General features: G+C 48.0%; 54 protein-coding genes, 6 tRNA genes and 1 pseudogene. 43 read left to right on the forward strand and 18 right to left on the reverse strand.

The window, feature by feature from the left end:
- Both QZZ54_RS06800 and QZZ54_RS06805 read left to right on the forward strand, forming a co-directional pair.
- On the forward strand, window positions 1–1096 hold a 1096-nt coding region (locus QZZ54_RS06800), incomplete at its 5' end, for an argininosuccinate synthase (protein ID WP_290700648.1).
- Between the two features lie 146 nt (window positions 1097–1242).
- Window positions 1243–2832 carry a hypothetical protein gene (locus tag QZZ54_RS06805; protein WP_290700650.1) on the forward strand — a complete coding sequence of 530 codons (1590 nt, stop codon included), beginning with the start codon at window positions 1243–1245 and terminating at the stop codon, window positions 2830–2832.
- Between the two features lie 28 nt (window positions 2833–2860).
- On the opposite strand, the gene QZZ54_RS06810 is transcribed toward QZZ54_RS06805, so the two are convergent.
- A complete protein-coding gene (locus QZZ54_RS06810; RefSeq protein ID WP_290700653.1) occupies window positions 2861–3334 on the reverse strand; it encodes a hypothetical protein in 474 nt (157 codons plus the stop codon).
- A gap of 133 nt (window positions 3335–3467) precedes the next feature.
- Between QZZ54_RS06810 and QZZ54_RS06815 the strand changes: the two genes are divergently transcribed.
- The 8 genes from QZZ54_RS06815 to QZZ54_RS06850 all read left to right on the forward strand — a co-directional run bounded on the left by QZZ54_RS06815 (window position 3468) and on the right by QZZ54_RS06850 (window position 13069).
- Window positions 3468–4505, forward strand: coding sequence for a hydroxymethylglutaryl-CoA reductase (locus tag QZZ54_RS06815; protein WP_290700656.1), 1038 nt, complete (start codon window positions 3468–3470; stop codon window positions 4503–4505).
- Window positions 4505–5536: a type 2 isopentenyl-diphosphate Delta-isomerase gene (gene fni / locus QZZ54_RS06820; RefSeq protein ID WP_290700659.1), complete on the forward strand. Its 1032-nt coding sequence runs from the start codon at window positions 4505–4507 to the stop codon at window positions 5534–5536. Before QZZ54_RS06815 ends, fni begins: the two co-directional genes overlap by 1 nt.
- A 15-nt stretch (window positions 5537–5551) precedes the next feature.
- A complete protein-coding gene (locus tag QZZ54_RS06825; RefSeq protein ID WP_290700662.1) occupies window positions 5552–6718 on the forward strand; it encodes a hydroxymethylglutaryl-CoA synthase in 1167 nt (388 codons plus the stop codon).
- Between the two features lie 12 nt (window positions 6719–6730).
- A complete protein-coding gene (locus tag QZZ54_RS06830; protein ID WP_290700665.1) occupies window positions 6731–7732 on the forward strand; it encodes a mevalonate kinase in 1002 nt (333 codons plus the stop codon).
- Window positions 7722–8663 carry a GHMP kinase gene (locus tag QZZ54_RS06835; RefSeq protein WP_290700668.1) on the forward strand — a complete coding sequence of 314 codons (942 nt, stop codon included), beginning with the start codon at window positions 7722–7724 and terminating at the stop codon, window positions 8661–8663. The genes QZZ54_RS06830 and QZZ54_RS06835 overlap by 11 nt, the downstream gene beginning before the upstream one ends.
- Window positions 8650–9669: a diphosphomevalonate decarboxylase gene (gene mvaD / locus QZZ54_RS06840; protein ID WP_290700671.1), complete on the forward strand. Its 1020-nt coding sequence runs from the start codon at window positions 8650–8652 to the stop codon at window positions 9667–9669. The genes QZZ54_RS06835 and mvaD overlap by 14 nt, the downstream gene beginning before the upstream one ends.
- Window positions 9670–9673: 4 nt before the next feature.
- Window positions 9674–12055 carry a DNA polymerase II gene (locus QZZ54_RS06845; protein ID WP_290700673.1) on the forward strand — a complete coding sequence of 794 codons (2382 nt, stop codon included), beginning with the start codon at window positions 9674–9676 and terminating at the stop codon, window positions 12053–12055.
- Window positions 12056–12184: 129 nt separating this feature from the next.
- Window positions 12185–13069: a hypothetical protein gene (locus QZZ54_RS06850; RefSeq protein ID WP_290700676.1), complete on the forward strand. Its 885-nt coding sequence runs from the start codon at window positions 12185–12187 to the stop codon at window positions 13067–13069.
- Window positions 13070–13126: 57 nt separating this feature from the next.
- Here the strand turns inward: QZZ54_RS06850 and QZZ54_RS06855 are convergent, their stop codons facing one another.
- Window positions 13127–13492 carry a hypothetical protein gene (locus QZZ54_RS06855; protein WP_290700679.1) on the reverse strand — a complete coding sequence of 122 codons (366 nt, stop codon included), beginning with the start codon at window positions 13490–13492 and terminating at the stop codon, window positions 13127–13129.
- Between the two features lie 197 nt (window positions 13493–13689).
- Window positions 13690–14373: a DUF4386 domain-containing protein gene (locus tag QZZ54_RS06860; protein ID WP_290700682.1), complete on the reverse strand. Its 684-nt coding sequence runs from the start codon at window positions 14371–14373 to the stop codon at window positions 13690–13692.
- A 155-nt stretch (window positions 14374–14528) separates the two neighbouring features.
- On the opposite strand from QZZ54_RS06860, the gene QZZ54_RS06865 reads away from it, so the two are divergent.
- Window positions 14529–15425: a LysR family transcriptional regulator gene (locus QZZ54_RS06865; protein ID WP_290700684.1), complete on the forward strand. Its 897-nt coding sequence runs from the start codon at window positions 14529–14531 to the stop codon at window positions 15423–15425.
- 131 nt (window positions 15426–15556) lie between these two features.
- Here the strand turns inward: QZZ54_RS06865 and QZZ54_RS06870 are convergent, their stop codons facing one another.
- Together QZZ54_RS06870 and QZZ54_RS06875 are read right to left on the reverse strand one after the other, a co-directional pair.
- Window positions 15557–16234: a class I SAM-dependent methyltransferase gene (locus QZZ54_RS06870; RefSeq protein ID WP_290700686.1), complete on the reverse strand. Its 678-nt coding sequence runs from the start codon at window positions 16232–16234 to the stop codon at window positions 15557–15559.
- A gap of 139 nt (window positions 16235–16373) precedes the next feature.
- On the reverse strand, window positions 16374–16811 hold the full coding sequence (locus QZZ54_RS06875; protein WP_290700688.1) for a hypothetical protein: 438 nt from the start codon (window positions 16809–16811) through the stop codon (window positions 16374–16376).
- Window positions 16812–17239: 428 nt separating this feature from the next.
- Between QZZ54_RS06875 and QZZ54_RS06880 the strand changes: the two genes are divergently transcribed.
- Window positions 17240–17437, forward strand: coding sequence for a putative motility protein (locus tag QZZ54_RS06880; RefSeq protein ID WP_290700690.1), 198 nt, complete (start codon window positions 17240–17242; stop codon window positions 17435–17437).
- A 49-nt stretch (window positions 17438–17486) separates the two neighbouring features.
- Here the strand turns inward: QZZ54_RS06880 and QZZ54_RS06885 are convergent, their stop codons facing one another.
- The 5 genes from QZZ54_RS06885 to QZZ54_RS06905 form a co-directional block, all read right to left on the reverse strand.
- Window positions 17487–20696, reverse strand: coding sequence for an EAL domain-containing protein (locus QZZ54_RS06885; RefSeq protein ID WP_290700693.1), 3210 nt, complete (start codon window positions 20694–20696; stop codon window positions 17487–17489).
- On the reverse strand, window positions 20693–21697 hold the full coding sequence (locus QZZ54_RS06890) for a cytochrome c peroxidase (RefSeq protein ID WP_290700695.1): 1005 nt from the start codon (window positions 21695–21697) through the stop codon (window positions 20693–20695). The genes QZZ54_RS06885 and QZZ54_RS06890 overlap by 4 nt, the downstream gene beginning before the upstream one ends.
- Before the next feature lie 149 nt (window positions 21698–21846).
- Entirely contained in the window at window positions 21847–22542 is a 696-nt protein-coding gene (locus QZZ54_RS06895; RefSeq protein WP_290700697.1) for an LUD domain-containing protein, read from the reverse strand.
- Window positions 22539–23957, reverse strand: a complete 1419-nt coding sequence (locus QZZ54_RS06900) for a LutB/LldF family L-lactate oxidation iron-sulfur protein (protein WP_290700699.1) — start codon at window positions 23955–23957, stop codon at window positions 22539–22541. The genes QZZ54_RS06895 and QZZ54_RS06900 overlap by 4 nt, the downstream gene beginning before the upstream one ends.
- A gap of 11 nt (window positions 23958–23968) precedes the next feature.
- The gene (locus QZZ54_RS06905) at window positions 23969–24772 is read right to left on the reverse strand and encodes a (Fe-S)-binding protein (RefSeq protein WP_290700702.1); all 804 of its coding nucleotides are present in this window, start codon (window positions 24770–24772) and stop codon (window positions 23969–23971) included.
- 143 nt (window positions 24773–24915) lie between these two features.
- On the opposite strand from QZZ54_RS06905, the gene QZZ54_RS06910 reads away from it, so the two are divergent.
- The 11 genes and pseudogenes from QZZ54_RS06910 (at window position 24916) to pobA (ending at window position 34823) form a co-directional block, all read left to right on the forward strand.
- The gene (locus QZZ54_RS06910) at window positions 24916–25611 is read left to right on the forward strand and encodes a FadR/GntR family transcriptional regulator (protein WP_290700705.1); all 696 of its coding nucleotides are present in this window, start codon (window positions 24916–24918) and stop codon (window positions 25609–25611) included.
- A gap of 174 nt (window positions 25612–25785) precedes the next feature.
- The gene (gene thrS / locus QZZ54_RS06915) at window positions 25786–27702 is read left to right on the forward strand and encodes a threonine--tRNA ligase (protein WP_290700708.1); all 1917 of its coding nucleotides are present in this window, start codon (window positions 25786–25788) and stop codon (window positions 27700–27702) included.
- Between the two features lie 22 nt (window positions 27703–27724).
- Complete coding sequence (gene infC / locus QZZ54_RS06920) at window positions 27725–28267, forward strand: translation initiation factor IF-3 (protein WP_290701108.1); 543 nt, start codon at window positions 27725–27727, stop codon at window positions 28265–28267.
- Window positions 28268–28370: 103 nt separating this feature from the next.
- Entirely contained in the window at window positions 28371–28565 is a 195-nt protein-coding gene (gene rpmI, locus QZZ54_RS06925) for a 50S ribosomal protein L35 (protein WP_290700711.1), read from the forward strand.
- 40 nt (window positions 28566–28605) lie between these two features.
- Window positions 28606–28959, forward strand: coding sequence for a 50S ribosomal protein L20 (gene rplT / locus QZZ54_RS06930; RefSeq protein WP_019619998.1), 354 nt, complete (start codon window positions 28606–28608; stop codon window positions 28957–28959).
- A gap of 84 nt (window positions 28960–29043) precedes the next feature.
- Window positions 29044–30027: a phenylalanine--tRNA ligase subunit alpha gene (pheS, locus tag QZZ54_RS06935; protein ID WP_290700720.1), complete on the forward strand. Its 984-nt coding sequence runs from the start codon at window positions 29044–29046 to the stop codon at window positions 30025–30027.
- Window positions 30028–30103: 76 nt separating this feature from the next.
- The gene (gene pheT, locus QZZ54_RS06940) at window positions 30104–32494 is read left to right on the forward strand and encodes a phenylalanine--tRNA ligase subunit beta (RefSeq protein ID WP_290700724.1); all 2391 of its coding nucleotides are present in this window, start codon (window positions 30104–30106) and stop codon (window positions 32492–32494) included.
- A gap of 18 nt (window positions 32495–32512) precedes the next feature.
- Window positions 32513–32809: an integration host factor subunit alpha gene (gene ihfA / locus QZZ54_RS06945; RefSeq protein WP_019620001.1), complete on the forward strand. Its 297-nt coding sequence runs from the start codon at window positions 32513–32515 to the stop codon at window positions 32807–32809.
- Entirely contained in the window at window positions 32796–33158 is a 363-nt protein-coding gene (locus tag QZZ54_RS06950; protein ID WP_290700727.1) for a MerR family transcriptional regulator, read from the forward strand. Before ihfA ends, QZZ54_RS06950 begins: the two co-directional genes overlap by 14 nt.
- Before the next feature lie 96 nt (window positions 33159–33254).
- Window positions 33255–33331, forward strand: a tRNA-Pro gene (locus QZZ54_RS06955).
- 287 nt (window positions 33332–33618) lie between these two features.
- Window positions 33619–34823 (forward strand): annotated as a pseudogene (gene pobA / locus QZZ54_RS06960) (4-hydroxybenzoate 3-monooxygenase).
- An 80-nt stretch (window positions 34824–34903) separates the two neighbouring features.
- Here pobA and rarD read toward each other — a convergent pair.
- Together rarD and QZZ54_RS06970 are read right to left on the reverse strand one after the other, a co-directional pair.
- Entirely contained in the window at window positions 34904–35800 is an 897-nt protein-coding gene (rarD, locus tag QZZ54_RS06965) for an EamA family transporter RarD (RefSeq protein WP_290700730.1), read from the reverse strand.
- Window positions 35790–36797, reverse strand: a complete 1008-nt coding sequence (locus QZZ54_RS06970) for a hypothetical protein (protein WP_290700733.1) — start codon at window positions 36795–36797, stop codon at window positions 35790–35792. Before QZZ54_RS06970 ends, rarD begins: the two co-directional genes overlap by 11 nt.
- A 143-nt stretch (window positions 36798–36940) precedes the next feature.
- Here QZZ54_RS06970 and QZZ54_RS06975 point away from each other — a divergent pair, with 143 nt between their 5' ends.
- The 10 genes from QZZ54_RS06975 to QZZ54_RS07020 all read left to right on the forward strand — a co-directional run bounded on the left by QZZ54_RS06975 (window position 36941) and on the right by QZZ54_RS07020 (window position 44144).
- On the forward strand, window positions 36941–37405 hold the full coding sequence (locus QZZ54_RS06975) for an Lrp/AsnC family transcriptional regulator (protein WP_290700736.1): 465 nt from the start codon (window positions 36941–36943) through the stop codon (window positions 37403–37405).
- A 161-nt stretch (window positions 37406–37566) separates the two neighbouring features.
- Complete coding sequence (locus QZZ54_RS06980) at window positions 37567–38718, forward strand: YeeE/YedE family protein (RefSeq protein WP_290700739.1); 1152 nt, start codon at window positions 37567–37569, stop codon at window positions 38716–38718.
- A gap of 118 nt (window positions 38719–38836) precedes the next feature.
- Window positions 38837–38912 (forward strand) — tRNA-Glu (locus tag QZZ54_RS06985).
- Window positions 38913–38923: 11 nt separating this feature from the next.
- Window positions 38924–38999: transfer RNA gene (locus QZZ54_RS06990), tRNA-Gly, on the forward strand.
- Between the two features lie 233 nt (window positions 39000–39232).
- A tRNA-Glu gene (locus tag QZZ54_RS06995) sits at window positions 39233–39308 on the forward strand.
- 11 nt (window positions 39309–39319) lie between these two features.
- A tRNA-Gly gene (locus QZZ54_RS07000) sits at window positions 39320–39395 on the forward strand.
- A 26-nt stretch (window positions 39396–39421) separates the two neighbouring features.
- Window positions 39422–39497 (forward strand) — tRNA-Glu (locus tag QZZ54_RS07005).
- Between the two features lie 141 nt (window positions 39498–39638).
- Window positions 39639–40067: a hypothetical protein gene (locus QZZ54_RS07010; protein WP_290700742.1), complete on the forward strand. Its 429-nt coding sequence runs from the start codon at window positions 39639–39641 to the stop codon at window positions 40065–40067.
- Window positions 40057–41271 carry a porin gene (locus tag QZZ54_RS07015; protein ID WP_290700745.1) on the forward strand — a complete coding sequence of 405 codons (1215 nt, stop codon included), beginning with the start codon at window positions 40057–40059 and terminating at the stop codon, window positions 41269–41271. Before QZZ54_RS07010 ends, QZZ54_RS07015 begins: the two co-directional genes overlap by 11 nt.
- Window positions 41272–41381: 110 nt before the next feature.
- Window positions 41382–44144, forward strand: coding sequence for an EAL domain-containing protein (locus QZZ54_RS07020; RefSeq protein ID WP_290700748.1), 2763 nt, complete (start codon window positions 41382–41384; stop codon window positions 44142–44144).
- 58 nt (window positions 44145–44202) lie between these two features.
- Here the strand turns inward: QZZ54_RS07020 and QZZ54_RS07025 are convergent, their stop codons facing one another.
- Window positions 44203–44676, reverse strand: a complete 474-nt coding sequence (locus QZZ54_RS07025; protein WP_290700751.1) for a PA2817 family protein — start codon at window positions 44674–44676, stop codon at window positions 44203–44205.
- Window positions 44677–44744: 68 nt separating this feature from the next.
- Here QZZ54_RS07025 and QZZ54_RS07030 point away from each other — a divergent pair, with 68 nt between their 5' ends.
- Genes QZZ54_RS07030 through QZZ54_RS07050 form a run of 5 tightly spaced genes read left to right on the forward strand, consistent with a single transcriptional unit; the run spans window position 44745 to window position 48345 of the window.
- The gene (locus QZZ54_RS07030; protein ID WP_290700754.1) at window positions 44745–45692 is read left to right on the forward strand and encodes an ABC transporter ATP-binding protein; all 948 of its coding nucleotides are present in this window, start codon (window positions 44745–44747) and stop codon (window positions 45690–45692) included.
- Window positions 45689–46462 carry an ABC transporter permease gene (locus QZZ54_RS07035; RefSeq protein WP_290700757.1) on the forward strand — a complete coding sequence of 258 codons (774 nt, stop codon included), beginning with the start codon at window positions 45689–45691 and terminating at the stop codon, window positions 46460–46462. The genes QZZ54_RS07030 and QZZ54_RS07035 overlap by 4 nt, the downstream gene beginning before the upstream one ends.
- A gap of 13 nt (window positions 46463–46475) precedes the next feature.
- A complete protein-coding gene (gene queF / locus QZZ54_RS07040) occupies window positions 46476–47303 on the forward strand; it encodes an NADPH-dependent 7-cyano-7-deazaguanine reductase QueF (RefSeq protein ID WP_290700760.1) in 828 nt (275 codons plus the stop codon).
- Window positions 47304–47313: 10 nt separating this feature from the next.
- Window positions 47314–47865 (forward strand): nitroreductase family protein, encoded by a 552-nt coding sequence (locus tag QZZ54_RS07045; protein WP_290700763.1) that lies wholly within the window; start codon window positions 47314–47316, stop codon window positions 47863–47865.
- Between the two features lie 15 nt (window positions 47866–47880).
- A complete protein-coding gene (locus QZZ54_RS07050) occupies window positions 47881–48345 on the forward strand; it encodes a YiiD C-terminal domain-containing protein (RefSeq protein WP_290700766.1) in 465 nt (154 codons plus the stop codon).
- Between the two features lie 196 nt (window positions 48346–48541).
- On the opposite strand, the gene QZZ54_RS07055 is transcribed toward QZZ54_RS07050, so the two are convergent.
- Window positions 48542–49102: a peptidylprolyl isomerase gene (locus tag QZZ54_RS07055; RefSeq protein ID WP_290700769.1), complete on the reverse strand. Its 561-nt coding sequence runs from the start codon at window positions 49100–49102 to the stop codon at window positions 48542–48544.
- A 9-nt stretch (window positions 49103–49111) separates the two neighbouring features.
- Window positions 49112–49888: a DUF4197 domain-containing protein gene (locus tag QZZ54_RS07060; protein ID WP_290700772.1), complete on the reverse strand. Its 777-nt coding sequence runs from the start codon at window positions 49886–49888 to the stop codon at window positions 49112–49114.
- Between the two features lie 210 nt (window positions 49889–50098).
- Here QZZ54_RS07060 and QZZ54_RS07065 point away from each other — a divergent pair, with 210 nt between their 5' ends.
- A complete protein-coding gene (locus QZZ54_RS07065; protein WP_290700775.1) occupies window positions 50099–50638 on the forward strand; it encodes a cytochrome b in 540 nt (179 codons plus the stop codon).
- Between the two features lie 75 nt (window positions 50639–50713).
- On the opposite strand, the gene QZZ54_RS07070 is transcribed toward QZZ54_RS07065, so the two are convergent.
- The 3 genes from QZZ54_RS07070 to hisA form a co-directional block, all read right to left on the reverse strand.
- The gene (locus QZZ54_RS07070; protein WP_290700777.1) at window positions 50714–51097 is read right to left on the reverse strand and encodes a hypothetical protein; all 384 of its coding nucleotides are present in this window, start codon (window positions 51095–51097) and stop codon (window positions 50714–50716) included.
- Between the two features lie 148 nt (window positions 51098–51245).
- The gene (locus QZZ54_RS07075) at window positions 51246–51893 is read right to left on the reverse strand and encodes a GDSL-type esterase/lipase family protein (RefSeq protein ID WP_290700780.1); all 648 of its coding nucleotides are present in this window, start codon (window positions 51891–51893) and stop codon (window positions 51246–51248) included.
- On the reverse strand, window positions 51874–52629 hold the full coding sequence (gene hisA / locus QZZ54_RS07080; RefSeq protein ID WP_290700782.1) for a phosphoribosylformimino-5-aminoimidazole carboxamide ribotide isomerase: 756 nt from the start codon (window positions 52627–52629) through the stop codon (window positions 51874–51876). Before hisA ends, QZZ54_RS07075 begins: the two co-directional genes overlap by 20 nt.
- A 333-nt stretch (window positions 52630–52962) precedes the next feature.
- Here hisA and QZZ54_RS07085 point away from each other — a divergent pair, with 333 nt between their 5' ends.
- From QZZ54_RS07085 to QZZ54_RS07100, 4 genes are all read left to right on the forward strand, one after another.
- Entirely contained in the window at window positions 52963–54180 is a 1218-nt protein-coding gene (locus QZZ54_RS07085; RefSeq protein WP_290700785.1) for a peptidoglycan DD-metalloendopeptidase family protein, read from the forward strand.
- A gap of 267 nt (window positions 54181–54447) precedes the next feature.
- Complete coding sequence (locus QZZ54_RS07090; RefSeq protein ID WP_290700788.1) at window positions 54448–55452, forward strand: ABC transporter substrate-binding protein; 1005 nt, start codon at window positions 54448–54450, stop codon at window positions 55450–55452.
- Window positions 55452–56216 carry an ABC transporter permease gene (locus tag QZZ54_RS07095; RefSeq protein ID WP_290700791.1) on the forward strand — a complete coding sequence of 255 codons (765 nt, stop codon included), beginning with the start codon at window positions 55452–55454 and terminating at the stop codon, window positions 56214–56216. Before QZZ54_RS07090 ends, QZZ54_RS07095 begins: the two co-directional genes overlap by 1 nt.
- A complete protein-coding gene (locus tag QZZ54_RS07100; RefSeq protein WP_290700794.1) occupies window positions 56203–56946 on the forward strand; it encodes an ABC transporter ATP-binding protein in 744 nt (247 codons plus the stop codon). The genes QZZ54_RS07095 and QZZ54_RS07100 overlap by 14 nt, the downstream gene beginning before the upstream one ends.
- Window positions 56947–57019: the final 73 nt, after the last annotated feature.

The raw sequence follows: 57019 nt of genomic DNA on the forward strand, positions 1-57019 counted from the left end.
AGAAGTAGAACCTGCTCGTGCTAAAGCTGAAGCGCTGGGCGTTAAAGAGATCTACATTGAAGACTTGCGTGAAGAGTTTGTCCGCGACTTCGTATTCCCTATGTTCCGTGCGAATACCATCTACGAAGGTGAGTATCTGCTGGGTACTTCAATCGCTCGTCCACTGATCGCCAAGCGTCTTATTGAGATCGCTAACGAGACCGGCGCTGATGCTATCTCACATGGCGCGACCGGTAAGGGTAACGATCAAATTCGCTTTGAGTTGGGCGCATACGCACTGAAGCCTGGCGTTGAAGTCATTGCGCCATGGCGTGAATGGGATCTGACTTCCCGTGAAACCCTGATGAAATACTGTGAAGAGCATGATATTCCAGTTGATTTCTCCAGCAACAAGAAGAAGAAATCTCCGTACTCTATGGACGCTAACCTGCTGCACATCTCTTATGAGGGTGACATTCTGGAAGATCCATGGGCTGAAGCTGAAGATGATATGTGGCGTTGGTCTGTATCTCCTGAGGAAGCTCCTGATAAAGCGACCTATATGGAGCTGACTTATGAGAAGGGCGATATCGTTGCTATCGATGGTAAAGCGATGAGCCCGGCTACTGTTCTCGAGTACCTGAATAAGGTTGGTGGTGAGAACGGTATCGGTCGTCTGGATATTGTTGAGAACCGTTTTGTCGGTATGAAGTCCCGTGGTTGTTATGAAACCCCAGGGGGCACTATCATGCTGCGTGCACACCGTGCCATTGAATCCATTACATTGGATCGTGAGGCTGCGCATCTTAAAGATGAGTTGATGCCTCGTTATGCTAAAGTTATCTATAATGGTTTTTGGTGGTCTGAAGAGCGTAAAATGCTTCAGAATATGATCGATGCATCTCAGCGTTATGTTAACGGTGATGTTCGTCTGAAACTGTACAAGGGCAATGTAACAGTGGTTGGACGTCGTTCCGATGACACATTGTTTGATGAAAACATCGCTACATTTGAGGATGATGCAGGCTCTTACGATCAAAAAGATGCAGCTGGCTTTATTAAACTGAATGCGCTGCGTATGCGTATTGAAGCAGGTAAGGGCCGCGATCTATCATAAGTCGGTCTTTTGATCTGTATCGGTAAACCGAAAGCCTCGTTATGTCACCATAACGGGGCTTTTTTGTGCCTTAATCCCGTGGGTAGCGCTTTGATAATTGTCTGATTTATATGATACTTTGATATACGTCCCTTAATGTAGAGTTTATGGAAATCAGCTACTCAGATAAGTCAGTACTGATTGTTGATAATCGCCTGGAAGATCTTGCTGAACTCAAGATGATCCTGGGGAGCATGGGCGTGTCTAAAATTCAGGTCGCCTCCTCAGTTAATATGGCTCTGGTTCTGCTGCGGGAGCTGCAATTTGATCTCTGTTTTGTTGTTTATGATCTGGGAAAAGATCACAAGAACGGACTACAGCTGATTCAAGAAGCAACGGCTGAGGGAATCCGTAAGTTTTCTACTATCTTTACACTTGTTGTTGATCCGGAGCGTTCTAAACTTTTATTTGGTTCACTGGACAGCTCCCCAGATACCTACATATCTAAACCTTATGCTGAGCCTAAACTTCGTTTTCGTATTGAAAAGATTATGCGGATCAGAGAAGTGTTGTTGCCGCTGGAAGAACAACTGGACCAGGGTGAACTACAAGCGGCGCTGGAGATGTGTGGCAAGCTGATTCAAGGTTATCCGGGGCTGCATATGTATATTCAGCGGTTACGGGGAATTATTCTTCTTGAGTTGGGCCTTTACTCAGAAGCGGTACACCTGTTTGAAACTATTGTTGCTCAAAGAGACCAGCCCTGGGCCAGGGTAGGTCTGGGAATGTCCTTGTGCCATCTGGGTCATTATCTGAGCGCCCGTCACGCTTTGCAGCATGTAATTGATGAGTCCCATTTTTGTGTTGAAGCCTATACCTGGCTGGCCAGAACGTATAAAGCGTTGGGGGAACGGGGTGAAGCGATTGGACTGTTGCGCAAGGCAATTATGCTGCAGCCGACGGTGTCTGAATTACAGGGGGGGCTCGGTAGTTTGGCGGGGCAAAATCAGGAATGGAATGTTGCGATAGAGGCCTATGATAGCGCTATCCGATATGCACGTAATAGCTGTTTTCAATCAGACGAATACTATTTCAGTCTGGTTGCTGCTTTGTTAGCGCGGGATAAATTTGATAGCGAGATTGAAGAACATGCTATCAGGACGCTTGAAGATGTGGTGCTGGCTTTTCCGGAAGAGCCAATTGTTCAGTTTAAATCCCGTCTTATGGTCGCTCAGGTCTACCATAAAAGTGGGTCTTCAGATCGGGCTAATCTTGCGGCCAGGAGTGCATTTGATCTTTTTTGCGGGTTGGAACTGACCGAGAAGGCGGAGTGGGTTGAGCCATTTCTTGAAGGAATGGAGGGGACCGCTGTTGCCGCAGACGCTCAGGCGATGAAGCAGCAAGTGAATCGGGACAGTGCAGCGCTTGAGTGGGGGAAACTAAACCTTCAGGGGATGCTGGCTTATCGAAAGAAAGAGTACCGCAAAGCGCTGGGGTTCTTTGTGCGTGCTGATGGGATTTTACCGAACAATCCCAGTCTGACATTGAATTTAGTGCAGACGGCTCTGGAGCAGGCTCGGCATCCCGGTCCAGAATGTCATGAGTTACTGCTGCAGTGTGATAATGCAATGTATAGCATTAATTATGGTTCTTTGAGTGTGCGACAGCAGAAGCGTTATCTCTCTCTGTCCGATCGTTGCGCTGAGATGATTCGCTCTAAGGCGCAGTTAAAGCATGAGACTGAAACCGGTCTTTGAGTCTCATGCTTCTTCTAATTAGCTTAAATTAGATAGTGTCATCATCAGTAAGAATAGAGTTCGCAAGAGAACGTTTTTCCGGGCTGGTATCGTAAGCTGAACGTGCGAGTTTACGGGTCAGGAGCTTCTGTTGCGCGGCTTCTGGAAGGTCAGTAAACAGGATGGTGTTTTTTGAGATTAATAGCTCGATAAGATCCTCAATGATTCGGCTGACATCAGCATCTGATTTTTCCAAAAACTCTTGAGGGCTGCTAGCTTCATTGCTGTTGGATAGGAAGCTTACAACTTCAGGATCAGTTATATCCGCTACGGCAGAGTTGCCAACCTGATGCATTGACAGAGAAGTGATCTGTCCCTGTTCATTTCTGATTGCGTAGAGCATATCCTGATTTCCGCTGTTGTCTGGTTTAGTAAAGGCGCAAGTATGGCTGGGGTTATTCTGGGTGGTCAAGTCTGAACTGGCAGATTGAGTACAAAAGGTAAGGCCTGCTGAATTACTCACCCGACAGGCCTTTGATTGCATATTAAGCAGCGGCTATATAAAATCCCCACTCAATACGAGCTTCCTAAAGGGGTGCAGTGCAGATCAATCCAAAATTGATCGCGGCAGCCCTTTTTTATTGTGTCGAGAGATTATGAAATCCCATAAAGTTCAGCAAGCCCCCATTCCTATGCGGACAGTAGGTCCGATTAAAATTAGTGGGCATGTCCTTAACGAAAAGATAGCGGTACCACTGGCTACTTATGAAACTCCTCTTTGGCCCTCTGTTGGCCGGGGAGCCCGAATCTCGGTGCTGGCAGAGGAGGGAATTAAAACGACGGTTATTGATGAGCGGATGAGTCGCTCTATTCTGCTGGAAGCTGATGACGCTTTAGAGGCGCTTAAAGCGCTTGAATCGATTAAAGCCCGTAAAGATGATCTTAACGAGGTTGTAGCAACAAGCAGTCGTTTCGCAAAATTAATCGATATGAACAGTCAGATTGTCGCCAATCTGATCTACCTGAGACTTGAATTTAATACCGGTGATGCGTCGGGGCATAATATGGTGACTAATGCCGCCGATAAGTTGATTCCCTGGATTCTTGAAGAGTACCCACAGCTTCGCTATTCATCTATTTCTGCTAATTACTGTTCCGATAAGAAGGCCACAGCGGTTAACGGTATTCTCGGTCGCGGTAAGTATGTAGTGAGTGAGATTTTGATCCCCCGGGATGTTTGCGAGCGACGCCTTAAGACTACACCTGAAAAAGTGGTTGATCTTAATATTAAGAAAAACCTGATTGGTACTATTGTGGCGGGTGGCTTACGCAGTGCGAATGCCCACTTTGCTAATATGTTATTGGCGTTTTACCTGGCGACGGGGCAGGATGCCGCTAATATTATTGAAGGCTCGCAGGGTATTGTGCACGCGGAAGTACGTGGCGGAGACCTGTATTTCTCATGCACATTGCCCAACCTTATTATGGGTAGTGTGGGTAACGGTAAGGGAATCGACTTTGTTGAGGAAAATCTCCGTAAGCTAGGTTGTAAAGATGACCGGGAACCGGGCGCGAATGCACGTCGTTTGGCGGCTATCTGCGCTGCGACGGTACTCTGTGGAGAGCTTTCTTTGATGGCGGCTCAGACCAACCCGGGTGAGTTGATGGAATCTCACCTTAAAATGGAACGCTGATGTCTGATCAGACTAATGATCGAAAGATAGAACATATCAGGGCAATTGAAAACGATCCGTTAACAGATCGGGATGGGCGCTATTTTGATCAAATCCAGCTGAGCCACCGAGCACTGCCAAATCTAGCGTTGGATAGTATTGATACTTCGGTTGAGTTTCTCGGGAAGAAGCTGAGTTTTCCACTGCTTATCTCTTCGATGACCGGTGGTGACCATACGCTGATTAAAACTATCAATCGTAATCTGGCGGAAGCAGCTGAGCGCACCGGAGTTGCATTAGCGGTGGGCTCTCAGCGTGTTATGTTTACCCAGCCAGCGTCCCGTGAAAGTTTTGATCTGCGCCGTTATGCGCCTAGTACTGTGTTGCTGGGTAACATAGGAGCGGTACAGCTTAATTATGGTTTTTCTTTGGAGCAGTGTCAGCAGGCGGTAGAGCTGTTAGGGGCTGACGGGCTATATTTGCATCTCAATCCACTGCAGGAAGCGGTACAGCCGGAAGGTGATACCGATTTTTCTGAACTTCAGGCAAAAATTGCCGCAGTTTCAGCGGGTCTGAATGTGCCTGTTCTACTAAAAGAGGTAGGGGCAGGGCTTTCTCCGCAGGATATCGAGGCGGGTCTGTCCGCCGGTATCAAGTGGTTTGATCTGGCGGGTTGCGGCGGTACCTCCTGGAGTAGAATAGAGCATCATCGGGGTGCGGATAGGGGTGATGATCTGGGGCTTTGTTTCCAGGATTGGGGTATTCCCACTCCTCAGGCGCTAAAATTGGCCCAACCCTATCAAAATAGTGCAGGTTTCATCGCTAGCGGCGGTCTCAGGGATGGGATTGATATGGTTAAATCTGTTATACTCGGCGCCTCGCTGTGCGGCATGGCCGCTCCCTTCCTCAAACCCGCGATGGATTCTGCGGATTCTGTGGTTAAGGTGATAGAACAGCGCCGGCGTGAATTCACCACAGCGATGTTTTTGCTGGGCATGCCGGATGTGAATAGTTTATTTATGAATCGGGCTCTCATTCTGGGCGAGCGTTGAGGATTTTAAGTACGTATGTCCGTCGGTATTGATGAAATCAGCTTTTACACCTCTAATTATTTTCTGGATCTGAAGAACCTTGCAACGGTTCAGGAAATTGATGCTGAAAAGTATTATCAGGGGATAGGCCAAGAAAAAATGGGCATGCCTGCCCCGGATGAAGATGTAGTGACTATGGCTGCAAACGCTGCCCTGCCTCTCATAGAGCGGGTGGGTACAGATGCTATCAGCACTGTGATGTTTGCGACCGAGACTGGTATCGATCAGTCAAAGTCTGCTGGTGTCTACGTTCACCGTTTGCTTGGTTTAACGCCGAATTGTCGCGTCGTTGAACTGAAACAGGCATGTTATAGCGCCACCGCAGCGATCCAGATGGCTTGTGCTCTTGTTGCTCGCCAGCCGGAAACGAAAGTGCTGGTGATTGCGTCAGATGTTGCCCGCTATGATTTGGGTACTTCCGGTGAGGCGACTCAGGGCTGTGGTGCTGTTGCGATGCTGATTACAGCGAACCCTCGTCTGGTTGAACTGGACCCCGAGGTCGGCAACCACACCGAAGATGTGATGGACTTTTGGCGCCCTAACTACCGTTCTACCGCACTGGTTGATGGTAAGTACTCCACTAAAATTTATTTGAAATCGCTGAAATATGCCTGGGCTCACTTCCGTGAAGTCAGCTCGGTGGCGTTTAGTGATATGCAACATTTCTGCTACCACCTGCCTTTTACCCGTATGGCTCAAAAGGCACATAAGCATCTGGCGCGTATTAATCAGAGTAATCTGACACCCGAGCTGCTGGATCTTCAGGTAGAAGATACCCTGTTATATAACCGTATCATCGGTAATAGTTACACCGCATCGATGTATATTGGCCTGGCGTCACTGCTGGAAAACTGTAAGCAAAATCTGGCCGGTAACCGGGTAGGTTTTTTCAGTTACGGTTCCGGTTGCGTTGCAGAGTTTTTCTCAGGCACGGTTGTTGCCGGTTACGAGAACTACCTGCACAAAGACCGTCACCAGTTGATGCTAGAGGCACGTAGCGAAGTCTCTTATGATGAATATCTGAAGCTTTATAATGATGTCGATCCGGTTGATGGTGGCGAGCATGTTAAGGCTGAAGGTACCACCGGGCGATTCCGTCTAGTGGGTATCTCCCATCATAAACGTGAATACATCTCCTGCTAAGGAACCCTCTTCATGAAGGCGTGTGCCCCGGGTAAGCTGATTCTCAGTGGTGAACACTCAGCAGTTTACGGGGCCCCGGCTATCGCTTTGGCGGTAAACCGTTATATCAAATGCAATGCAGAACAGACTCAAACCGACGGCCTTAGTTGGCATCTGCCTGAAGCGGGTTGGCAAGGGCACATCGGTTGGTCAGATCTGCGTCAGTTAGTCTCCTACCTCGATTATCGTTTTAGCCTCTTTGAAGCGGGTGAATTAACGGCCGGTGATATCCTTGAAGCGCCTCAGCAGTTGGCTTTGTATGCTTTGGGGCTGTGTCTGCCTGACGCTTCTCCTGAAACTGGATTGCAGCTGGAGATCTATTCTCAATTGCCGCTCGGATCAGGTATGGGTTCTTCCGCAGCGCTGGGTGCCGCGGTTACCTCTCTCGGTCAAAACCTCTTTTCTAAACCTTTCAATACCGCTGAGCTTTTTCAACGGGTGCGTTACTGTGAACGCCTGTGTCATGGGCGTGGCGGGCTCATCGATGCCGCGACCGTGAGTTATGGTGGTCTTGTGAAGGTCACTAACGGTCAGGTTCAGCCATTGTCGCTACAGCTGGGTGCAGGTTGGTACTATATTCACAGTGGAACACCTGAAGCCGGCACCGGCGACTGTGTCGATTTTGTCCGTAGTCGTTTCGGCCAGTCTAGTATCTGGCAGGATTTTAGTGCGATTACCAAACAGCTGACGGATGCTATCGTTAAAGGTGATGACCCCCGTGAACTACTTAGGGAAAATCATCGCCTATTAACTCAGATCGGGGTAGTGCCAAAACCGGTCCAGCAGTTTATTGCTACGGTTGAACAATTGGGTGGTGCTGCGAAAGTGAGCGGAGCCGGTTCTGTTAAGGGTGTTGGGGCCGGTGCTTTGATCGCCTATTCTCCAGAGATCGACCTTGCAGAGCTTTGTGAACAAAACGGTTATTCAATCATGGCGATTGAAGAGGACAGTGAAGGAGCCCGTCTTGAAGATTAAAGTCACAGCCCCTGGTAGTCTGATGTTGATGGGGGAGCACGCAGTCTTGTTTGGGCAGCGGGCGCTGGCCTGTGCAGTGGACAAACGTATCGCGGTCACGCTAACTCCTCGCACAGATCGCAACGTTAATATCGATTCAGCTTTGGCTCAGTACCACTCGAGTCTTGACCCGTTGAAGTCTGAGCCGGCGCTCAGTTTTGTTCTGGCCGCGATAGAGCGCCAGGCTGCACGGTTACCGAGTGGGTTCGATCTGCAGATACGTTCTGAATTTTCTCATACCGTGGGGTTGGGTTCTTCTGCGGCGGTAACGGTGGCGGTTGTGACCGCGCTGCAAGCTTATACAGGCAGTAGGTGTGAAGATCAGCAGGCGCTGTTTAATGAAACCCTGGCGGTGGTCCATCAGGTGCAGGATGGTCGGGGGTCAGGTACCGATCTGGTAGCTGCGGTCTTTGGAGGTGTGGTTGGGTATACCGTTGCCACTGCCGATACCGCCCCTCAGATACGGGCATTGCAGGGCATACCCACTATTAGCCTTTTTTACGTCGGTTATAAGATGAAAACCCCGGATGTATTGAAGCGGGTTGAAGGCTTCTCGGCTCAGTCGCCGGAACTCTATGCTGAACTGTACCGCTTGATGGGGCAAACCGCCGAGCAAGCCGAATTGGCTGTGGATAACACGGACTGGCCGCAATTTGGTCGCCTGATGAATATCTACCAGGGACTAATGGATGCGCTGGGCGTAAATGACCGCAACCTGGCCGAGATAATCTATGCATTAAGAAGTTCTCCAGATGTCCTTGGTGCCAAAATATCCGGTTCAGGCCTGGGTGATTGTGTTCTGGCTCTAGGGAACCCATCAGACTATCAGTTATCTTATGAACAAATACCTGTGGCTGTTTCTCAGAAGGGTGTGACCGTTGAATATATCTAAAGACAGCTCTAAAGCTATCACTAAAGAAAGCGTAATCGAACGCTATCTGCCAGCTACTGTAGTGCCGGTGGCGGACAGCATAGATACCGTATTTGCACCGAGCAATATTGCCCTGTGTAAGTATTGGGGTAAGCGTGATGCTGAGCTTAATCTGCCGATTAACAGCAGTTTGTCGATATCTCTTGCCCATCTGGGTAGTAAAACCCGTATCTCGGTTAGCGATACTGATCAGGTCTGGCTGAATGGCAATTTGGTGGCTGCGGATGATAAGTTTTCCCGCAAAGTTATCAACTTTATTGAGCTGTTTCGCCGTGGTGCCGCTCACCCAGTTAAAGTAGAAACCGAGAATAATATTCCTACCGCTGCCGGATTGGCCTCATCCGCTTCCGGCTTTGCGGCATTGATGCTGGCGGTTAACGCTTTCTATGGCTTGGATTTGGAGCCTCAAGTGCTGTCCGCTTTTGCCCGTATGGGTAGTGGCAGTGCTAGTCGTTCCCTCTATGAAGGCTTTGTCGAATGGCAGATGGGAGTTCGCGAAGATGGTATGGATAGCTTTGCGCTGCCGTTAACGAGTCGCTGGAGCGATTTGAGAATCGGCCTGGTAAAGGTGAGCACCGGAGAGAAGGCAGTAGATTCCCGTTCAGGCATGAATCGGACAGTAGATACCGCTCACCTGTATCAGAGTTGGCCATTGCAGGCAGCGGCGGACCTTGAACGATTACACCGGGCGATTGCCGATCAAAATTTTACTCTATTGGGTGAAACCGCCGAGCAAAACGCGCTCTCTATGCATGCAACGATGATAGCTTCCTGGCCGCCGTTACTCTATTGGCAACCGGACTCCGTCGCTGCAATGCAAAGCATCTGGCAGGCAAGGGCAGAAGGCGTCGAGCTCTATTTCACTATGGATGCGGGGCCGAATATAAAACTATTGTTTACCGCTGATGCTGAAGCTGAAGTTATACAGCGTTTCCCTGGCCTGGAGGTTGTTGCCCCCTTTGGCTGAGCCAATGCGGTCTAATCAGCCTAAGTCTGGGGAACATAGCGAAGCCAGCGGCTTTATTCTCACGCGTCAGCAGTTTGATACTTCTGAGGGAATTAGCTTTCAGTTTTGGCTGAAAGGTCCTCAGGGTGCATTTCCCGTTACGGTGGCTGGTCAGGAAGCGGTCTTCTTTGTCCTCGAAGAGGATTTTCCCCGAATCGAGCCATTACTCGAACCTGTTACCGATTGGCGCTTAAAACCCCTACCTCTGAAAGATCTTGAACAACGTTCCATCTGTGGCATTTACAGCCGTTCAATCGCCACCTATCGAAAACTGACAGACCTGTTGCAGACCTATGGTATCTCGATGATCGAGGAGGATATACGTCCTGTTGATCGTTTTCTCATGGAGCGTTTCATTCAGGATAGTGCCCGGGTGCGTTTCTCTGAAAATTCGGCACAACTGCTACCGACAGATTATGACCCTCAGCTGACGATGCTATCGGTGGATATTGAAACCACGATGCGGGCAGACCGAATTTTCTCCATTGGACTCTATTCAGACCGATACAGTAAAGTGCTGATTGTCGGCGAGGGGCCGAATGAACCCTGGCTAGAGTATGTAAACGATGAGCGAGCATTGCTGCAGGCGTTTATTCGGGAAGTAGAACGCTGTGATCCCGATATATTCATCGGTTGGAATGTCGTCGGGTTCGATTTTCGGGTGTTGGAAGAACGGGCCCGAAGACTCCAGGTGCCCATGAATCTGGGCCGTGATCGCAGTCGTATACAGGTTATTCAGTCGGGCAATGGGAAGTGGTTTTGCCGTATTGCCGGACGGGTGGTGCTGGATGGTATCGATACCCTGAAGGGCGCAACCTATCAATTTGAAAGCTTCTCCCTTGAGAATGTCTCTAATCAACTACTGGACAGAGGCAAGTTGCTCGGTCATCAGCAAGATGATGGACTCACCCTAAATAAGGGGGAAGAGATTCAGCAGGTTTACCGGGAAAACCCCCGTCAGTTGGCAGAATATAATCTGGAAGACTGCAAGCTGGTCTGGGATATATTTGAACACGCTAAGTTGCTTCATTACCTGATAGAGCGCAGTCGTTTGACCGGTCTGCCATTAGATAAGGTGGGCGGTTCTGCGGCTGCTTTTGATAATCAGTATCTGCCTCGTCTGCATCGCAAAGGTTATGTTGCTCCTGTGTATGCCTCCGGTGAATCGCAGATGGGCGCCCCCGGCGGTTATGTAATGGAATCCCGGCCCGGTCTCTATAATCAGGTACTGGTGCTGGACTTTAAGAGCCTGTATCCCAGTATTATTCGTACTTTCATGATCGATCCTTTTGCATTGGCGGAAGGGACCGGCACCGAGTGTCCCCCGGAAGAGTTGGTGCCGGGTTTTAATCACGCCATTTTTAATCGTAAAGAGGCGATACTGCCCGGTATTATCGAACGGCTGTGGCAGGCAAGAGATCGTGCAAAAGCTGAAAAGAATGCGCCGTTGTCCCAGGCGATTAAGATCATCATGAATAGCTTTTATGGGGTACTCGGCTCCAATGTTTGTCGCTTCTTTGATCAGCGTCTTGCCGGCTCAATTACCCTGCGAGGCCACGAGATTCTCATCCGTACCCAGGAAAAAATCGAGGAAGAGTTTGGTTACCAGGTGATCTATGGCGATACCGACTCGGTGTTTGTCTGGCTGGGAGATGATTTCCCTTTGGATAAAACCCAGCAAGAGGGGCGTCGCCTGGAAATCTTTCTTAATCAGTGGTGGCAGGAAGAGGTGCAACAGCGTTTCGGCTTGCCCTGTCATCTGGAACTGGAATACGAAACCCATTACCGACGTTTTTTTATGCCGACCATGCGAAACTCTGAGAAAGGCACTAAGAAGCGTTATGCGGGTATTCGTCATTTTGTCGATGGCAGTGAAGAACTCGTTTTCAAAGGGCTTGAAACGGTACGCTCAGACTGGACGCCCCTGGCACGAAGGGTGCAGCGAGAGCTTTACCGGTTAATTTTCAGTGATACACCCTATACCGATTACCTTAAGCAGATCGTTATTCAGATGAAAGCGGGGGAGTTGGATGAAGAGCTGGTTTATCGTAAACGCCTGCGCCGCCCGTTAGATGAGTACAGTAAGAATCGTCCGCCCCATGTGCAGGCGGCCCAAAAACTATTTGACCATCTTTCTAAAAGAAGAAAGTTGGATACTTTCTCTTCCGGGACTTATATCGAGTACCTGATCACTGTGAATGGCCCAGAACCGGTCTCTATCACAACCTCTTTAATCGATTATCAGCACTATTTTGATCGCCAGTTGGTGCCTATCGCCGATGGAATATTGATGTTCATGGATGACAGTCTTGATGGCATCGCCGCTCCCCAGATCAGTCTTTTCTGACTTTTTACTTCTCTTCTCTGCGTAAAGTTGATGATATTCTGATCGGTAATGATGAGGGCTTGAAGGTTAGAATGTGGACTGGCAATTAGATGAGGTGATCAAGATACGTATCTCTACTGGCGAGAAACCGTGACACTGACGGCATTTATATTGATTTTAATCTCTGCATTGTTTCATGTGGGTTGGAATCTGATCGGCAAAAGGGTTGCGCAAACGCTGCTTTTCTATATCTGGGCGATGGCGGCAGGTGGGTTGATGTTCAGCCCGATTCTTATTTTTCATGATGTTCGATTGATGGGGCTTCCAAGGGATTTCTGGTGGTTGCTCTGTTGCTCCGGCTTGTTTCAGGGGCTCTATCTTATCGGCTTAGCACGGGCCTATCGTTCCGGGGATATGAGTATGGTGTATCCCCTGGCTCGGGCGCTACCGGTAATTCTGGTACCGCTGGTAATCGTGATCCTCCACGGCAGTACTGCGGTTACCGCTGTTGAAGGCCTGGGAATGTTGTTGATTCTGACTGGTGCGATCGCCTTGCCTCTGAGCCGCTGGAAAAACTGGCGCCCCAGGTTCTATCTGCAACCGGTGATGTTCTGGGTTCTGCTCGCAGCGGCGGGTACTGCAGGTTACTCCATCGTTGATAGTATGGCGCTGAAGATTATGCGCGATACAGGTATGAGCGCGTTTCAGGCGGGCAGTAGTTTTGTTGTACTGCAGGCTGTGACAACGGTTAGCTGGATGGTTCTGCTGATTGGCATGATACCGGGCGAGCGACTCAGGGGGCTGCAACAGAAGAGGATGGCCATATTGGCCGGTGTCTTTATCGTCGGCACCTATATGCTGGTGCTGACCAGTATGACTCTGGTTACAGAAGTCAGCTATGTGGTGGCCCTGCGACAGATCAGTATCCCACTGGGTGTGATTATCGGTGCAATCTGGCTGCAAGAAAAAATGAGTCTGCCCCGTATTCAAGGCACAGTGTTAATGCTAACCGGTCTGCTGCTGGCTTCTATTTAAAGATAGATCCTGAGTAGTCTATTAAAAAGAACGTTGTTCTGATCCCATTGGTTATTGTCATCGTTCGAATCTATCTTTGAAAAATCGATCGTTTTCTCTGTATATAGCACGCCCCATCTTATCTGGCAGGAATAAACGATCCTTCTCAGATCTTACGCCTTTAATATCAGCCAAAGTCTCAAGCGACAGCTTCCTGATGCCGAGCGATTGAAGCTCAGCAGGTATCTGGAATTGATTAAGAATTTGCAAACAGTTTGAATCATTACAAATCAGATCAAGCGATCGGGGTGCGCTAGTGCCAATTTGAATCCCGCTCCACTTTTCACCTTGTATAAGGCTGTATTCGGCTTGTATTGAGGCCGACAGGGGTAGAGTAAACAAAAGCACCATAACCAGCGCTGAAAGCCTATTTTTTCTAGACATAGATCCTCCATAAAACTAAATAAAAAGGCGATACTGCAACCGTTCTTCGGGTACTTATTAGGACCAAAGGCCGAGCATATCGTTCATATTATGGGTAAAAGACGCTGATTTACCTTGGCTGTGGTTTAGGTAATACCTCTGAGCTGTTGTGCTGATGTCTCGATAACTGCTCCATTGGCCAGGCTAACGCTATAAGTTTATCGTAAACGACGGGCTTTAAATGCCTGCCATAGTAATGCGAAGGGCAGCAACACTTCGCCTAAAAATGTATATTGCGCAATAAGGTATTCGTCGGTCGCAAAAGCGAAAAAGGTGAGGGTATCCACGCAATAGCCAACCCCCGCAATGACCAGTAACACGCCAATGATTTTTGGCAGAAAGTCACTGCGATACACCAGATATCCCATCGGTATTAACCAAAGCCCCCAGAATATATGAGCGATCATGATGCCCTGCTCATGTAGCTGTAACAGAAACAGGGCTGTAGCTTGAATCTGTTCCGATGAGAACAGGTCGCTCAGGCCATCAGATCTGATGATAAGCAGTGCTGCGAGATTACTGATTTCATTCAACATGGCTATGGGTACGGATACCAGGGTGAATAACAGCATAAATAGTGCAGCGACTGCACCGTATGGGCGCAGCAAGTAATAGAGTGCAGCGACCAAGAACAACTGAACGACCTGAATGGCGAACGCGCTCAGAACGCTGAATCGTATGACTGTCTCATAGTCTGTCAGGTTGGTAAAAGTCTTGGCTGCGTCACCCGCAACGTGCACGAATTCTGGAACATACATGATACCGAATATGCCCATCGGAATGAGTAGCAGGTATAAGCTGCCTGCCAGTTGTGCCAGGCGAATATCGTTCAATGACTTCATGGTTACCTTTCCAGTATTACTTTTGTAGATGATTGAATTAAGTTTACCTAGTACTTTATGCAGGTTAAATTGACGTTAATTGCCTAATAGATATGCGTATTTGCATGGCTTGTTGTGTTAGATGGTCGGCATAAATGATTGGTGTGGAGTGTTATATGGACTGGCAAACAGTTAATTTTGACTGGAATCGGGCACGGGCGTTTTTAGTCACCGTAGAAGAGGGGTCGCTATCGGCGGGTGCCAGAGCACTGGGTTTAACTCAACCGACACTGGGGCGGCAAGTGACGGCTTTGGAGCAGGAATTAGGTGTCACCCTGTTTGAACGTCTGGGGCAGGGGTTAAAACTGACTGAATCTGGGGCTGAGCTGGTGGCACATGTGCAGGCGATGGGAGCCGCGGCCAGCCGCTTTTCAATGGTGGCATCGGGTCAGTCACAAACTCTTGAGGGCACTGTCACTATTGCTGCCAGTGAACTCGAAGCTGTGTTTATGCTACCTGCTGTGATTGAACGTATACGCACTGAACTGCCCGGTATCACATTGGACCTACAGATATCTCACGAAGTGGCCAACCTGAAACAGCGTGAAGCGGATATCGCCCTACGCAGCTTTCGCCCCACTCAACCCGATTTGATCGTACGTAAACTCTGTGAAACGCCGATCTGGCTCTACGGGACAGCGCAATATCTGGCGCCCTACGTAGATGCCAATTCTGCCGATGAGTTAAAAAACATACAGATTATCGGTTTTGAACAAAACAACAAACTCCAGGAGCTGCTGAACAATAGCGGCAATGGTTGGTCGCTATCTGCTACAAATCAGAAGGTATCAACACTATCGCAAATGCTGCAGTGGGAACTGGTTAAGCGTCACCAGGGCCTTGCGCTTTTCCCCGAATCGATAGGTGACAGAGAAGTATCCTTTGTTAGAGCCTTTGAGTCCTTCGGCCCACCCATTACCTTGCCCTTGTGGCTGGTCTGCCACAGAGAGTTGCATACCAGTCTGCGAGTAAGAAAGGTTTTTGATGTTATTGCTGAGATGCTATCGAGTTGAAAAGTAGTTAAGCGGCCCCTTAGGCCTTCAGGGAGCGGTGGTGATGGCGGTGTTATAGATGAGGGTAAGTATAGGGATTTAACCTGTTCACTCTAAGTATAGGGTGCTCGTCTGTTTAATTCGGTATTTTATTAGCTGTCTAACTCGCCGAAAAACAGGATTGATGCCGGCTCATTAGTTATTGGATTTATTGGTTCATTTATCTTGCTCAGTTTGAATCCGTTGGCATCAAACAGTGCTTTCCATGATTTTATGGTTCTGAAATACCAAGGGGCGGGCGATGTGAAGTTTTCGTTGAACCCTGCCCAGGATCCTTCCCTCCAACCATCTTCGTACTTGTTATTACCGCAAGCCATAATTGGGTGGATTGTTTGCACGATAAACACGCCTTTGTCGTTTAACAGTGCAGGAATTTGTTGAAATAAAATATTAACCGACGTCTCCCCAAGTAATGAAAAATTACAAACGACCACATCAAATTTTTCCTTTAGCTGGTGATGCGATGTTTCCTCGTAGGGCAAGACTTTGAAACGTCCTACTTTTTGCTTAGATGCGCTTTCTATAAATTCTGGAATAACATCAATACCGAGGGCATCAATCCCCTTAGGGATTAATTCACGTACTAGCCACCCCTCGCCGCAACCAACATCGAGGACAGCCTTTGGTGAGGGTTTTGTGATGGCATCTATTATTGCCTGGTTTGTAACCTGGATTCTTGTGGCGATTTCAGCATTATGGATCGCTGTTATCCAGGGTTGAACATTTTTCTGCCAAGATTCAATTATTGCAGCTTCAGTAAGTGTTTTCATGAGTAGCTATCCTTCTTGTGCTGATAATGTCTAGCTATGCGGTAATAACAACGTCCGGCTCATCGGGAAAATTTATCACATGTTCTTGCCCTAAAGGTGATAGCTAAAATTGGTTCGGTACAGTCGTTGCTTCTGTGTTTTATAGAGTAGTCCATCGTGTAGCCACACCTATTAAGTGAATTAAGCCGATGACCAAGCAAACGGCTGAACTCCAAATCCAAAAGGCAGTGCTGTTTTGTTTTACTTGAGGATGGTTCGTTACAAATGGAGCCACTAAACCGCCTAAACCTCGAAGTAAATAGATAGCGGTAATTGTTGGTAAAGCTAATTTTATAAAAGGCATTCTAGGTAAATAACCAGCACCAGACCAAGCATAGCCACCCCAAATAGTTAAAGCCAGGGCAATGCCAAGCGTTATAACCGTTGGTTTCAGCGAACCCTGTTCCGCCATCAGTGCCATTGACTCCCCGGCACCGAAAAAACGATACCAGTTGGGGCCTCCAATAACGACGCCAATATGTAAGACGGCGGCCAAAAAGCTAAATAAGCCAGCGATTATCAAAAGATCAAAATCCACTAAAAGTATCCATAATGCTCATGTATATAATGCTACAGACAACGGAGCGCTACGCGTGTTCAGTCATAGGGCAAACTGCGTCAGCCTACCTCGGAAATAAAACTGTATTTAGTGGATAGCTGGCTGGATATGTCGGAAGTCGAGTGTAATCGACAGTGAGCTTTAACAAGATATTCATTCTGGTTCGTGTTTGATTGTAGTACCGATTGTTGAGGTAACAGATGAGGTGGTTGAGCATACAGTCTGGATGAAAAAAAACGACCTAACTAGCCCGGAGTACTTGGCTTTTTCAAGCGGGTTCTTGTGCAACGTTGTGGTGCCTCTGTCAGAGGCTAGTGCGTTATGATGAAATAGTGTAATTTGTTCGATTTATTACTCAAGGTTTTCTTTTTCTGCCGATATCATTTATATCGCGTAGGAGTATTACGATGGAAATAACAGCGGCTTCCGCTTCGGCTTATCAGCAAGCTTCGTTACAGAATGATGTTGCGCTGGCTGTTGCAGGTAAAGCAAAAGATAGTCTTGAGTTGCAAGGTGCAATGGCGTTACAACTGCTGGAAAGTGCTGCGCTGGCCGCCGTCGATCCTGCCTCCCCGCTGGGGCAGAGTATCGATATACTGGCTTAACCGCTAGCCTTGATCAAAACCGCCTATTGGCGGTTTTTTTGTTTTTAAGCTAGATCATGTAGTCAGTAGAGGCCTCTGAAAATGAAGTTGCTTCTATCTGCCTTATGGCACTGGGGAGTTCCTCAGCCGGGATGGGCTTACTGAGAAGGAAGCCCTGTATGTTCTGGCAATTTAGCTGCTCCAGGTATTTAAACTGTTCAATGGTTTCTACCCCTTCTGCGATTAGCTCTAACCCCAGGCTTTTTGACATCGCCGCAATGGCATTGACCAAAGAGGCATCTTCCGCATTGTCTGGCAGATCGCGAATAAAGGCGCGATCAATCTTTAACTTATCGATGGGGAACTGTTTGAGATAGCTCAGGGATGAATAGCCTGTGCCAAAATCATCAATCGCCAGTTTTGCCCCCATCTCTTTCAGTTGATTCAGCCAGCTGATCGCTTCATTTGAGCTTTCCAGGAACATACTCTCAGTTATTTCGAAAATTATTTTTGTAGGGTCTGCCCCGGTTTTAGCGATAATTTCTCCTGCGACCTGAGCATTAAAACCAAGATGGCGCTGGCTGCTGGAAACGTTTACAGAGACTGACAGGTTATCAATGCCCTGATCTTTCCATTTTTTAAGTTGCTCACAAGACTGCTGAAATACCCATAACCCGATAGGCTGTATCAGGCCTGTCTCTTCTGCAAGAGGAATAAACTCTGCCGGACTGATCAGCCCCCGCTCTGGGTGATGCCAGCGAATCAATGCTTCTGCTGCGGTGACTTTGCTTTCTTCGCAGTTGTAGATCGGCTGATAGAAGAGTTCAAACTCTTCATGCACAATTGCATGGCGCATAGACTGTTCCAAATCAGTCTGGTTTCTAATATGTTCGCGCATTTTGGTATTAAAAAATTGGTGTTGATTTCGCCCGCTGTCTTTCGCCAGGTACATGGCCATATCTGCGTGGCGAAGCATCGCTTCACCATTTTCTGCATCACTGGGATAGCATGATATCCCCACGCTTGCGCCGATATATAATGTACGACCAGCCAGTTGAAAGGGGGGGCGCAACGCTTCAATAACTCTTTTAGCCCTAAGAGCGGCATCTTCGGGCTCTGCAATATCTTGTAATACAATGACAAACTCGTCTCCACCGAAACGGGCTAGGAAATCATTTTCGCGAATAACTGATGCCAGCCTTTGACTGACCTGTTGGAGCATATTATCTCCCACTGAATGCCCCAGGGTATCGTTAACCGCTTTGAAGCGATCAAGATCGATAAACAGCAGTGCGCAGGCGGTTTTTTGTTCTTTGCAGTGGCTTAATACTTGCTGAAGTTCTCGCTTAAGCATGATGCGGTTAGGCAGTTCTGTGAGAGCATCGTAATTGGCTTGTTGACGGATTTTCTCTTCATCTGCCTTACGTTGAGACATATCTGAGAACACTGCGACATATTGCTCTAGTACCCCATCACTATTACGGACGGCAGCAATAGAAAGCCATTGAGGGTAAGTGGTGCCGTCACGCCGCTGATTCCAAATCTCTCCTGACCAGCTGTGATTCTGCTCAAGGATCTTCCACATCTCTTTGTAGTTGATTTCCTTCTGCCTTTTAGCCTGAAAAATCTGAGGTGTTTTACCCACAACCTCTTCAGCGGTGAAGCCAGTTATTTCAGTAAACGCAGGATTGACCGAGATGATTCGAGTATCCGGCGAGGTGATCATGATCCCCTCATTGGTGGTTTCAAAGACAGCAGCGTTCATTCGCAACTGCTCTTCGGTGGAGCGTCGTTCGGTAATATCTTCTTTAACGGCTACAAAATGCGTTATTTCCCCCAGTGGATCTCGGACAGCAGAAATAGTAGCGGCCTCCCAGTAGAGCTGTCTGTTTTTGCGCCGGTTCAGGAAGGTGCCTTGCCAGACTTTTCCGTCCAGCATTTTCAGCCACATATCCTGATAATTGGTTGGGGAGATATCGCCGGAACTAAATATGCTAGGTCGCTCTCCGAGTACTTCCTGGAGTGAATAACCGCTAATCTCTTCTGCTTTGGGGTTGATGTATTCGATGATACCGTTGATATCAGTAATGACGACTGCAGCAGGGTTTTGTTCCAGTGCTCTTGAGAGCTTTCGAAGCTCCTGTTCCTGCGATCGAGCATCGGTCATATCGACCCTTACCCAAACTTCACCACCCTCATTCGTTGGACTGTTACTGCAAAGATAGCAGTCTCCATTCTCTAATATCTGTAAAGACCTGGAAGCAGAATCACTGTCTTTCTGATAACTGCATTTTTGGTCGATTGCGGTCTGTAAGTCAGCTTTAGGTGTCCCGGGTATGAGTAGCTCAGCTATCCAGGGGTAGTAGTTGCTGAAAGTGCGGTTACACAGAACTAGTTGATTATCCCCATCGAACAGGGCAAACGCTTCGTTTATGCTATCGACGCCATCTTTAAGACGTTTTTGAGCCTGGTCTTTCAGGCTATGAAATCGTATTAATCGGAGATAGAGAAAGGTCAATAGGAGCACTAGAGTAGCAGTCAGACCGATCAAAGCTGAGTTTAGATATTCTGTCTGCGTCTCTACTTTGCTGCGATAGCTTAGATAGGCACTGTATAGCTGATTAAATGCAGCCTTGTTGGGTATCTGTTTATATTCTTCAATCAATTGAGTTAATTGGGTTTGGGTATTCAGGTTTGCTGTGATGTGAAGTTTTAGCTCTTCAATACTTCCACTGCCATTGTCAGTGAGCGAGTTGAGACTTTTTTTAATCTCGTTGGCATCCAGGCCGCTTCTGAATATATGGTACTGATAAAGCGTATTAACTATATTTCTGGCCTGAGTCAGGCTGGCTAGATTGTCTTCTGAAACAGACTGAAGCAGCATCGGCATAAAGTTAAGTCCGTTGCGAACAATAGCTGCACTGGTCTTAAGTCGTTCTAGTAGTGCGGTACGCTGGTGCAAAGTTGTACGATATTGTTTAAGTTTTGCGGTTAATGCTGTGGGTAGATTGAGAAACAGTTTTGCGGTTTCCGGATCATACTCTTGTTGATTTAGCTGGCTGACAAGATGTACTACCTCATCATAATTTTGCTGCCCCATCGAGCTAATGAGCGACACTTCCAGGTCCAGGGCATTATCCAGTGCCTGTAGCTGTAGTAAGACCTCAGAACGTCGTTGGTCAGGCTGTGTGCGTTCCCCGTGTACCAGATAGAAAAGCCAGGCGAGCAACATGAGGGCAAACAGTGATGTCAGGTAGAGGCGGGTTTTAGACCAGGTCATTTAGCCAGCTCCGGATGCTCGCCCGCCAGAGAAACAATAAACGCTTTGATGGCTGAGACATGCTCATCAGGGATTTCGCGGCCTAACTGAAAGCGTCCCATTATCTTGATTGCATCGGCTAGCTCAGCAATCGAACCATCATGGAAGTAGGGGGCAGTAAGAGAAGCCAGTCGAAGGCTGGGCACTTTAAACAGATACCTGTCTACCGGGTTATTGGTATCTGTATAGCGACCATAATCTGTGTTGCTAAGGGGGGTGCCCCGGTCGTGGAAGTAGGCTGAAATATCTTTAACTGCGCCGAAGTAGGCATACATATTTCCTCCTACATTCTTGCCCTGGTGACAGCTAATACAACCATAGGATTTAAACAGGCGGTAGCCCTGCACCTGATCATCAGAGAGTGCTGTAGAGTCACCGGTTAACCAGCGATCAAAAGGAGAGTTGTGGGTGTTCAGGGAGTGCTCGAACTGGATTATTGCATCCTGTATGTTCTCAATACTGATGCCATCGCTATAGGTTGTAGTGAATTCTGCTTGTAATTGCTTGTCCTGGCTGAGCCGATCGATTATCTCGGGCCAGCTGCTATTCATCTCTACGGGATTATGAACGGGACCATTAACCTGCTCGTTGAGGTTTTGTGCCCGGCCATTCCAAAACTGTACAAAATTCAGACTGCTATTGTATACGGTCGGTGTATTCGCGCTGCCAGCGGCATTATTCACACCGAAAGAGACAGCGCCCTTATCCGCTCCTCCGGTATTAAGGTCATGGCAACTGGCGCAGCTGATACTGTTATCTGAAGAAAGTCTTGGGTCGTGGAATAGGTCTCTGCCAAGCGAGACCTTAGCCTGGTCTAATCCTAGGTTTGGTTGAATCGGGGAGATGGGTTCAGAGCCCAGATCTATTGCCTGGACAGAACTACAGCAGAGGCTTAGTAGGAAGATTCTAATGACAGCGATAGATCTGTTACATCGAAGCAATATCTTTAAATACAGGGCCATCGGCTCCACAAAAACATCCTTTTGGATATGTTAGAGAGGCTGTATTTTTCCTGAAAGGATTCTCTATGGCCAGAACGAGGGTCATAAAAAAGGTATATAGCCCCATCTTTTTTAAGGATTAGGGCTATAAATGAGTTTTTACTGCTTACTTAGTCGTTGATCATCAGGATGACCAGATTTTTAGGGCCGTGAGCGCCCATTTGCAGTTTCTGTTCGATGTCAGCGCTACGGGAGGGACCGGTAATCATGTTTACAGTACGGGGCATAGTGTTACCGTATTTCTCTCTGGTTTTCTTCCATGCCTCTTCATAGACACCGACAATGGTTGAACGCCGTAGTATCACCAAGTGGTTATCGGGTAAGAAATTCAGGGTTGTTGGGCTCTGGGGGCCCGAATGAAGCATCACAGTGCCGGTTTCGGCTATTCCGGCAAAACTGGAAGTAAGGCTGGCAATATCTCCAGCCTGAGCGACGCGTTCTGTACGGAGTATCTGCTGTTGTTCCAGTGGATTCCAATCTAATGTGCTTAGCTCAGAGTCACTGGCGCTGATCAGTTGCTTGATCCCTTGGCTGGATAGCCAGTCGGCACAAGCCTGTGGAACCTGGTCGAGACTATCGAGTTCGATCAGTTCGGCCAGTGCTTCATGGATCATCGCTTTAAACAGCTCAACTTGTTCTGCAAAGGGTAGCTGTGCCCTGGCTGGAATTAAGTTATCCGCTTTGGCGGCGAGTCGGTTAGACACGGCTTGCTGGCGCTGACTGTCATCCTGGCTACGGTTAAGTCCGCTACGGATGTTGCCCAGAATCGCTGCGCGGCTCATGGCTGTTGTATTTTCTGCGCTCATGGCTGCTCTCCGGCTTTTTGTTGCTCTTTCCAGGCCTGCATAAAGGTTGTTCCTTGTGGTGCAGGCATATCCCGCCAGTCGGTCCAGCCGCCGGCAAGTGGTAGTTTCTTGATACGTCCTTTCTTTCCGGCCAGGCGTTTCATAAACCAGCTGGCCATGCGGGTGTAAGGTTTGTACAGGGTAGGGCGTTTAGCCAGGAAGGCCCATCCCGCCAACCCGTAGCGGGCTGCTTTGGGTTGCAGGTGTTTTTGAAACTCATCTTCACGCCAGTGACGCATCAGCTTGGGTAGAGGGATCTTAACCGGGCAAACAGATTCACATTTGCCACAGAAGGTGGAAGCGTTAGGCAGCATGCCGCCTTTTTCGATACCGATCATCTGTGGTGTTAGTACTGAACCCATTGGGCCTGGGTAGACCCAGCCGTAGCTGTGTCCGCCAACCGCGCCGTAGACAGGGCAGTGGTTCATACAGGCAGAGCAGCGAATGCAGCGCAACATATCCTGGAATTCGCTGCCGACCATCTCGCTGCGACCATTATCAACCAGTACCACGTGGAAGTTTTCCGGGCCATCCTGATCGCCTTCGCGGCGAGAGCCTGTGGAGAGGGTGTTATAAACAGTGAATTCCTGTCCGGTTGCTGAGCGGGCCAGTAAGCGCAGGAACAAAGTCATATCTTCGAGCGTTGGGACCACTTTTTCGATCGAGGTGACTACAATATGGGTCTTGGGCAGCGTCTGGGTCAGATCACCATTACCTTCGTTGGTGACGATAATGGTCGAGCCGGTTTCGGCGACACAGAAATTTGCCCCGGTGATACCCACATCGGCGGCGACAAACTTATCTCGCAACACTTCGCGAGCTTCCTGCATCAATACCGCAGGGTCGTCTGATTTAGGTCGGTTATGGTGTTTGTGGAAGGTTTCAGACACGTCTTCCAGATTCAGGTGTATTGCCGGGGCAATAATGTGACTCGGGTGATCGCCCCTCAGTTGCAGAATGTATTCACCCAGGTCGGTTTCGACCGGTTGAACACCGTTTGCTTCGAGAAAATCGTTCAGGCCGATCTCCTCTGTCACCATGGACTTACCTTTAGTGACGGTTTTTGCGTCGACCTGCTTACAGAGGTCGAGAATGATCCTGTTAGCATCTTCAGAAGTACGGGCCCAGTGAACCTGACCGCCATTTTCGATGACTTTACTTTCAAACTGTTCCAGATAGAGGTCCAGATGCTCAAGGATATGGTTCTTGAGATCGCGACCCTGATTTCGAAGCTCTTCAAATTCAGGCATCCGCTCGACGGCGATAGCGCGCTTTTCCGGGAAGCCGGCTTTTAAATTGCCCAGCGCCTTCTGTAGGTTTTCATCTTTTAATGCATCGTGAGCACGTTGTTTAAAGAACGGGGTATTAATCTCCATGGTCTCGCTCCTTAAAGTTGTTGTGCTAGATCGTAATCGGCTTCACCGATTGCGGGAATGTCGGTCATGCCGGCCAGAATTTCGACGACGTGACGGGCTTCAACTTGTTTACCTTCGCGTTTGAGTTTGCCTGCCATGTTCAGCAGGCAACCCAGGTCACCGCCAAGTAGGGTGTGGGCTCCGGTATTACTAATATAGTCGGTCTTATTTGAAACCATCCGGTTTGATATCTCCGGGTACTTAACGCAGAAAGTGCCGCCAAATCCGCAGCAGGTTTCGGCCTCTTCCATCTCTTCTAGTTCAATACCCTGAACTTGCTGAAGTAGCTGCCGGGGTTGCTGCTTAATCCCCATCTGTCGCAGTCCGGAACAGGAGTCGTGGTAGGTGACTTTATGGTTAAACTGCAACTGCTTCAGTTGATCCTGCAGAACGTCTGCACCAATCACATCGAACAGAAACGAGGTAATTTCAAAGCTGCGACTTTTCAGATCCAGAGCGCGTTGGTAGTAGCTGTCAGCAGGATCAAATACCTCAGGATAGTAGTGCAACATGCCGATACAGGAGCCAGATGGGCCGACAACGTATTCATAGCCATCGAAGGCGTCGATGGTTTGTCGGGCGATGTCTGCAGTGGTTTTGCGATCACCGGAGTTAAAGGCGGGCTGGCCACAGCAGGTTTGACGTTCAGGCACTTCAACGGAACAGCCTGCCTGCTCTAGTAGTTTAACAGTAGCAAAGGCGACTGAAGGGCGAAACATGTCCGCCAGACAGGTTACAAAAAGCCCGACGCGTGGACCTGAAGGAGTATTCGGCATTTAGGTTACCATTTTTATAGTTATCGGCTCGTTACAGAGATTCAGACTGCTCTGTTGTTGCTAGTAAAGATAGTTAATGAAGGCAGGGAAAGAAATGCTACACTGCTAACTGGTCTGACCAAGTGGCACGGGGATTTCACGCGATGGATAAAAGTTTAAGCGAAAGCCTGTTACAGCAGCTGAAAGAGAGTTTCTTTTCAGGTGAGCTGTTGCCCGGGACTGAGTTGGTGTCGCAGCGGCGTATGTCAGAGTCTAAAGGGCTGTCACGTTCTACTGTCCGTGAAGCGATAGGTCAGTTGGAAGCCGAGGGATATGTGGAGGTTCGTCACGGAGGGAAAACCCGGGTAAAAAACTTACTGGAACCCTATTTTAATATGCCGATAGAAGGTGTTTCTGCCCTTGGGGATAACGTAGACTTTCAACGCCAGGTGATGGATGTGCGAGCGATGTTGGAAGGGGAGGCTGCATTCTATGCGGCTACCCGCGCTACCGATGCTCAGTTACAGGCACTGGATGCAGAGTATCAGCGGATGCAGAAACGGGGGCAGGGTGAAACGACGCTGGAGAAGGCGAAGGACGATCTGCGTTTTCATATGATGATCGCTGAATCATCTCACCATTTGTTGATAATCTGCTTTAGTCAGCTGTTCTATACCCGTTTTTTTAATGCTATTTACGGTGTGTTAACCCGTACCCTGCAAAAATACGGTCGTTATCCTGATGGTATTCGCTCTCAGCATGGGGCTATACATCAGGCAATTATGGCAAGAGAGGCTGAAAATGCCCGCACAGCCGCTACCGAACATATCCTCTATACACGACGTCATCTCGATGAATAAACACTCGCTGTTTTTATCTCTGTATAAGGTCACTTGAATCTTATTGAAATAGCTTTGTAGCAGGGTTTCCGGTAGAATGCGCCGCCTTAATACTGCTACTTGGTTTGTAGCAGTGACTGAATTTTATAAGGTGGCCTCTGGTACTGGTCACCGCTGAGCAGATAGGAAAAGACGATGCCTGTTATTACCCTTCCCGATGGCAGCAAACGCGAGTTTGCTAACGCTGTTACTGTATTTGATGTTGCCGCTGATATTGGCGCTGGTCTGGCTAAGGTTGCCCTGGCTGGAAAAGTAAATGGTGAGCTGGTGGATACCTCCCACACCATTACTGAAGATGCTGATCTGGCCATTGTTACCCCTCGCGATGCGGAAGGTTTGGAGGTGATTCGCCACTCTTGTGCTCACCTGATGGCGATGGCAGTACAGCAGCTGTTCCCGACGGCCCAGGTTACTATCGGCCCTGTCATCGAAGATGGCTTCTATTACGACTTTGCTTATGAACGTCCGTTTACGCCGGAAGATCTGCTGAAGATCGAAGCGGAGATGAAGAAGTTGGTTAAAGCCAATCATCCAATCTCCCGCTCTTTGATGACTCGCGATGAAGCTGTGAAGTTGTTCAATGAGAAAGGCGAGAAATACAAAGTTGAGCTGTTGGAAGCGATTCCGGCAGATCAGGATCTGTCCTTCTACTCGCAGGGCGACTTTATTGACCTCTGCCGTGGCCCACATGCGCCATCGACCGGACATATTAAAGTATTCAAACTGATGAAGCTGGCGGGTGCCTACTGGCGTGGTAACTCTGACAATGAGATGTTACAGAGGATCTATGGTACTGCCTGGGGTGATAAGAAAGACCTTAAAGAGCATCTGCACCGTTTGGAAGAGGCTGAAAAGCGCGACCATCGTAAGCTGGGCAAACAGCTAAACCTGTTCCATCTACAGGAAGAAGCACCGGGTATGGTGTTCTGGCATCCAGATGGCTGGAAACTGTATCAAACGATTGAACAGTACATGCGTATCAAGCAGCGTCAGCATAACTACGATGAAATTAAGACGCCGCAGGTTGTTGAACGTTCTCTGTGGGAAAAGTCTGGCCATTGGGATAAGTTCTCTGAAGAGATGTATACCACTCACTCTGAGAACCGTGACTTTGCTATTAAGCCGATGAACTGTCCTTGTCACGTACAGGTATTCAATCAGGGACTGCGTTCATACCGAGATCTGCCCCTACGTCTGGCAGAATTTGGTTGCTGCCACCGTAATGAGCCTTCAGGTGCGCTGCACGGTATTATGCGCGTCCGTGGATTTGTTCAGGATGATGCGCACATCTTCTGTGCCGAAGACGCTATTCAAAGTGAAGTAGCGAAATTTATCGATTTCCTACACGAAGTTTACGCAGACTTTGGTTTCTCTGAGGTTATTTATAAGCTGTCTACCCGTCCTGAAAAACGGGTAGGTTCTGATGAAGTTTGGGATAAAGCAGAGAAAGCCTTGGGCGATGCGTTGGATGCAGCCAAACTGGATTGGGATGAGTTGCCAGGCGAGGGCGCTTTCTACGGACCAAAAGTAGAGTTTTCGCTGAAGGATTGTCTGGGTCGTGTATGGCAGTGTGGTACTATTCAGGTAGACTTCTCTATGCCTGGCCGTTTAGGTGCTCAATTTGTTAACGAATCCGGTGATCGTGAAACACCGGTTATGTTACATCGTGCAATTCTGGGTTCATTTGAGCGATTTATCGGTATTCTGATCGAAAACTTTGCCGGTGCGCTGCCAACCTGGTTAGCCCCTCAGCAAGTGGCAATTTTGAATATTACCGACAAACAGGCGGAATATTGCAGCGAAATTGAAGAAAAACTGACAGAACTTGGATTCTTTGCGTCTGCGGACTTGAGAAATGAGAAAATCGGCTTTAAAATCCGCGAGCACACAATTCATAAAGTTCCTTATCTGCTGGTAGTCGGTGATAAGGAAGTAGAAGCCGGGTCGGTGGCTGTTCGTACCCGTACCGGTGAAGATCTCGGCACAATGTCGATTGAAGCGTTTTGCGATCACCTGAAGCAGGATGTTGCTCAGAAAGGTCGCAAAGAATAATTAATAGATTGGAGATACAGCTATCAAGCGAGATAACAGAAGAGGGCGTAATGAGCGGAATAAGCCGCCTATAAATGAGAATATCAGCGCCCGCGAGTGTCGGTTGATTGGTCCAGATGGAACACAGATAGGTGTCGTGCCTATTAAAGACGCCCTAGAGGCGGCACAAGAAGTTGGCCTTGACCTGGTACAGATTTCTGATTCAGATCCTATCGTTTGTAAGGTGATGGATTACGGTAAATATCAGTACGAGAAGAAGAAAGAAGCGAATGCTGCTAAGAAGAAGCAAACGCAGATGCAGGTTAAGGAAGTAAAATTCCGTCCAAATACGGAAGTAGGGGATTATCAGGTAAAACTACGCAACCTGATACGTTTCCTTGAAGGTGGCGATAAGGCTAAGGTAACACTTCGTTACCGCGGTCGTGAAATGGCACACCAGGAGTTAGGCATGCAGCTATTAAACCGGATCGAAAAGGATCTGGAAGAGCTGGGTGTCGTTGAGCAGCGTCCGAAAATGGAAGGCCGCCAACTGATTATGGTCATAGCTCCGAAAAAGAAAAAGTAGTCTGACTTAAGCGTAAAACCCGTGCTGGCTCTTCACGAGACAGATACGGGTTTTGTTGTTTGCTCAGGTGAAAAATAATTAATGAATGCGTGGGGATTTAGTAATGCCTAAAATGAAATCTTGCAGCGGTGCTGCAAAACGTTTTAAAAAGACTGCTAGCGGCTTTAAGCACAAGCAATCTCACACAAGCCACATCCTGACTAAGAAGTCGACTAAGCGTAAGCGTCAGCTACGTCCGATGATGCAAATTGCAGCTTCAGACAAAGCACTTGTTAAACGCATGCTGCCTTATATCTAAGTCGAATTATTTACAAAATCTAAGTTAGGAATAAAGAATTATGGCACGTGTAAAACGTGGTGTTATCGCACACCGTCGTCACAAGAAGATCCTGAAAAAAGCTAAAGGTTATTACGGAGCTCGTAGCCGTGTATTCCGCGTAGCTAAACAGGCAGTTATCAAAGCGGGTCAATATGCATACCGCGACCGTCGTCAGCGTAAGCGTCAGTTCCGCGCGCTGTGGATTGCTCGTATCAATGCTGCTGCCCGTATCAATGGTTTGTCCTACAGCCGCTTTATTGCTGGTCTGAAGAAAGCATCTATCGAGATCGATCGTAAGGTGCTGGCTGATCTGGCTGTTCACGAAGCGCAAGTTTTTGCTGCTATCGTTGAAAAAGCTAAAGCTGCACTGTAAGACACCCTTACCTTCTGGTAAGTATTGATCGTTGTGATAGGGGAAGGGTGCAAACTCTTCCCCTATTTTTATTTGGAGCGGTAAATGGAAAATATTCAAATCCTGTTGGCGGAAGGCAAACAAGCTGCAGAACAGGCTACAAGCGCACAAGATCTTGATCAGGTGCGGGTTCAGTATCTGGGTAAGAAAGGTCATCTTACCCAGCTGTTGAAAGGTCTGGGCGCATTAAGCGCTGAAGAGCGTCCTCAGGCGGGTGCGAAAATTAATGAAGCGAAACAGGCGTTGCAGGAGGTACTTAATGTACTTAAAGCAAATCTGGAATCCGCCGCTCTGGAAGCTAAGCTGGCTGAAGAGACTATAGATGTCACTCTGCCGGGTCGCGGTCAGTCGTTGGGTGGTTTACATCCGGTGACTAAGACGTTGCAGCGGATCGAGGAATTCTTCGCGCGTATCGGTTACAGCGTTGCTGAAGGTCCTGAGATCGAAGACGATTATCATAACTTTGAAGCGCTGAATATTCCTTCTCATCACCCTGCACGGGCGATGCACGATACTTTCTACTTCAACGCGAATACCTTGTTGCGAACCCATACCTCTGGTGTTCAGGTGCGCACAATGGAAAGCTCTGAGCCGCCGATCAGAATTATCTGTCCGGGTCGGGTCTACCGTTGTGATTATGATCAGACGCACTCACCGATGTTCCATCAGGTTGAAGGCCTTATCGTTGATAAAGATATCAGTTTCGCTGACCTTAAAGGTACGCTGGAACAGTTTCTGCGTGAGTTCTTTGAGGAAGATGTCAAAGTACGTTTCCGTCCATCCTACTTCCCGTTTACTGAACCATCAATCGAGGTTGATATCGACCGTGGCGATGGTAAGTGGATGGAGGTTCTGGGTTGCGGTATCGTGCACCCGAAAGTATTTGAGTATTCCGGTATCGATCCCGAGCAGTTTACCGGCTTTGCCTTCGGTATGGGAGTCGAGCGTCTGGCGATGCTCCGTTATGGCGTTAATGACCTGCGCCTGTTCTTTGAAAACGATATGCGTTTCCTGGGCCAGTTTAACTAAGTATTTGTTTACTGAGCTTGCAGTTGAGACGCATAAGACGTCGATGAATAGATAAGAATTTTTCGGAATCAGAATTATGAAATTCAGTGAAAAGTGGTTACGTGAACTGGTAAATCCGGCGACTGATACACAAGGTATTGCCGATCAGATTACGATGGCGGGACTGGAAGTTGATGAAGTCCTTCCGGTGGCAGGTCAGTTCAGCGGTGTGGTGGTAGGTGAGATCCTCTCCGCCGAGCGGCATCCCAATGCTGACAAGCTGCAAGTATGTCAGGTATCCGATGGCAGCGAGCAGTTTCAGGTGGTTTGCGGTGCGCCAAACGCCCGTGCCGGTCTGAAAACCGCCTTTGCCAAAGTCGGAGCAGTGTTGAGCACTCCCGACGGTGGTGATTTTAAAATTAAGAAGGCGAAGCTACGTCAGATTGAGTCTTTCGGTATGCTTTGTGCTGATGATGAGCTGGGCATCTCCGATGACCATGGCGGTATCATGGAGCTGGCCGCTAATGCACCAGTGGGTGCTGATCTGCGTGACTTTCTTCAGCTCGATGATTTTGTCATCGATGTTGACCTGACGCCTAACCGGGGTGATTGTCTGTCGATTGCTGGTTTGGCGCGCGAAGTCGGCGTATTGAACAAAGCGGCGGTGTCTTATGTTGACGTTGAGCCGGTTACACCGACTATCGACGATACTTTCCCGATTACGCTGGAAGATTCAGAAGGTTGTCCTCGCTATCAGGGTCGAGTGATACGTAATGTGAATATGTCTGCTGAAACTCCACAATGGATGGTTCAGAAACTGCAGCGTTGTGGTGTCCGTTCAATCGATCCGGTTGTTGATGTAACCAACTATGTTCTGTTGGAGCTAGGTCAGCCGTTGCATGCGTTTGACCTGGCTAAGCTAAGCGGCGGTATTGTTGTTCGCAAAGCGAAGCCTGCTGAGAAGCTAACGCTGCTGGACGGTAATGAAGTTGAGTTAAACGACAAGACTCTGATTATTGCTGATGCGGAGAAAGCCGTAGCGATGGCAGGAATTTTCGGTGGTGCTGAGACCGGCGTTACTGAAGACACTAAGGATATTTTCCTGGAGTGTGCTTACTTTAACCCGATCACTATTGCCGGTCGTGCACGTTCTTATGGACTGCATACTGACGCCTCTCACCGTTACGAGCGCGGTGTTGACTGGCAACTGCAGGGTCGAGCTACTGAACGCGCTACTCAGCTGTTGCTGGATATCGTTGGTGGTGAAGCGGGCCCTGTGGCTGAAGCGGTGGCTGAAGATAGTCTGCCGACAGCCTCAACGGTTACTTTGCGTCAGAGCAAAGTTAATCAGGTATTGGCGTTTGCGATGCCTGCGGATGAGATTGAAGAGATTCTGACTCGTCTGGGTATGATTGTTGAGCAAGGCGCTGAGGGTGAATGGACTGTTCAGGTGCCTTCTTACCGTTTCGATATTAGTATTGAGATTGATCTGATCGAAGAGCTTGCACGGGTCTATGGTTATAACAATCTGCCCGTTAAAGTACCTACAGCTGAGTTGAACATGATTGCTCATGATGAGTCTAAAGTGACTCTGAAGAGCGTCCGCAACCAGTTAGTGGGGCGCGGATATCAGGAAGCGATCACCTACAGCTTCATTGAAAAGGGTCTGGCGGCTCAGTTTGATGATAAGCATGAGGCTAAGGCGCTGGCTAATCCGATCTCTGCTGAGATGGCAGTCATGCGGACCAGTATCTGGCCTGGGTTGGTTAAAGCGTTGCAATACAATCAGAACCGTCAGCAGCCGCGTGTGCGTCTGTTTGAGACCGGTCAGCGTTTCCTGCCTGAAGGCGATGAGCTGATCCAGGAAAACGTCGTAGCGGGTCTTGTGTGCGGTCCTCGTCAAGCGGAAGGCTGGAGTGCAGATACTGCTGTTGTGGATTTCTACGACCTTAAAAGTGATGTGGAGACACTGCTTGAGCTGGGCGGCTGTGCTGAGCAGTTTAGTTTTGTTTCTGAGCGTCATGTGGCTTTGCATCCGGGACAGTCTGCAGCGATTCAGCGTAACGGCAAAACCGTCGGTTATATGGGGGCTCTGCACCCTGAGCTGGTTAAGTCATTAGGACTGACCGGTCCGGTGTTCCTGTTCGAAATTGTTCAAGCTGTGTTGCTGGACGGTGAGTTGCCGCGCTTTAATAACTTGTCTAAATTCCCAGAGAGTCGTCGTGACCTGGCGTTGCTGGTTGATGAAAATGTCGCCTTTGCTGACATCCGTAATCTGGCGCTGCAGAAAGGTGGTGAATTCCTTAAAGCGGCTACATTGTTCGATGTTTATCAGGGCAAAGGTGTTGAACCTGGTCAAAAAAGCATCGCATTGGGCTTGACCTGGCAGCATCCTTCGCGCACTCTTAATGATGAAGAGATCAACGAAGTCATTGATTTTGTTGTGTCTGCGCTGAAAAATGAGTACGGTGCTACATTAAGAGAATAATCGACAGGGGTGTTTCTGATGGGCTCTTTGACTAAAGCAGAAATGGCTGAGCGCCTGTATGAAGATCTGGGGCTCAATAAGCGGGAAGCAAAGGAGATGGTTGAAGCCTTCTTCGATGAGATTCGTATGAGCCTTGCCGAAAACGAGCAGGTAAAGCTCTCGGGTTTTGGTAATTTTGATCTGCGTGACAAACGTGAACGTCCAGGACGGAACCCTAAAACCGGGGAAGAGGTGCCAATCTCTGCTCGCCGGGTGGTGACCTTTCGTCCAGGTCAGAAGTTGAAGGAACGTGTAGAGGCTTATGAAGGAGACTGATCTAGTCTCGGATGATCTGCCCAGTATTCCTACAAAGCGCTACTTCACCATCGGTGAAGTAGCGCATTTGTGTGAGCTCAAGCCCCATGTGCTGCGGTATTGGGAGCAGGAGTTTGAGCAGATTAATCCGGTAAAACGTAGTGGTCGACGCTATTATCAGCGCCAGGATGTACTGATTATCCGTCAGATCCAGGGTTTGCTGCATGACCAGGGTTATACCATCAGCGGTGCACGCCAGTGGCTGAGTGGTGATCAGGCGGTTGATGATACTGCCCGTTATAAGCAACTTCTGCGACAGACGATTACAGAGCTTGAAGATATTCGTAAGCTACTGAAATCCGTGAAGTAAATCTGTTAAAAAGTTCTTTTCAGATGTTCAGTGTTGGCGTAATATAGCCACCTCTGTTTGAGAGCTGAACTGTTTGAGTGTTTAGCTTCTCATCGTCGGGACATAGCGCAGCCTGGTAGCGCACTACTCTGGGGGAGTAGGGGTCGTGGGTTCGAATCCCGCTGTCCCGACCAATTATTTTAAAAAGCCTGCTATTTAGCGGGCTTTTTTGTGTCTGGCGTTTACTTAACTAACTTGATTTACTTAAGTAGTAACCACTAATTTTGGTACTGTTTAATGGTTTAATCTGTTTGGAAGCAAAAAAGTAATAACGCTCGCTCTTTCTCCTGACTGTCAAAAAAGTACAATTGATAGATCTAATCGTCTATTCATTAACTCTCTTGTCCGAAGCAATATAGATGCAGGTCAATGATTTGCATTGCTGTTCTATGCGGTACGAAAAGAGACGATTATGAAAACTATAAAAACACAAGTTGCCATTATTGGTGCAGGTCCGTCGGGTTTGCTATTAGGCCAGTTGCTGGCAAAGCAGGGTATTACTAATATTATTGTTGAGCGGGTAACGGGAGACTACGTTCTTGGACGTATTCGTGCCGGTATTCTGGAGCAGGGCTTTGTTGATTTAGTGCGTGAAGCGGGTGTAGCTGAGCGTATGGATGCGTCCGGTGATGTCCATGATGGCTTTGAGATCTCTGCGAATGGTCAGCGTTATCATATCGATCTGAAAGGTCTGACCGGTGGCAAGACGGTGGTGTGTTATGGTCAGGTAGAGATTACTCAGGACCTGATGGATGCCCGTGAAGCAGCAGGCCTGCCAATCTATTATGAAGCCTCTGAAGTACAACCGCATAATGTTAAATCTGATACGCCTTCTATTACCTTTGAGCATGCTGGCGAGCAATATGAGCTTCAGTGTGACTATATTGCCGGTTGCGATGGCTTCCATGGGGTTTCCCGTCAAACGATTCCCGAAGAGTTACGTACGGAGCACGAGCGTGTTTATCCGTTCGGCTGGCTAGGGCTTCTGAGTGATACTCCTCCCTGCAATAGTGAGTTGATCTATTGTAAGCATGAGCGTGGCTTTGCCCTGGCAAGTATGCGTTCTGAAACCCGCTCTCGCTATTATCTTCAGGTGCCGCTGACCGATAACGTTGAAGACTGGTCAGATGATAAGTTCTGGGATGAGTTAAAGCTGCGCCTGCCCACTGATGTGGCTGAAAATATTATTACCGGTCCTAGTATTGAGAAGAGTATCACGCCGCACGATCTTTCGTGTGTGAGCCGATGCAGTATGGTCGTCTGTTCTTGGTCGGTGATGCTGCTCATATTGTACCGCCAACCGGTGCTAAAGGGCTTAACCTTGCGGCATCTGATGTGGCAACTCTCTATAAGATCATGACCCGGGTATATAAAGAGAATGATCCTGAGTGTATCAATCAGTATTCAGAGATTGCACTTCGCCGGGTATGGAATGGTGAGCGGTTCTCCTGGTGGATGAGTAATATGTTGCATAACTTTGGTCAGATGGAGTCCGGCGACATGGATGCCGCTACTTTTAAGCGATTTATGGATTCAGAGCTGGATTATTATCTTAATTCTGAGAATGGCCGTCGGGTGATTGCCGAACAGTATGTTGGTCTGCCATATGAAGAGTTAGCGCCTTGAGGTAATGCTATAGGCGTTGCTTCATTTTAAACAAAATACCGGCCTGTGCCGGTATTTTTTTAGCTGGGCAAAAGTGCTAGTTAAGAGGATGTAGCTTTGTTTCTCCATATCCCTTCAGCTGTAAACAGAATCAGGCCGCTCCAGATCAATGCAAAGGTGACGAGCCGATTTGAATCCAGAGGTTCATGGTAGACAACGACTGCCAGTATGAAGGCGATACTGGGTGCAGTGTACTGTAGTAGTCCGTTGAGTGTCAGAGTCAGGCGTCGCGCTCCGACTGCAAAGCAGATGAGTGGTAGGCTGGTAATAATCCCCGCAGCGACGAGTAGCAAGGATATTTCAATACTTTCAGACAGAAATGCCAATTGGTTTTGCTGGTTCAGCCAGAACAGGTAGAGCAGGGCGAAAGGGCTGAGCAACAAGGTTTCAATTAGTAGACCTGAGAACGGGTCAACGACTATTCGTTTGCGCAATAAACCATAAAAACCAAAGCTGCAGGCGAGAAACAGAGCGACCCAGGGTAGGCTACCAACCAGAACAAGTTGATAGCCTACGCCTGCTACAGCCAATAGGATTGCTATCCACTGTGCTTTTCGAAGTCGCTCGCCGAGAAATATCATGCCTAATAGCAGGCTGATAAGTGGGTTAATAAAATATCCCAGCGATGTCTCGAGAATACGACCCTGTCCGACAGCCCAGATGAACACTAGCCAGTTAAGGGAAACCAAAATGGCTGAAACAGTGAGGCTTGCTATTAAACGTTTTTGACGGAAATTGTGAATCAATTCCTGCCAGCGCCCAGAAATTATGATGAACAGAGTCAGGAATACAACTGACCAGATAATCCGGTGGGAGAGGACCTCAAATGGGCTGACAGAGGCAACGCTTTTGAAATAGATGGGAAATAATCCCCACATCCCATAAGCAGATAGTGCAAACAGAATTCCTCGGTTTTGCTCCTGTGTGTCAGTTCGCATTGAGGTTATCTTTATCAGCATTGCTGAGAGAATTGAGAAGCCAGCGCTGTTGGAATGCTTCGGAGGTGTAGTTCAGCCAGCGGGTCATGATGGCGACAAATAGAAAACTGAAAGCGAGCCGTGCCCATAGAACGCCAGACAGGTCAGCGCCAAGGGTCAAAACCAGTAAGGTGTCTTCAATTACGCTGTGGCAAAGACTTAACAGGCAGAGTGCGGAGAAGCAGTCTTTAGCGCTGATATGACCACTCTGAGCCTCACGGATGAGTAGTCCGCCACCGAAGGATAGCCCTAATGTCACGCCTATGATGGTTAAGGAGGTTGCCTGAGTGCTGATTCCCAGTAATTTTAACAGGGGTTGTAGCAGCCAGATCATCAGTCGTTCGATATGTATCCAGCGTAAAAAACGTAGCAGACTCATCAGCGCAGTGATGATCAGAATGATCATGGCAAAGCTTTTAAGCTGGCTTACTCCCCAGCTTAAAAGACTGTCATCGACCACCGGCGTCTGCCAGATTAGTTCTACGGGTTGTTGCAGCCAGTCTCCCCACTGATAACTTAGGTGTAGAACTATACCGAGCGCCAGTGCAGAGAGGATTCGGATTAGCAGTGCGACGATAATTCTGACGCCGGCCTTCTGCACTATACGCAACTCAATTGGTAAGCTATGGGCGATTAACAGCATGCTGCTGAGGACAGTAACCTGCGCTACGGTTAGATTTTCCTGTGGGGCTAACTGAAAGAAAATCAGCATGCCGCCATAGATGTTGGTCAGCAGGGTGGTGGTCCATACCAGTCCCATGGATTCAGGAAGGCCGACCAGATGCATAATAGGTTCCAGAGCCAAACTGATATAAGGGATGGCGCCCACTTCCTCCAATACCTTCACGACGATCAACACCGGAATCATTATTTTGAACAGCAGCAGGCATACTTCATAGATCTCCCGGGCCAGGCTGGGGAGTGTGTGAAAGAAAAACTGATTAAATAACTGCCGCATGATGGCGTTCCGCTGGAATATTCATTACTGAGGCTAGTCTAAATGAGAATCATGTCTTATTATTTTAATTACTTCCTGTAAACGAAATAATATTTCATTTAATGATCTATTAGTTTCTAAAAATTTCATTATTGAGTGCCTTTATGTCATATAAGCTGGATCGAATAGATCGGAGTATTCTCAATATCCTGCAATTGGATAGTCGAATCAGCAACCAGGACCTGGCAGAACAGATAGGATTATCGCCACCGGCTTGTCTACGCAGAGTGCGTCGCTTGAGAGAGGAGGGGGTTATCATGGCGGAAGTGGCGCTAATAAATCCCCGAATGGTTGGTCGCTATATCAATATTATTGTTGAAGTTGAGATGGTGCGAGATCAGCTGGATATTTATGACGCTTTCAAGCGGAAAATGGATGGGGCGGCGGAAGTTACTCAGTGCTATCAGGTGACCGGAGAGGTAGATTTCCTGTTGATGCTCATGGTTGAGGATATGGAGAGCTATGAGGCCTTTACTCGAAAGTATCTGTCTACGGATGCTAATTTGAATAAGTTTCGGACATTGATTTCTCTGCGACGGGACAAATTCAGTACTGCGATACCGTTATAAACAGAGACGTTTTCATATCTAATTAGTTGAACTAACACTATTTGGTAAGGGCGCTGGCTGATATATATCAAGCGGTAATAAGCTTATATCTATATAATGCATCATTGGTTATTAATTAGACAGTGAAGGTCGCGCTAGCGTGACTGGCGGTTGGTGTAAGTATGGATTTTGAGTGGTTGATCGATTATCTGGGCGAATCAGAAACCATGGCGTTTGGTGGTCTGGTACTGGGGTTTATGTTTGGAATATTTGCTCAACGTAGTCAGTTTTGCCTTAGAGCAGCGGTCTTAGAGTTTTACCAGGGTAAGCTAGGGCCTAAAGTGGCTATCTGGCTATTGACGTTTGCCGCCGCTGTGCTGGGTACTCAGACCCTGTTGTCGATGGGTGAACTGGATATCTCTGATTCTAGAATGCTGGCTTCCTACGGTAGTCTGTCAGGTGCTGTTATAGGGGGTGTGCTGTTTGGTTCAGGCATGGTCTTGGCGCGAGGCTGTGGTGCGCGCCTGTTGGTATTGGCAGCGACCGGAAACCTACGGGCGCTTTTTTCAGGACTTTTATTCGCAACAGCCGCTCAGGCTACATTGAGAGGGGCGTTTGCTCCGGCCAGAGACAAAGTGGCGGGGAGCTGGTTGTTGCATGATGATGGCGGCTTAGAAGCGCTTTCGTATCTGGGTTTGGGTGAGTATGCAGGGTTTTATATCGGCCTTATTTGTGCTGCTGTAGCGATTGCTATAGGGGTGCGTAGCAAGTTGAAAGCCTGGGGATGGATAGGTGCTATCGGTTTAGGTAGTTTGGTGGTCGGTGGCTGGTGGTTTACCTATCATATGTCTTATCAGGCGTTTGAACCGACGCAGGTTGAGAGTATGACCTTTACGGGCCCCTCGGCAGATACTCTGATGTATTTTTTAACTCCGGGCGGCGCGCCGATGGACTTTGATGTCGGTTTGGTGCCGGGGGTTTTTCTGGGGTCGCTTTTAGCCGCTATTCTGTCAGGTACCTTTAAGCTGCAGGGCTTTAAAGACGGCCGTAGTATGGTGCGTTACATTGTCGGTGCAGTGTTTATGGGGGTAGGGGGAATGCTTGCAGGTGGTTGCGCGGTTGGTGCAGGCCTTACCGGTGGTTCAGCGTTCTCTATTACGGCTTGGATAGCACTGGCGTCTATGTGGGCTGGAGCGGGTATTACATACTTCAGTCTGGACCGCAGGGCAGAGCATGCCGAGCAAGCGCTGGTTGATGCTCAGGCTGCAGGTAAGCTGGATACCGATACGACTGCGGTTAATGAGAGATCGGAAAAAGAAGCCGTTGTGTCTTAAGTTGTTTATCGTTGTTCTATAGATAAAAATAATACGATAAAATCATCGAAAAGAGCTTGACCAAAACAGGGCATATCAATATGATACGCCCCGTCTTCTGGAAACAGAGTCACACAGCGTCCCATTCGTCTAGTGGTCTAGGACACCGCCCTTTCACGGCGGTAACAGGGGTTCGAACCCCCTATGGGACGCCATTTTTTTTGACGCGGAATTAGCTCAGTTGGTAGAGCGGAACCTTGCCAAGGTTCAGGTCGTCGGTTCGAGCCCGATATTCCGCTCCAAATATCGCATCACTCCTCATTTTTCCTGTTTCATTCCTAATTTTATTGCTTCTCTTGTTATCCAATTGTTATCGCTGTTCGTTACGCTTTTTTGGTGTTTTTCCACATCGTTTTTCTGTGTGCTTCAGTTGTTCCAATTCGATAACTTTTTTGTTGTTTTTCTCTTGACGAAGGTAGGGTTAGTCATTAATATACGCGCCTCCTCTGACGAGGAAAGTTGCAAATGTGACTGTGTCCCATTCGTCTAGTGGCCTAGGACACCGCCCTTTCACGGCGGTAACAGGGGTTCGAACCCCCTATGGGACGCCACCTTTTGTAAAGCGGAATTAGCTCAGTTGGTAGAGCGGAACCTTGCCAAGGTTCAGGTCGTCGGTTCGAGCCCGATATTCCGCTCCAGATTTTATATCTGGCTGTTTTATTGCGTCCCATTCGTCTAGTGGCCTAGGACACCGCCCTTTCACGGCGGTAACAGGGGTTCGAACCCCCTATGGGACGCCACTTTTTTCCTCTGTATTATCTCTCTGTTAGTTCATCCTATTGTTAGTCCCCATATTGAACAGATTTTTTCTCTCGATTATGTTTTGTCCTTTAGGCTTCATATATACTTAGACCTAAATGTTTGATGAGTAATCATTTATTATGGTTTCACTGATAAGGATATCACTGCTCTTTGTTGTGCTAAGTTTTCCCGTTGGGGAAGCGGTTGCCGATTCAGTGATTGTTTCGCAGGATGTGACAGAGCAGACCCTCAATAGAAATTTTCTTCTTGCCGTATTTTCAATGCGAGTAACCCGGTGGCCAGATGGACGGCCAATACGGGTATTTGTGTTACCTGACCGGCACCCTCTGCATGATCTGTTTGTGAAAGAACACCTGAAAATATTCCCCTATCAGCTAAGAAACAACTGGGACCGCCAGGTTTACACTGGCACTGGCTCTGAACCTGAACAGGTAGATACCATGGACGGAATGTATCAAATGGTCAGTCAGACTGATGGGGCTATAGGCTATATCAGTCATTCTTTTAAACTGAACCTGGAAAAAGTGAGGGTTGTCGATGAGTTTTAAGCATCTCCTACCCCTGATCCTTTCCGGGGTGAGTCTTTTGTGTGCGCCGGTTTCTCTCTTTGGCGCTGAAAACAAATTATCGGTTAACGGCTTTGTAACGCAGGGCTTTTTCTATACAGATAGTAATAATGTGTATGGTGAAAGTAGTGATAATGGCAGTTTCGATTTTCATGAAATCGGTTTAAATGCGGCATACAGGTTAACCCCAAAACTTCGGGCAGCGGCCCAGGTGATGTCTAGACAGGCAGGAGGGGTTGATAATGGTGAGCCTCAGCTGGATTATGCATTGTTGGATTATCGTGTCAGTGACGCTGTCGATAAAGCATTTGGTGTTCGGGTGGGGCGTTTAAAAATACCCTTTGGCTTCTACAATGAAACCCGGGATGTGTCATTTACCCGTCCCAGTATAATGTTACCGCAATCGCTCTACTTTGATCAGGCCAGGGATCTGGAGCTTTCGATTGATGGCGCTATCTTGTATGGCTCTTTATCGGTGCCTGGTGGTTGGGTTGATCTTGACTTGTTGTATGGCAGCCCTCAAACAGATACCAATGTTGAATATGCGTATTTGGGGATGGATGCTGCAGGTAAGTTTAAAGACTCTGAAGGTTATATGGCGAGGGCTATTTATAATTCAGACAGTGGTCGCTTTCGAATAGGCTTTACCAGCGCTAAGTATATTCTTAACTTCAAGCCAGGGGTTAATCCCGGGTGTTTGTACAATCTATGCGTATTTGATGAGGGAGCCTTAAAACTTGGCGTTTCAGTATTCTCAGCGCAATATAACGAAGAAAACTGGAGTCTGACCGGCGAATACATGCTTCACGATATCGACTGGACAGAAATGGGAGGGGTGTTTACTGCGCTGCCAAAACTTACCATGCAGTCGTACTATCTTCAGCTTCAATATCGCTTGAGCTATAACTGGGATCTGCTGCTACGTTATGATGAGCTATTGCTTGATAAAGATGACCCTCAGGGTGCTCTGAATCATCAGTTATTCCCTTTTAAACCTGCACATAATTTTTATGCGAAGGATGTTACGCTAGGGGTTGGCTGGCAGCCAAATCAGGACTGGTCTTTCCGGGCTGAGTTACACAATGTAAAAGGTACCGGATGGGCGGCAGAGCAGGACAATCCAGATCCTTCTAAATTAAAAAAACACTGGAATATTTTTGCCTTACAGGCAACCTATCGTTTTTAAACTATGTGGTCGTGAGATAACGCACTATGGATGGCACTCACAGAAGTTTTTTGAGTTTAAGGTGGAAGATCTTCATCCTACTGGTCGTTGTGCTGGTAGGAGTCCAGGGGATGTATGCCTTTTTTTCGCTGTCGCAGCTGAATGATCAGTTCAAGCTGCAACGCAAGCAGATTAATACGGCGGAAGTTGCTCGGCTGAATGGTTCAGTCGAAGCGTCCTACCAGCGGTTGTTAGAAGCCGCAGAACTCTTGCCTCTTATTGATACCAGTCAGCATGAAGACTATATCATTCCGTTGGCGCGCCTAAGCCAGGCAATCAGTTTGAAATTTGATGCCTTTCAGTTGACCGGCTCTGTCAATGCCGCATACCTCTACGATAGTCATGCCCGGATGGTTGGTTTTTGGGGCGAGAAAGTACATATCAAAGAAGAGGAGATACAGCAGGTATTCGATACCGAACGGCCGCTGCGTAAGCTTGTTTGTAACACTATCTGTATTCGTTATGTTGCGATTCCGATTCAGTTGGACGGTTCAAAGCAGGGTGTCCTGATGGTGGGGCGTTTTTTGTATGATGTTATTCATGATATTAAACAGCAGACTACTCTGGACATAGGTCTTGCTCTGCAGGCACCTGAAGGTGCTGGCGAGTTAGGCAACTGGGGGTTGCTGATCAACTCGCTCACTAATCGCTCGCAGAATCAGGAATTGCTTGAGAAGCTTAGCCGTGAACAGCGCTTTGATCCAGCGGGCGGTAGTTATGTGCTGGATAATAATGATAGGCACTATGAAATTATTTTCTCTCCTTTGAATGGCGTACATGAGGGAGCTGCTTACTGGGTTATTCTGGATGACATCTCCGGTCATCTGTTGAGCATCCGGCAAAGTTTGGTGAGTTATCTGCTGATGGGTGCCGGCGGTATTTTGACTGCTTTAGTACTTCTCTCTCTCTTGTTGCAGAAACCGGTTCGCTTCTTCTCTCTGCTGTCGACTGAGCTATCGCAGCTAAGTCGAAGTGAATTTAGCGAGTTTCGTCAAACCATGGGGGGCTACCGTGACCGGGAGACACTTTTCGGACAGGATGAACGGGATCTCTTGGTTCACAGTGCAATGCAGCTGAGTGAGCAGCTTGAGCATCTAGAGGATGAAGTTGCTGAGAGGACCGATAGTCTTGAGAAAAGTCGTTTAGCGCTGACTAAAGAGCGAGATTTTTTGTTTGGCCTGTTAGAAACTGCACCGTTGGTCATTATTACTCAGAATAGAAAGGGTGATCTGCGTAGCGTAAATCATTTTGGTTTGCATCTGATGGACTTGGATGGCGGCTCCCTGCGCAAGGTTAATTTCCTGGATACACTGCAGCGTGAAGATGAGCGGCAGGATTTTCTTGCTCATACCAGTCGCTTAATGGATGGCCTTGAACCCGAGGTTCGAACCGATAGTGTGCTCTTGGATCGTCTGGGGCATCGGCACGATATCTCCTGGTTGCACGCACGCCTGCGGCATACTCGGGGAGATGAATCGTTAATGCTGAGCATCGGCATGGATATTAGTGACCGTAAACGGGCCGAGCGTCGATTGCATTGGCTGGCTAATCATGACCCGCTAACAGAACGTCCCAACCGGCTTTTCTTTATGAGTTGTCTTAATGATGCCATTGAAAAGAGTCGTTCTCAGAATGGTAATGTTGCGGTGCTGTTCATTGATCTGGACCGCTTTAAAGAGGTGAACGATTCTCTCGGTCATCAGATCGGGGATAAGCTGCTCAAGGTTGCGGCAAAGCGTATCAATGATTGTATCCGTGAAAATGATTTGCTTGCCCGTCAGGGTGGGGACGAGTTTTCAGTGCTGCTAACCAGTGTCCGCGATCTGGAAGGTGCTGAAGTAGTCGCCAGTAAGATATTGCAGATATTCCAGCAACCTTTCTGGATTGGTGAGTATGAGATTGTCGTTACGGTGAGTGTGGGAATTAGCCTGTTTCCCGATCATGCTGCTGATGCTGCTGCACTGATTAAACATGCGGATGTAGCGATGTTTCAGGCTAAAGATTCCGGGAAAAACTGCTATTACATTTACGACGTTGAGAAAGATCATCAACGCTTTGAGCGTTTCTCTTTAGGGGCGGATCTGCGTAAAGGAATTCAGAATAACGAGCTGGTACTTCATTATCAGCCCCAGATTGACGCTGTCACAGAAAAGATTGTCGGTGTTGAAGCGCTGGTGCGTTGGCAGCATCCAACAGTAGGGTTGCTGTCTCCGGATCGTTTTATCCCTCTGGCTGAAGAGTTAGATCTGATTATCCCTCTGGGTGAGTGGGTATTGAAAGAAGCTTGTCAGCAGATGCAAACCTGGCTGCAGAACGGTGTGCCGGATATGAAAGTGGCAGTAAACCTTGCTGGCCAGCAGATCGCTCATGAACGGCTTATCCGTAGTGTGGAAGATGCTCTGGAGGAATCGGGTCTGAGTGCTAATAATCTTGAGCTGGAAGTGACGGAAAATTTTGTTATTCGTCAGCCGGAAGTTACCGTGGGTAAATTAACCTATCTGCGGGAGCGCGGTATTACTTTGGCGATGGATGATTTTGGTACCGGATACTCTTCACTCAGTTATCTGAAAAAGCTGCCTATTGATCGACTGAAGATCGATCGTAGCTTTGTTAAAAATATCGGCATTGATAAGAGTGATGAATCTATTATTAAAGCAACCCTGGCAATGTGCCAGTCGTTGGGTTTGATGGTCGTTGCTGAAGGCGTAGAAACACCCGAGCAGCTTAGCTTTATGAAAGATAATAACTGCCAGATTATTCAGGGGTACTATTACAGTAAGCCGCTGCCTGCGGATCAGTTTATGGAGTATCTCTCCTCAACTGGACAGCTATAGATATACTAAAAAAAGAGGCTGTTAGGCCTCTTTTGTATTGAGCTTGTTGGAGCCCTTCTTAGTTTTGTCCGAAAACACTCGCCCGGGAGTTGATGTAATCAAACTCTTCTTCTTTCTCTTCAGCAGCGAAGCGTAACTCATCCAGTTGCTGGAATTTTTCTAACTCTACATCAGCCATGTTATGCAAACAGTTGCCGCCGAAATACCACAACAGGTCACGCGCAATAAGGTGAGCCAGTTGTGGGTACATGCGAAAAGCTCGTTCGAGAAAGACTTCGCCATCCGCGTAGACATGTTCAGCGCCATTTTCAAACTCATGAATTAGCTGCTGAAAATCGAGAATAAACTGCTCCTCTTCAGCGGTGATCTCTTCCAGTGTGAAAGGCTCCTGCTTAATGAAGTTGTTGTAGGCGATCTTCAGGAAGTTAAGGTGGTGTAATTGGTAAGCTGTCATATTGTCCCGAGACTGAAGTAATATTCTGGAAAGCGCTAGTTTAACGTAGAATTTGGCGCTAGTAACTGTTGAAATCATAACCTCTTGCCCCAATGTTAAGAGTTCGATTAAAACCTCTCCTCTTATTTGAAATCATAGGAAAATGCATGACGACTGCGCTCTCCATTACAGACCTGCGTAAGGTCTATGACAATGGCTTCGAAGCTTTGAAGGGAATCTCCTTTGATGTTCAGGAAGGCGATTTTTTTGCGCTGCTTGGACCTAATGGAGCCGGTAAATCTACGACTTTAGGTATTGTCTCTTCACTGGTTAATAAAACCTCAGGTCAGGTCAGGGTGTTTGGCCATGATTTGGATAAGGACGCCAGTAAAGCAAAGTGTAAGCTGGGAGTCGTTCCCCAGGAATTTAACTTCAATATGTTTGAAAAAGTTGCGGATATTCTTATTACTCAGGCGGGCTACTATGGTATCCCTGCTGGAGAGGCAAAGCAGCGCTGCGAGTTTTATTTGCGCAAGCTAGGGTTGTGGGAAAAGCGAAACGAACCGTCTCGCAATCTGTCTGGTGGCATGAAGCGTCGGTTGATGATTGCCCGTGCGTTGATGCACGAACCCAGCCTGCTGATTCTTGACGAACCAACCGCCGGTGTGGACATTGAGCTGCGACGCTCTATGTGGGAGTTTTTGAAAGAGATCAATGCCGAAGGCACCACGATTATCCTTACCACTCATTATCTGGAAGAGGCGGAAAGCCTGTGCCGTAATATAGGTATTATCGATCAGGGCGTTATCGTCAAGAACACCAGCATGCGTAACCTGCTTCAACAGCTTAATACGGAATCCTTCATTATGGATATCAGTCCGGTACAGAGCCTGTGTCCGGTTATTGATGACTATCAGGTGACAATGGAGGGTGACCATACCTTGCTGGTAGAGGTAGAAAAATCCCAGAGTTTGAATCCAGTATTTGCTCAGTTATCAGAGCAAGGTGTTGAAGTGACTAGTATGCGAAACAAGAGTAACCGTCTGGAAGAGCTGTTTGTCTCTCTGGTTGATAAAACACTCGAAGAGAGTGTTGAGGGAGGCCAGTCAAAATGACTAACAGACAACTGTTTATCGCCTTCTGGACCATTCTGGTGAAAGAGATTCGCCGCTTTACCCGTATTTGGGCGCAGACTCTGTTGCCGCCGGCGATCACCATGACACTTTACTTTATCATTTTCGGTAACCTGATCGGTTCTCGGATCGGTCAGATGGGCGGCTTCAACTATATGGAGTTTATTGTTCCCGGTCTGATTATGATGTCGGTAATCACCAATTCCTATGGCAATGTTGTTTCCTCATTTTATAGCACTAAATTTCAGCGACACATTGAAGAACTGCTGGTTTCACCCACACCTAATTGGATTATTTTGGCCGGCTATGTGATTGGTGGTTCGGTACGGGGCTTATTGGTCGGTCTGATGGTGACGTTGCTGTCGATGTTCTTTACGGAACTGCAGATTCATAATATCTGGGTGATCGCTTCGATTGTGTTTCTGACCGCCATCCTGTTTTCACTGGGAGGCTTTATCAATGCGGTTTACGCCAATAGCTTTGATCATATATCGATTATTCCGACCTTTGTGCTAACACCGCTGACTTATCTGGGTGGTGTATTTTACTCTATTTCCTTGCTACCTGAGTTTTGGCAGAATGTCTCTCTGATCAACCCGATCCTCTATATGGTTAACACCTTCCGTTACGGAATTCTGGGTGTCAGCGATATCGATATTGGCTTTGCTTATGGCATTATTATCGGGGTTATAATCATACTGTTTAGTTACTCAATGCACTTGTTAAACACGGGTAAGGGTATTCGTAGCTAAGAGCGGAGGTCGCATGAAAGATAATCAAACAGGATTGGAACATGCTCCACTGGGTGCTGATACTGAGTATGTGAATCAGTATGATGCAGGCTTGTTGTATCCCATTGCCCGGGATCTGAACTGGAAAGCTCAGGGTGTTACCCGCAGTGAACTGCCGTTTCAGGGCGATGATATTTGGAACGCCTATGAAGTGTCCTGGTTGAATAGCAAAGGTAAACCGGTGGTGAGGCTGGCAGAGTTTCGGTTTTCTGCAGAGAGTCGCAATATTGTCGAGTCAAAATCATTCAAGCTCTATCTTAATTCCTTCAACCTGACCCGCTTCGATTCAGAATCTGAAGTACAGGTGCGCATGGTTGAAGACCTCAGTGCCGCCTCAGAAGGTGCTGTTGAAGTGATCTTCAGTCAGTTGGATCTTGATACGCCGATTGTTAAATTTAACGGTGAGTGCCTTGATGAGCTGGATATTGAGATCACGGACTATAGTCCCGCACCTCAACGATTGAGTGCCGTCGGAGAGCCAGTAGAAGAGTCGCTGTACAGTCATCTGCTGAAGTCTAATTGCCCGGTTACCGGCCAGCCAGATTGGGCCAGCATCTCCATTGAGTATCGCGGGGCGCCGATCGATCGTGAAGGCTTGCTACAGTATCTGATCTCTTACCGCGAGCATGGTGATTTCCACGAGCAGTGTGTGGAGTCTATCTTTATGGATATCTGGAACCGTTGCCATCCGGAAGAGTTGACAGTGTATGCCCGGTATTTGCGCCGGGGTGGATTGGATATCAACCCGTATCGTAGTAGCAAGGCCGGTCGGCCTGTTAACCTGCGTCTTAGTCGTCAATAAAGGAAGTAGAATGGACGCTCTGGAAAATTTACACCAGCGGGTATCAATTCCGCTACTTGAAGGTCCGGCACCATCGTCGGAACAGCTTGATAATATCTTTCGGGCCGCTCTGCGAGCGCCTGATCACGGCGCTTTGAAACCGTTACGGTTTCTCAATGTTGAGGCTGAAGCCCGAAATAAGTTGGGGGAGCTGTTTCTGGATGCTGCCAGTGAAGATGATTCGCTGAGCGAAGAGCAACAAAATAAATTCAGAAATATGCCGTTAAGAGCTCCGCATATTATCGTTGCTATCGCGGTTATTCAGGATCATCCCAAGGTCCCTCGTACTGAGCAGCTTATTACTGCCGGTTGTGCAGTTCAGAATATGCTGTTGGCGGCTCATGCGCAGAACTTAGGTGCGATGTGGCGTACTGGCGTTCTGGCCTACCATCCCACCGTCATGGATGGTTTAGGCTTGCAGGCCCATGAAGAGATAGTTGGCTATCTGTATCTGGGTACGCCAGCGCGAAGTCGCAAAGTGCCTCAGGTTGATGTTGAAAAGTTTGTTAGCGATTGGGGCTGATAAGGAGATAAGCGCATGAGTAACTCTCAGAAAACTGCCGAAGAGTTTATAGACTGGCTCAAAGGTCAGATTCCTCTGATCAATCACATGGGCTTCGAAGAACCGGCCTATGACGGTCGGTCGCTAACGCTGTCTGCCGCGTTGGCGCCCAACGTCAATGACAAAGGCACCGGCTTTGGCGGTTCACTGGCAACTTTAGCAACACTCTGTGGCTGGGCGATGGTGACGCTTTATCTAAAAGAGCAGGGGCGAGACTGCGATGTGATGATCCGTGACAGCCAGCTCAAATACCTGGCGCCGGTGACAGGAGACTTTTCTGCGATTACCGTACTCCCAGAACAAGCTGAGCTAGATACGTTTATCTCTTATATGGATAACAAAGGCCGTGGTCGATTGAATCTTGAAGTAGAGGTTCGACAGGGGGATAAAGTTGCGATGACCCTCAGCGGAGCTTATGTGGCGGTGGAAAGACAGCCGTAGCTCGTGGTTCGAACGTCACAAAGAGCGTGACTTGCTCGTTGCTCGAAAAGAAAAAGCTTAAAGAATCGTAGTTCGAACGATAAGAGCCGATGTCCGAACGTTACAAAAAGCGTGACTTGTCCGAGGTCCGCAAAAGCTTGTTTTCCGCCTTTTCGGACTTCGGACAAGTAAAGCGTTCGGACCTCGGATTGCAGTTTTATTTCAAAACGACACTTTGAATAACAATCGGCTCTACCGGTACATTTTTGTATGGCCCCTGATTGCCAGTCTGTACATGGCCTATCTGTGTTAGCACATCCATACCGTTAACTATTTTACCAAATACGGCATAGCCGGGACGTTGGCCTTTAGCATTCAGGAAGTCGTTGTTCTTCAGGTTGATAAAGAACTGAGAGGTGGCGCTGTTTGGGTCATTAGTCCGGGCCATCGCGATAGTGCCGCGCATATTTGGCAGGCCGTTAGTTGATTCATTACTGACCGGTGGCAAAGTATCTTTACGCTCCATGTCGACGGAAAATCCGCCACCCTGAATCATAAAATTGTCGATTACCCGATGAAAAATAGTCCCCGGGAAAAAATCATTTTCCACATAGCGAAGAAAGTTTGCCACTGTCAGTGGCGCTTGCTTGGGCATTAACTCCAATTCGATAACACCGGCGCTGGTGGTCATAACGACAACAGGGTTTATATCTTCAGCAAGTGCCGGGCTGAGTAAACCAACACTGAGCAGTAGGGACAGCAGATATTTCTTAAACATTATGATTCCTTAAAAGTTGAATACTTGTTTCAGCAGATCAGTCGTGCGTGCCGCTGGATTTTCTCGGATCTTCTTCTCTTCTGCAGCCAACATGGTGAATAGGCCGTTCAGAGCACCTTCGGTCACATGGTCTTCAAGATTATAGTTCTGCGCCATGCTGCCGACCATAGGCACTTCTTCTGCTTTTTTAGTCAGGTCACCGTAATATTTAGTCACACCTACCTGATTCATAGATGTTTCAACAGAGGGGCGGAACAGTTCACTCAGTCGGGTCGAGGTTTTCTCACGGAAATACTCTGTGGCCGCATTATCTGGGCCGTTCAGAATAGTACGGGCATCTTCGATGCTCATCTCTTTGATTGCCGTGACCAGAATTTCAGTTGCTTCTGGTGCTGCCTGTTCCGCTGCACGGTTCATGCTGAGTTCGAACTGTTCAACCTGAGAGCCCAGACCAAATTTTTTCAGCAGACCACTAGCTTGCTCGAGTTGATCCGGCAGGGGAATCTTGATCTGTGCATTATCGAAGTAGCCACCTTTCTGGCTGACACTTTCAATTGCCTGGCGGCTACCCACCTCCAGTGCTTCTTTGAGTCCGGCTATCACGGTGTCGTAATCGAGACTCGTTCCAGCGGTAGATGAAGCGGGTGCGGTCTGCTTCTGCTCAATGAGTTGTTTTCCGCCGTCTTCTATCTTTTTCAGCAGATCACCAAATCCTGCAAAAGCGGATGCTGTAATAGTACAAGAGAGCAGGATGACGCCCGCTTTTCCAATGGTTACTTTACGCATAATGTGTTTTTCCTGAGAAGTCACTGAAGGTTTGACTTAATTCTAAGCATTAAAGCTTAAAGTATCCTTAACAATATTGCTCTTCTGTTGAGAGCTTTTTCTGGCATGTTGTTAAAAATCATAACTTTACCTTTCTTTACACCTTAGTTACTTATCTTTTTAATAATTAATATTTAAAGTATACAGATAGTCATTCTAACGGAGTTAATCATGGATAGTCGTTCACAACTCACTAAAACTACTGTGGTTTTACATTGGATTATTGCTATTGCAGTGATCGGTAGTCTTATTTTTGGTCTGTATATTGAAGACCTGCCACGGGGGGCTGACAAGTTTGAATTGATCGGTCTGCATAAATCAGTGGGTGTGTTGGTGTTGGTTGTTGCTCTGTATCGACTGGCTTGGCGCATCCGCAATCGCTTGCCTGAGCGTCTGACGCCAGTTGCTGCCTGGCAGGAGAAAATCACGACAGTGGTTCACGTAATTCTGTTGGCAGGTACTGTGATGATGCCTATTTCCGGTATTCTGATGTCGATCGGTGGTGGTCACTCAGTGGCTGTTTTTGGATTTGAGCTGATTGCCAGCGGTGATGAGAGTGAGTTGCTGGGAGAGCTCGGTCATGCGATGCACGGGCTGGGTGGAAAGGTCATGATAGCTGCTGTAGCCCTTCATGTGGCAGCTTCAGCGAAACATCATTTTGTGACTAAAGATGGCACCTTACAACGGATTCTTGGGCGCAGGGTTGCCTGAGTTTGATTGATTAGTTTTGTTTGAAGGGGATCAAAAGCCGCATTATGCGGCTTTTTTATTGTTTAAGTGAATCGCCTATCGCCTAAGGCACCGAGTTGCCAGGGTGGTGTCGGCAGACAGGCTGAATCCCGTTTTATCTTCTTTATAGTGGGTGACTTCAGGACAGTTATCAGGATTGATATCCACCCCCAGGTTTAGATCCCAGCCATTTTCGATGCTGGTGCCCTGTATCGATATTTTATAACCGAAGATAGAGCTGAATTCTTTATCAACCGCCTGGCGGGACTCTTTTTTCAGGAATAGATGCCACTTTTCTGTGGAGCCAATGTAGTGTGGCTGGACTTTATAGGCCGATAGAATCCTTACTGAAAGTTGACGAAAGTCTGTTATGGCCTGTTGGGTAATCGAAAGGCTATCCTGGCTGTCTTGCGCGCTGACTAAGTGGCATTGGGTGCTCAAAATCACACCGAAAATGGCTGAAGATATTTGTAACAACGTACGTTTATAAAAGAGAGATTTATACGGCATATATTTATACAACAAGTCCGGGCCTTAATAGCTTTTTGTCATAAGTTATGACTGCTGGTAATAGGAAAAATTCCATTTTTTATAAAGCGTTATGGTCTATCAACAGGTTATTTATCCTGATGGCCAGTTGTTGATAACCCTGGTTATTAAAGTGAATAGGGTCTGACTTGTATTGGCTGTTGCGTAATAGCTCGGCAATTATCTCTGGCTCGATAATCAGTTGATACTCTTCGGCTAGTTCCCGATACAGCGGTGCGCTATCAGAGAACAGCTTTTTCTCCGGTACAGCGATCAAAATAACATCGGTATTCTGTCGTTGGGCTAACTCAATCATCCGCGCCAGGTTCTGCTTAAGCTCGGCCTTATCCCGGTTGCGGAGAATATCGTTGCCGCCCTCCAAAAGAATAAGCAGGGCAGGTTGGTATTGGGTGAGTAGTTCAGGCAACCGCTGTAAACCTTCGGCGCTGACCTCTCCTGAGATACCGGCGTTGATCACTTTACGTCCGCTGAGTTGTTGCAGTTGATGGGGGTAATCGCCATCGCCAGTGCTGCCGACACCCTGAGTCAGGCTGTCGCCAAATGCCAGTATGGTGCTGTCAGGCGGCAGAAAGCGAAGCTCTACCTGTTCGCTGCAACCACTCAGTAAAAATAGCAGCGCTAAGGGTAGAACTGATAGCAGTGCTGGCCGTCGCCCATTAGTGAATAGCTTAGCGATTATTCCACGCAATGCACTGCTCCAGAGTTACACCGCTGCCACCAAAGATATCCAGGGCACTGCCAATGGTGAGATCTACTTTGCCATTGGATAGTTGATCGACTAGTTTCAGGTCTTCAAGTGAGCGGGCGCCGCCTGCGTAAGTCACTGGGATAGGGCAGGCTTCACCCAGCAGCGTAACCAGGTCTTCATCGATGCCCGATTGCAGGCCTTCGACATCAGCGGCATGGATTAGAAATTCTGCACAATGCTGGCTGAGTTCCGCCAGTGTATCCGCGCTGACCTGGGTTTCAGTAATGGTCTGCCAGCGGTCGGTGGCGATATTCCAGCCGCTTCCAGTTCGGCGACAACTCAGATCCAGAATAAGACGCTCTTTCCCGGTAATCGCTTTGATCTGTTCTAATCGCTGCCAACTAAACTCCCCGTTATCAAACAGGTAAGAGGTGACGATGACGTGGGATGCGCCTGCCTCAATAAACTCAGCCGCATTGGTGTTATTTACACCGCCACCGAACTGAAGTCCTTCAGGCCAACCCGATAGTGCTTTGAGAGCCTGCTCTTTATTGCCAGGCCCCAGCGCGATCACATGGCCACCGGTCAGGAGGTGCTTGCGATACAGCTTTGCGTAGTACTCAGCGTCATACTGACTGACAAAGTTTGTTTCAGCACCCTGATCATTCAGGCTACCACCAACAATCTGTTTTACCTGACCCTGGTGCAGGTCGATACAGGGGCGAAACTGGGTCAAAGCATATTCTCCGAAACACTGGGCTTAAAACACTAGATAAGAGCGGCGCATTGTAGCAGAAAGTGAGAATACCACTAACTGGCGGGGGAAATCCTGTCCCGATTCAGGCATAATCCAACTGAACATTAAGCTCCGGTGATGGTCACAGCATCAGCCAATGGGGTTTTGAAATAGTTGAGTAGTATTTAGGTAGAGTGGCAGCGTTTGAACATCGGGTATATCACTTCGCGACTGAAGTCGTTTTTTAACACAGCCATAACTTTGCTGAGCCATCTGCCAACCCCGCACCGTATTGTGCTGGGTTGTGCTTCTCTTATATTGGCTGTGTCGTTAATGCTGTCAGATAACAGCTCTGCAGTACCGGTCTCGCCGGGTCAGTTTAGAAGTACACTCGACCTCAAACTCCAGGAGATGGATGTTTCTGCCTCTGAAGAGCTTTCTGAAAGCAGCAGTAAAAAGATAAAAGACTCTGATCCTGAGATCGGTTATGTGGTGCAAAAGGGCGATACCCTCAGTACCATTTTTGATCATCTGCGCATCTCTCAGCCTACGCTGTACAAACTGATGGAAGCAGACCTCAATATTCTGGCGCTGGATACTATTCAGCCAGGTCATCAACTGGGGTTTAACTTTGATGACGAGGGTAAGCTAAAGCAGTTTATCTTTCGCTCTGGTCTGACCTATAAAGTGCTGTTTGATCGCAGTAAAAAAGGAGACTTCGAGTATGAAGAGTTTATCGAAAAGGGTGGTTTTCGCCGGGAGATTATCAGCGGCACGGTAGAGGGTGATCTGCCCAGATCGATGAAGAGGGCAGGTGCACGAATCGCCGAAGCTTATCAGGTTACCAGTCTGTTGAAAGAACGGATGAACTTCAGAAGTCACCTGCGCGCCGGAGACAAGTTTCAGCTGTCAGTATCGCGCCAGTATGTCGAGGGTGAGTATACTGGTAACAGTGTTATCGAAGGCTTTGTCTATGATGGAGCTATTCGGAAACAGTCGGCATTTCTCTTTGATGATAACTATTTTGATGCCGAGGGTGAGAGCCTTGAGAAAGCATTCCAACGGATTCCGCTGCAGAAACGCTACCGTATCTCTTCAAGTTTTAACCCTAAGCGTAAACACCCTATCACCGGTTTAGTTCGGCCCCATAATGGCACGGACTTTTCTGTACGCACAGGTACGCCAGTGCTTTCGGCAGGGGATGGCGTTGTCTCCCGTGTTATTAAACACCGTTACGCTGGGCTGTATATCGAGATTAAGCACGGCCGTAAGTATAAAACCCGTTATCTCCACTTGAGTCGAGCCTACGTGCGCAAAGGGCAGAAAGTCTCCCGTGGGCAGAAGATCGCCGCGTCTGGTAACTCGGGCCGCTCGACCGGAGCCCACCTGCATTATGAACTACATGTAAATAACCGACCGGTGAACGCGATGACAGCACCTATTCCCGTGGTGCAGACGATCTCCCGCAAAAAGCGTAATGCATTCAAAAAGCAGGTTGCTGTTCTGAAAACTCAGATGGCAGAGCAGTTGGCACTGGCTGAAAAACAGTAACTAAGTACTATGCTAACCGGTTTCCTCACGTGAGATCATTGCTTGCATATCGATGTCGATTCAAGCTGTGGATCTTTCCATACTTTTGCCAATAGCCGACCTGAGACCAGGGATTAAACGCTCCGGTAGAATATTGCCATAACCTATTAGCTTGTTTCTTCAATCGCACAGATTCATAGCCTGAGAGGGAATGAGGTGATTGGCGTTATGTTAGCTATGTTCTCGAACTGTTTATTTATCCTGAAACTCCAGGTGAAGTCTAAAGCGATGCTTATCGAATTAATCTCAGCAGCAGTACTGTCGTCGGCTACTTCTGTGTTGGCCGAGCCTATACCGACCGTCCGTGTGGCGGTCTTACAGTTTGGTACTGTTAATTGGGAAATGGATGTTATTCGCCGCCATGAGTTGGATAAAAAATACCATTTCTCCCTTGATGTAATCCCGGTCGGTGGCAAGAACGCCAGTGCTATATCCCTACAGAGTCATGCTGTAGATATTATCTATAGTGATTGGGTGTGGGTTAATCGCCAGCGATTCAATAACAGAATGTTTGGCTTTTCTCCGGTCTCTGCCGCTGCCGGTGGGCTCTATGCTCAGTCGAATAGCCCGGTCGTCTCTATTCGAGACCTTGATGGCCAGCGGTTGGGAATCGCTGGCGGTTCCGTTGATAAGAGCTGGTTGTTGCTACAAGCCTATAGCAAGCAAACACTTGATCAGGATCTTATGAAATCGGTTGAACCGGTATTTGCCGCGCCCCCCCTGCTAAACCAGTTAATGTATGACGATAAACTCCCGCTAATTCTTAATTTTTGGCACTACAGTGCCAGGCTCAAAGCGAAAGGTTTTAAAAAGATTATTAGTGTTCAGGAGATGATGGCTGGGTTAGGCGTTAATCGACAAGTACCGTTAGTGGGCTGGGTTTTCACCGAAGCCTGGCGGCAAGAGAATAATCAGCTATTGAGTAATTTTCTTAAAGCTTCCCGGCACGCCCGGGAGATTCTGCTGACATCTGACGGGGAATGGCAACGAATCCGTTCGTTGACCCGTGCTGAAGATGATCAGGTTTTTGAAGCACTTAAAGAGGGCTACCGTGCAGGTGTTCAACGTCAGTTCGGTATAGATGAGTTGGATGCACTGGAAAAACTATACGCCATCATGGCCCGTGAGGGTGGCGATAAACTTACGGGTGGCGCGAACACACTGGACCGATCACTGTTCTGGCTTCCAGATTCGGAAGAGGGCGTGATTCAGATAGGGCAAGGTGTGAACTAATGTTTGTACATCGGCTGAAAGGGATGCTATTTGGAGCGCTGCCACTGCTTGTGCTCTTTCTGTTCTGGCAGTCTGCAGCGATGCTGTTGGAGAGTAATAACTTTCCCAGTGTGATTCAGGTGTTTACCAGCTTGCACTTACATCTGTTTGACGGTGATATGTTGCACCATCTGCTGGTGACTATGATGAGGGTGACGGTCAGTTTTGTGATCGCAATGCTGCTGGGTGTCTTGATTGGTGTGATGATGGGGGCTTTTGCTCGCCTGAACTCGGCTTTTGATTCTCTATTAGTGATCGCGCTTAATATCCCTGCATTAGTTACCATCATCCTTTGTTATGTCTGGTTTGGCCTCGTCGAAGCGTCTGCCATAGCCGCCGTGGCCATTAATAAAATCCCCACAGTGGTCGTGATGGTACGCGAAGGGGCGAGGGTGGTTGACCGTGATCTGCTCGACGTCGCCAGAGTGTTTCAGGTTTCGCGGTTTCGTTATTTCTTCAAAGTTTATCTACCCCAGCTTTACCCCTTCATTATGGCATCGGCCCGTTCGGGGCTGTCTTTGATCTGGAAGATAGTGCTGGTGGTCGAGCTATTGGGACGAAGTGAGGGAGTCGGTTTTCAGTTAGGCACCTTCTTTCAGTTTTTTGATATTGCCAGCATTCTCGCTTATACCCTGGCTTTTGTTGCTATCATCTTAGTGATCGAAGGGGTGATTATGCGACCACTGGACCGTTACATCGCTCGGGGTGGCTATGGTCAGTCTTGATATATCCATTCAGGGCAAAGTTTACCCAAACAGTCTTGAAAGAGTGCTGGATGGGTTAGACTTTAGCGTCTCTAAAGGCGAATTTGTTGCTCTGGTAGGGCCATCAGGCGCAGGCAAAAGTACGTTGTTGAATATGATTGCTGGGCTGGAAAAAAGTGACCCCGGCGAGGTTCTCTACAACGACAGCTCTATGGAGAATAGGCCTCCCTGTAAAATTGGCTATATTTTCCAGCAGCCCAGGTTGATGCCCTGGCTGACCGTCGCTGAAAACTTACGTTTGGTTATGCCGAAAGTCAGCGATACGCAGATAGAGACTACATTGACCCGGGTTGGCCTGAGCGGTAAGTCTGCCAGCTATTCGAAACAGCTTTCCGGCGGTATGCAGCGCCGGGTGAGCATTGCTCGTGCTTTTCTGACTCAACCTGAGTTGTTATTGCTTGATGAGCCTTTTGTTTCGTTGGATGGGCCGAATGCACAACGCCTGCGTGATTTGTTACTAGAGCTGTGGCAAGAGCATAAGCCTACGGTTGTGTTCGTCACCCATGATCTGAATGAAGCTATTCAATTGGCTGATCGGGTTCTGTTTCTATCATCTGCACCGGGGAGGGTGGTATTAGATAAGCTGGTTGATATTCAAAGGCCCCGGCTTAGCGAGGATAACGCTTTTCAGCAATGGAAAGCGCAGATGCTAAGTGAGCATTCAGGCTTATTGGAGGGAGACTCTCAGTAAGGTTGTTGTGCGTTAGAGTGAATGGGAGCGTGAATAAAACCTGGTGCAGGTGACCCTAGCAGGTTTTATTCAC

Origin of the sequence: Amphritea sp. (assembly GCF_016744155.1) — a bacterium.
Taxonomy (GTDB): Bacteria; Pseudomonadota; Gammaproteobacteria; order Pseudomonadales; family Balneatricaceae; genus Amphritea.

Bases quoted from the DNA above. Each gene is read 5' to 3' on its own strand.
- QZZ54_RS07060 (WP_290700772.1), bottom strand. From the start codon at position 49,888: ATGCGTAAAGTAACCATTGGAAAAGCGGGCGTCATCCTGCTCTCTTGT.
- QZZ54_RS06890 (WP_290700695.1), bottom strand. From the start codon at position 21,697: ATGGCCCTGTATTTAAAGATATTGCTTCGATGTAACAGATCTATCGCT.
- QZZ54_RS06870 (WP_290700686.1), bottom strand. From the start codon at position 16,234: ATGAAAACACTTACTGAAGCTGCAATAATTGAATCTTGGCAGAAAAAT.
- QZZ54_RS06855 (WP_290700679.1), bottom strand. From the start codon at position 13,492: ATGTCTAGAAAAAATAGGCTTTCAGCGCTGGTTATGGTGCTTTTGTTT.
- QZZ54_RS07025 (WP_290700751.1), bottom strand. From the start codon at position 44,676: ATGATTTCAACAGTTACTAGCGCCAAATTCTACGTTAAACTAGCGCTT.
- QZZ54_RS06905 (WP_290700702.1), bottom strand. From the start codon at position 24,772: ATGCCGAATACTCCTTCAGGTCCACGCGTCGGGCTTTTTGTAACCTGT.
- QZZ54_RS06970 (WP_290700733.1), bottom strand. From the start codon at position 36,797: ATGCGGCAGTTATTTAATCAGTTTTTCTTTCACACACTCCCCAGCCTG.
- rarD (WP_290700730.1), bottom strand. From the start codon at position 35,800: ATGCGAACTGACACACAGGAGCAAAACCGAGGAATTCTGTTTGCACTA.
- QZZ54_RS06805 (WP_290700650.1), top strand. From the start codon at position 1,243: ATGGAAATCAGCTACTCAGATAAGTCAGTACTGATTGTTGATAATCGC.
- QZZ54_RS07030 (WP_290700754.1), top strand. From the start codon at position 44,745: ATGACGACTGCGCTCTCCATTACAGACCTGCGTAAGGTCTATGACAAT.
- QZZ54_RS07035 (WP_290700757.1), top strand. From the start codon at position 45,689: ATGACTAACAGACAACTGTTTATCGCCTTCTGGACCATTCTGGTGAAA.
- QZZ54_RS06825 (WP_290700662.1), top strand. From the start codon at position 5,552: ATGTCCGTCGGTATTGATGAAATCAGCTTTTACACCTCTAATTATTTT.
- thrS (WP_290700708.1), top strand. From the start codon at position 25,786: ATGCCTGTTATTACCCTTCCCGATGGCAGCAAACGCGAGTTTGCTAAC.
- QZZ54_RS07015 (WP_290700745.1), top strand. From the start codon at position 40,057: ATGAGTTTTAAGCATCTCCTACCCCTGATCCTTTCCGGGGTGAGTCTT.
- QZZ54_RS07020 (WP_290700748.1), top strand. From the start codon at position 41,382: ATGTATGCCTTTTTTTCGCTGTCGCAGCTGAATGATCAGTTCAAGCTG.
- QZZ54_RS06975 (WP_290700736.1), top strand. From the start codon at position 36,941: ATGTCATATAAGCTGGATCGAATAGATCGGAGTATTCTCAATATCCTG.
- pheT (WP_290700724.1), top strand. From the start codon at position 30,104: ATGAAATTCAGTGAAAAGTGGTTACGTGAACTGGTAAATCCGGCGACT.
- QZZ54_RS06900 (WP_290700699.1), bottom strand. From the start codon at position 23,957: ATGGAGATTAATACCCCGTTCTTTAAACAACGTGCTCACGATGCATTA.
- QZZ54_RS06865 (WP_290700684.1), top strand. From the start codon at position 14,529: ATGGACTGGCAAACAGTTAATTTTGACTGGAATCGGGCACGGGCGTTT.
- QZZ54_RS06830 (WP_290700665.1), top strand. From the start codon at position 6,731: ATGAAGGCGTGTGCCCCGGGTAAGCTGATTCTCAGTGGTGAACACTCA.
- rplT (WP_019619998.1), top strand. From the start codon at position 28,606: ATGGCACGTGTAAAACGTGGTGTTATCGCACACCGTCGTCACAAGAAG.
- QZZ54_RS06895 (WP_290700697.1), bottom strand. From the start codon at position 22,542: ATGAGCGCAGAAAATACAACAGCCATGAGCCGCGCAGCGATTCTGGGC.
- QZZ54_RS06950 (WP_290700727.1), top strand. From the start codon at position 32,796: ATGAAGGAGACTGATCTAGTCTCGGATGATCTGCCCAGTATTCCTACA.
- QZZ54_RS07055 (WP_290700769.1), bottom strand. From the start codon at position 49,102: ATGTTTAAGAAATATCTGCTGTCCCTACTGCTCAGTGTTGGTTTACTC.
- fni (WP_290700659.1), top strand. From the start codon at position 4,505: ATGTCTGATCAGACTAATGATCGAAAGATAGAACATATCAGGGCAATT.
- ihfA (WP_019620001.1), top strand. From the start codon at position 32,513: ATGGGCTCTTTGACTAAAGCAGAAATGGCTGAGCGCCTGTATGAAGAT.
- QZZ54_RS07010 (WP_290700742.1), top strand. From the start codon at position 39,639: ATGGTTTCACTGATAAGGATATCACTGCTCTTTGTTGTGCTAAGTTTT.
- QZZ54_RS06885 (WP_290700693.1), bottom strand. From the start codon at position 20,696: ATGACCTGGTCTAAAACCCGCCTCTACCTGACATCACTGTTTGCCCTC.
- QZZ54_RS06845 (WP_290700673.1), top strand. From the start codon at position 9,674: ATGCGGTCTAATCAGCCTAAGTCTGGGGAACATAGCGAAGCCAGCGGC.
- QZZ54_RS07085 (WP_290700785.1), top strand. From the start codon at position 52,963: ATGCTGTCAGATAACAGCTCTGCAGTACCGGTCTCGCCGGGTCAGTTT.
- QZZ54_RS06910 (WP_290700705.1), top strand. From the start codon at position 24,916: ATGGATAAAAGTTTAAGCGAAAGCCTGTTACAGCAGCTGAAAGAGAGT.
- QZZ54_RS07090 (WP_290700788.1), top strand. From the start codon at position 54,448: ATGCTTATCGAATTAATCTCAGCAGCAGTACTGTCGTCGGCTACTTCT.
- pheS (WP_290700720.1), top strand. From the start codon at position 29,044: ATGGAAAATATTCAAATCCTGTTGGCGGAAGGCAAACAAGCTGCAGAA.
- QZZ54_RS07065 (WP_290700775.1), top strand. From the start codon at position 50,099: ATGGATAGTCGTTCACAACTCACTAAAACTACTGTGGTTTTACATTGG.
- QZZ54_RS07050 (WP_290700766.1), top strand. From the start codon at position 47,881: ATGAGTAACTCTCAGAAAACTGCCGAAGAGTTTATAGACTGGCTCAAA.
- QZZ54_RS06980 (WP_290700739.1), top strand. From the start codon at position 37,567: ATGGATTTTGAGTGGTTGATCGATTATCTGGGCGAATCAGAAACCATG.
- QZZ54_RS07100 (WP_290700794.1), top strand. From the start codon at position 56,203: ATGGTCAGTCTTGATATATCCATTCAGGGCAAAGTTTACCCAAACAGT.
- queF (WP_290700760.1), top strand. From the start codon at position 46,476: ATGAAAGATAATCAAACAGGATTGGAACATGCTCCACTGGGTGCTGAT.
- QZZ54_RS07095 (WP_290700791.1), top strand. From the start codon at position 55,452: ATGTTTGTACATCGGCTGAAAGGGATGCTATTTGGAGCGCTGCCACTG.
- QZZ54_RS06880 (WP_290700690.1), top strand. From the start codon at position 17,240: ATGGAAATAACAGCGGCTTCCGCTTCGGCTTATCAGCAAGCTTCGTTA.
- QZZ54_RS07045 (WP_290700763.1), top strand. From the start codon at position 47,314: ATGGACGCTCTGGAAAATTTACACCAGCGGGTATCAATTCCGCTACTT.
- rpmI (WP_290700711.1), top strand. From the start codon at position 28,371: ATGCCTAAAATGAAATCTTGCAGCGGTGCTGCAAAACGTTTTAAAAAG.
- QZZ54_RS06815 (WP_290700656.1), top strand. From the start codon at position 3,468: ATGAAATCCCATAAAGTTCAGCAAGCCCCCATTCCTATGCGGACAGTA.
- QZZ54_RS06860 (WP_290700682.1), bottom strand. From the start codon at position 14,373: ATGAAGTCATTGAACGATATTCGCCTGGCACAACTGGCAGGCAGCTTA.